Here is a 55,754-nt window from a genome sequence, read left to right on the forward strand (position 1 = left end):
GTTGCTGGCGATCTTCTGCAGGCCCAAGCCGAGGCCGACACCGAGCGCGCCGCCGAACACCGACAACACGGTCAGGTCGATGCCCACCAGCGACAAGCTCATCAGCACTGCCACCAGGATCAGCACCGCGCGCGCCGTGCGCGACACCACCACCCGCAGGTTGGTGTGCATACCCTGCACCTTCATCAGCCATTCTTCCAGCGCGGCGCCGGCCCACAGCGCCAGCATCAGCAGCACAATCACCGAGGCGGTGGCCTGCAAGATGTCGGCTATGGTGACCTTGTATTTCCCGATCGGCAGCACCGTGCCGTCCATGAACAGGAACACGTCGTTCCACAGGCCCGTGATGTACAGCACGAAGGCCAGCCACACCAGCAGCTGGAACACCTTCTCAAAGGCCAGCATGGTGGCGCTGATGGTGCGGCCGTTGCGCGCAAACACGCGGCGCAGCAGGTAGAAGGTGAAGCGGATCACCGCCAGCGAACCGAAGATCGGCATCGCCACCTTGATCCAGTTGACGTGGGTGTAGTGGAACTTGGCCAGGATCACGCGCGATATGGCCAGCAGGCCGATCACGGCCAGCGGCGCCATCACCCGCCCGAAACTTTCAACGCCAAAGCCCAGCACGCCGGTGTGCGTATCCTGGCGGCCAAAACGTTTCTTCAGCAGCCGCGCCAGCCCGAAACCTATCACCACCGAAACGGCGATGGCGGCCAGCTGCCACAGCAGGCTGGGATCGTGCAAGTCGCCGGTAAGGTCTTCGATCAGGTTGAGCAGGGGCTGTTGTTGCGGCATTGTGGTCTTGGTCAAGTTGCTGAGATGCGTAGCTTAACGTAAAACAGGCCGGGATCACCGGCCTGTTGAATTACTCTTCGTCTGCTGCGTCTACTTCCTTGGCCTTCTTCGGCATTTGCTTGCGCTCGAACACGGCGGCAAAGAAACCGTCGGTCTGGTGCTTGTGCGGCAGCAGCTTCAGGTAGTCGCCCATTTCGAGGTCGATCTTTTGCTCGGCCAGCGCCTTGCTCATCGGCACCAGTTCGAAGTCCGGGTGGGTGTCGAGGAATTGCTTGGCGATGAAGTCGTTCTCGTCGTCCAGTACCGAGCAAGTGGCGTAGACCAGGCGGCCGCCGCCCTTGACCAGGCGCGCCGCGCCGTCGAGGATGGCGGCTTGCTTGACTTGCAGTTCGGCGATGGCGTCGGCCTTCTGGCGCCATTTCACGTCCGGGTTGCGGCGCAGGGTGCCGAGGCCCGAGCACGGCGCATCGACCAGCACGCGGTCGATCTTGCCGGCCAGGCGCTTGATCTTGGCGTCGCGCTCGTGCGCGATCACCACCGGGTGCACGTTCGACAAACCGCTGCGCGCCAGGCGCGGCTTCAGCTTGGTCAGACGCTTTTCCGACACGTCAAACGCATACAGGCGGCCGGTGTTGCGCATGGTCGCGCCCAGCGACAGCGTCTTGCCGCCGGCGCCGGCGCAGAAGTCCACCACCATCTCGCCGCGCTTGGCCGCCACCAGTGCCGACAGGATCTGGCTGCCCTCGTCCTGCACTTCGATGTGGCCGTCTTTGAACAGCGGCAGGTTTTGCAGCTGCGGCTTGGTCAGGATGCGCAGGCCCAGCGGCGCGAACGGGGTCGGCTCGGCCTTGATCGGCGCTTCGGCCAGCTTGGCGATCACTTCTTCGCGGTTGGCTTTCAGCGTGTTGACGCGCAGATCCAGCGGCGCCGGACGGTTCATGCCGTCGGCCAGCGCCAGCGTTTCTTCCTCGCCCATTTGCTCGACCAGCTTGTCGAACAGCCACTTCGGCATATTCGAGCGGCTGGACTTGTGCATCAGCTTGCGGTCGATTTCCATGATGCGGGTAACCCATGCCGCTTCATCTTCCGACACGCCGCCCAGCGACTCCAGGCCCACGGCATCGGCCATGCCCAGCAAGGTCAAACGGCGCATGGTGGCGCCGCCGCCCTGCTCCGAGAAATCGGTGTAGAAGTTCTTATTGCGCAGCACGTTGTACACGGACTCGGCAATGGCGCCGCGCTCGCGGCCGCCCAGACGCGGGTGATCTTTGAAATAGCGCGACAGGGTGGTGTCGGCTGGCGCGGCAAAGCGCAAAATCTCGCGCAACACTTCTTCGGCGTTGGCGAGTATCGCTGGAGGCAATCTCATGGAATTCCTTGGTTAGTTTTTACTTACTGTGGTCCACGTGGACCGCGCCCTGCGCTAGTGTCAACCTGTCTTCTACAAACCAGCGCACCGCGCGCGGGTAAATGACGTGTTCCTGTTCCAGCACGCGGGCTGACAGGGTTTCGACCGTATCATCCGGCAGCACAGGCACCGAGGCCTGCAGCACCATCGGCCCGTGATCGAGTTCGGCCGTTACGAAATGCACCGTGGCGCCATGTTCCTGAACGCCGGCGGCAAGCGCCTGCGCGTGCGTCGCCAGGCCCGGGAACAGCGGCAGCAGCGACGGGTGAATATTGAGCATGCGGCCCGCGTAGTGCGCGACGAACGGCTCGGTCAGGATGCGCATGAAACCGGCCAGCACCACCACGTCGGGCTGGTAGCCATCGATCACGGTTTGCAGGGCGGCGTCGAACTCGGCGCGGCTGGCGTAATCCTTATTGGCGACCACCGCGGTGGCGATCCCGTGCTCGGCGGCAAATGCCAGACCGGGCGCGTCCGCGCGGTTGCTGACCACGGCAGCGATGCGTGCCGGCCAACGCTCCGATTGCAGCGTGCGCACGATGGCTTCCATGTTGCTGCCGCGACCGGAAATAAGGATGACGATGTTTTTCATAACCCGGCATTGTACCTTGTCCACAGGCACAGGGCTATATCAAAGGCAAGAATTGCTGCAATGCAGCAGGCATTGAGCAGCCTGCTCCGCCGCGCCAGCGCGTGGTCGTGGGCTTACTCGAACGAGTAAAACACCCGGAACGGCACTTTTTTGTCGGCCCAATAATCGGCAGCGTCGCGGAAGACGTCCAGCAGGGTTTCCCTTGCTTCCTTGTCAAATTTTTGGGTGTTGGGCAGTTGTTCCAGCACGATCAGAAAACCGGTTTGCTCGCCAGCCTTGGACATGGTGTCCGTCAGCGTCTCGCGCAGACCGTCGAAATTCTTGCCTACCCCCTTGGGAAACTGGAACGATTCCGAAATGAGGCCCAGCACCTGCTGTTTGGTTGCCCCGGTAATCGGGTGCGCATACAGGAAGTGGTGGCCCAGGCGGGCGGCTTCCTCTTGCAGCTCGGCCACGCGGAAGGCGCGGATCGATTGCACGAGGTTGTGCGGCACGCTCATCAGCAAGCTCATGTTCCCCTCAATTTGACCTGGTATGTACGGAGTGTCCACTTTACTGTCGGGAGTGCCTAACTTGTGTATTAAAGAGTAAATAATTTGAGCACCTGTCCACTAAACATGGCCAGCAGGTCGGCGCCAGCCATCAATCCCATACGCGTATTAGGGTAACGTGTTGTTCCTTCCAGATCAACACGTATGTGATGTCTAACGCAATATTTGTTAAAAACAGAAGTTTTTTGCCGGTTTTAGCGGTGAATTCGGCACAATTCGCCTCTGGCTCCCGGTTACAATTTGTTGCCAGAGATACTTGGCAACCACTAGCCGGGGTTGCGCCACAGGATTACCATACGGATCATGTAATATCAGAATCCCCCCTGATAGACACCCTGAACGAAAACGAGGTATCACATGAACTTGCAAGCCAAACTGATCGCATCGGCCCTGTGCCTGAGCGCCTTGCCTTTTGCACAAGCAGCCGATTTTGAAGATTTCGGCCGCGTGGTGCGCGTCACCCCGCAAGTGGAACAAATCAACCGCCCGCGCCAGGAATGCCGTACCGAATACGTGCAGGTGCAGCAGCCGGCGCCGGAACGCGGCGTAGGCGGCGCGATTCTGGGCGGTATCGTCGGCGGCCTGGCCGGTAACCAAGTCGGCGGCGGCTCCGGCCGTTCGGTAGCGACCGCAGCTGGCGCCATCGCCGGCGCGCTGGTGGGCGACCGCGTCGACAACGCCAACACCCCGAACCAGGGCGGCGTGCAGGAACAGGCCGTGAAACAGTGCCGCACCGTCGACCACTGGGAATCGCGTAACACCGGCTACGAAGTGACGTACGACTACCGCGGCCGCAACTACACCAGCATCATGTCCTACGACCCAGGCGAACGCGTGCGCCTGCGCGTGGTGGTGGAACCGATGCAGCGTTGATCTTTCGCAGCTTCCTGACAATGCCGGCCTTGCGCCGGCATTGTTGTTTTCAGATAATGCCGGTTCACCCCTAGCCCTCCCTCCCAATGTTAATCAAACGCAAATCCATCGAAAAAGTAGAATCCTCGCGCCCGGCCTCCTCGGCGCCGGCGCCGGCCAAGGTGCGCAAGCCGAAGTACGCGCCGGTGACCTTGTCGGAACTCGATGGCGTGCGCTACCTGCATTTTGGGACGGAGTGGGTGCAGGGCGCGATGCGCATCCGCAAGCCGAACTGGCCCGAGCTCGAATACGCGCAGCAGATGATGGCGTGGATGCTGTGGCTGCAACAGCCGCAGCGCATCGCCCAGCTGGGCCTCGGCACCGCCACCCTGACCAAGTTCTGCTACACCACCTTCCCGCAGGCCCAGGTCACGGCGGTGGAGCTGAATCCGTCGGTGATCGCCATCTGCGAATCGATGTTCAAGCTGCCGCCCAACGACGAGCGCCTGCACGTGCTGGAGCAAGACGCACTGGACTTTGTCAACGACAAAGCCAACGTCAACACGCTGGACGTGCTGCAAGTCGACCTGTACGACTCCACCGCGCGCGGCCCGGTGCTCGATACGCCGGAGTTCTACACCTCCTGCAACGCCTGCCTGACTGACGACGGCGTGATGACCGTCAACCTGTTCGGCGATCACCCCAGCTACGCGCGCAACATCAAGGCGCTCAAGTTCGCCTTTGCGCAGGTGATTTGCCTGCCGCAGGTACATGATGGTAACGTGGTGGCGATCGCCTTCAAGCGCCAGCGCGAAATCGATCTGCCGGCACTGGCGGCGCGGGCGGCGGAGATCGTCGCCGCCACCAAGCTGCCGGCCAAGAGCTGGGTCAAGGGCATCAAGTAATCCTTCCAGAAAGGCGGCCGCATCGATGAGTTCAGTACCAACGACGACGAGCAAAGCGGCCCCGCTCGATCTCCAGCAAATCTACACCTGGCTGCTGGCCGACGGCATGATCCGCAAGGCCGAGGTCAAGGAGCTGTACGCGCAAAGCCAGGGCATCCTCAAGAACACCAGCGGCTACATGCATCCCTTGTGCGCGGTGGCGCATGCCAAGCTGCTGTCGGCACAGCCGCCGCACAAGCTGCTGACGCTGGATGCCTTGTGCGAATGGCTGGCGCACCGCGCCAACCTGCCCTTCATCCGCATCGATCCGCTGAAGATTGATTTCACCAAAGTGGCCGACGTGATGTCGGCCAGCTACGCGGCGCGCTTCAACATCTTGCCGGTCGAACTGACCGCCGACACGCTGGTGGTGGCCACCGCCGATCCGTTCGCGCAGGAATGGGAAGCCGAGATCGCCAAGATATCGCGCCGCGCCGTGCGCTGCGTGATCGCCAATCCGCTCGACATCGCGCAGTACATCACGCAATTCTTCAGCCTGGCCAAGTCGATCAAGAAGGCCAACAAGTCCAACAGCAACGACCTCACGCTGCGCAACAACTTCGAGCAGCTGGTGGAGCTGGGCAAGACCAACAAGCAGGTCGACGCCAATGACCAGCACGTCATCAACATCGTCGATTGGCTGTGGCAGTACGCGTTTGAACAGCGCGCCTCCGACATCCACCTCGAACCCAAGCGCGACATGGCGGCGATCCGCTTCCGCATCGACGGCGTGCTGCACCAGGTCTACCAGGTGCCGGCGGTGGTGATGATCGCCATGACCGCGCGCATCAAGCTGCTCGGCCGCATGGACGTGATTGAAAAACGCCGCCCGCAAGACGGCCGCATCAAGACGCGCACGGCCGGCGGGCAGGAAGTTGAACTGCGCCTGTCCACCCTGCCGACCGCGTTTGGCGAAAAGCTGGTGATGCGGATTTTCGATCCCGACGTGGTGGTCAAGACCTTGCCGGAACTGGGCTTCCCGCTGGAAGACGCGCAGCGCTGGGATGCCCTGACCCAGCGCCCGCACGGCATCATCCTGGTGACCGGGCCGACCGGCTCGGGCAAGACCACCACCCTGTACACCACCTTGAAAGCGCTGGCCACCTCCGAGGTCAACGTCTGCACCGTGGAAGATCCGATCGAGATGGTGGAGCCGGCCTTCAACCAGATGCAAGTCCAGCCCGGCATCGACCTGTCGTTTGCCGACGGCGTGCGCGCGCTGATGCGGCAAGACCCGGACATCATCATGGTCGGCGAAATCCGCGACCTTGCCACCGCCGAGATGGCGATCCAGGCGGCGCTGACCGGCCACCTGGTGCTGTCCACGCTGCACACCAACGACGCGCCGTCGGCCGTGATGCGCCTGCTGGAACTGGGCGTGCCCTACTATCTGCTGGAGGCGACGCTGATCGGCATCATGGCGCAGCGCCTGGTGCGCACGCTGTGCGTGGACTGCAAGGCCGAAGGCGGCGAACTGAGCGACGAAATCTGGCACAGCCTTGCCGGTGAATGGCAGTTACCGAAACCAGCGACAATCTACAAGCCAGTCGGCTGTCCCGAGTGCCGCCAGACCGGCTATCGCGGCCGCACCGGCCTGTACGAATTGCTGACCGTCACCGAATCCTTCAGCGAACTGGTGCGCGAAGAAACCGACATCCAGGCGCTGCGCCGCCAAAGCATGGCCGACGGCATGAAGCCGCTGCGCGTGGCCGGCGCGTTCAAGATCGCGGAGGGTGTCACCACCGCCGACGAAGTGCTGAAAGTGACGGCCGCCCTCGGTATCAAATAAAAAGCCCTTTGCAATTGGCGCGGAGCTGTATATAATACGGCCTCTTTCGGGGGTCGTTAGCTCAGCTGGTAGAGCAGCGGACTTTTAATCCGTTGGTCGCAGGTTCGAATCCCGCACGGCCTACCACCGAATTCCTAAAAAAGCTTCCACACGGAAGCTTTTTTTTCGCCCTTTGCTGGCACTGGTGTAAGCTAGGAGGCAAAGAGCGCGAGGCGCCGGATTTTTGGGGATGCTATGTCAGGTTGGTACAGCGGATGGAAATGGCTGCTCGCGGCGGCCGGCTGGATTCCTTTGCTGGCCGCCGCCCAGGCGCAAACGCCCATATTGCTGCGCACCGCCGCCCAGGAAGGCACCGAACCCAAATTCATCCACGAAGGCAAGGATCGCGTCGGCGGCCTGTGTATCGATATCATGCGCGCCGTCGAGCAGCTTGATCCCGGCTTGCGCTTCGTCGGCGACCAGCGCTGGAAACCGCTGATCCGCGCCTACTCCGAGGTCGAGGCCGGTATCGAAGACGTCCAGTGCGCAGTCCAGCGCACCGCCGACCGCGAGAAGCGCTTCAATTTCTTCGGCCCGGCGCTGTACACCATCGAGTACCACTTCCTCGTGCGCAGCAACGACAACATCACTATCCACAACTGGGACGACGTGCGCAAGCTCGGCCCCAATGCCACCGTGCTGGTCAACCGCGGCTTCGCCGCCGGCGATATCTTGATCGCCATGGGCGGCATCGAAGTCGACGCCAGCTCCACCAGCCAGGAACTCAACCTGCAAAAACTGGTCGCCGGCCGCGGCCGCCTCTACTTCCACCGCGGCCCCGGCCTGCAAAAGCTGCTGGTTCGCACCGGCAACGTCGACAAAGTCAAAATCCTGCCGCAAGTGATGTACAGCGCCAAGCTGTACTTCGCCGCCAGCAAGCAACTCGACAGCAAGACCGTCGAGCGCGTCTCCAGCGCCCTGTTCACACTAGAGAAAAAGGGCGAGCTCGACCGTTTGATGAAAAAGTGGGACTAAGAATCCCGCACCGCCGCCCCGCCCTGCTCTATACTTCCTTTTTTTTACGCGAGTACGGGAGAGGCAATGTTGTCGAAGGGATTGCGCTGCGGGCTGACGCTGTTGTGTGCGTTGCTGGGCACGCCCGTCCTGGCCGCGCCCACCGTGCTGAAAGTCGTCGCGCAAGAAGGCACCGAGCCCAAGTACATCCCGGCCGGCATCGGCCGCGTGGTCGGGCTGTGCGTCGACCTGTACCGCGCCATCGAGCGCATCGAACCGAACGTGGTGTTTTCCGGCGACCAGCAATGGACGCCGGCCCTGCAAGCCCTATCGCAACTGGCCAGCCACGAACACGACGCCCTGTGCGCCGTGCAGCGCACCGAGGAACGCACGCGCCAGTACGTGTTCCTTGAACCGGCCCTGTTCCAGATGCGCTACCAGCTGATCGCGCGTGCCGGCGACCCGGTCACCGTCAACAACTGGGACGACGTGCGCAACCTCGGCCCCAAGGGCATCATCCTGGCGAATCGCGGCTACACCGCGCCGGGCATGCTGGAACGCATCGGCGGCTTGCAAGTGGACGCCAGCGCCAGCACGCCCGCCGCCAACCTGCAAAAACTGATCGCCGGCCGCGGCCGCTTCTTCCTGCACCGCGCGCCCGGCATGCAAGGCTTCATCGACCGCGCCGGCGCCACCACCCGGGTGCGCATCCTGCCAACCGTAATGGCCACCACCGACGTCTACATGGCGCTGGGCACCCACGTTGACCCGGCGGTGCGCCAGCGCGTGCAGCGCGCGCTCGAACAGCTGGACAAGAACGGCGAACTGGCGCGCCTGCTGAGGAAGTGGGAGTAACTACTCCCCGATCATGCGGGCCTTGCCCGAGACCCGGATCGAACTCCCCGGCTCCTTCGGAATCTGCACTTGCAGATGGCAGGGCGCGCCCATGTCCTCGCCCTGGATGATGTCGATGGCGCCGCCATGCGGCCAATCCAAATCGCGCAGGTAGCCAGCCAAGGCAGCCGCCGCCGCGCCGGTGGCCGGATCTTCATACACGCCGCTGGAGGCGAACGGATTGCGCGCATGGAAGCGCTGCGGCGTTTCCGCGTGCACCAGCGAGATCGTGGTCAGGCCGTAGCGCTGCATCAGGCTGCGGCCGGCGCCCAGCTCGTAGCGCATGGCGCGCAGCTTGTCGCGGCTGCGCAGCGCCAGCACCAGATGCTGCACGCCGCCGCTGGCAATCGCCGGCGGAATGCGGTCATCGAGATCCGACAGCGCATAGCCAAACAGCTTGAGCGCCTCCTGCACCAGCGCCGGCGACGCAGGGGAACTGGAGGTGGCCGGCGATTGCAGCGCAGCGAACGCGCCGTTGGCGTGGGCCTTGCCCTCCACCGTCACTTGCGCGTGATTGGTGGTCAGCGGGAAAATGCCGTCGCCGTTCTGCTGCGCCAGCACCGCGCCCAGCGCGATGGTGGCATGACCGCAAAACGCCACCTCGCCGTCCGGCGAAAAATAGCGCACGCGCCAACCATCCCCCTGCGGCGCGGCAAACACGGTTTCCGAGTAACCCATTTCTGCGGCGATGCGCTGCATGGCAGGCTCCTCCGGCAGCGAGGCGCGGATCATCACGCCGGCCGGATTGCCGCCCTCCTCGCCCGAGGTAAAGGCTGCCACTTTGTGAACTTTGGTAATGGTCTGCATGTTGTCTCCGAGATCGGTAAGGATGGAAAACTTGATTGACAGCAATGACGGTTATGGCCACTATCTTTGTTTCACTGACTTTTAAGCAAACTCGCCATGACTATACCGCGACTTTCTCTTCTTGCCTTCATCATTTCGGCCCAATTGACGAGCATGGCGTATGCTGCCGATGCCGCCCCGGCCAAGCACGCCATCACCCACGAAGATGTCTGGCTGATGAAGCGCGTCGGCGCACCGCAGCCCAGCCCGGACGGCGAGTGGGCCGTGTTCTCAGTTACCGATCCCGCCTACGACAGCAAGGAGCAATGGTCGGACTTGTGGATCAAGTCGCTGACCGACGATGCGCCTGCGCGCCGCCTCACCTTCAGCAAGGGCGGCGAAGGTTCGGTCAATTGGTCGCCGGACGGCAAGCAGCTGCTGTTTGTCGCCAAGCGCGATGGCGATGACGCCGGCCAGATCTACCGCATCGACGTAGCCGGCGGCGGCGAGGCCCAGCGCCTGACCACGCTGACCTTGGGCGCGCGCCAGCCGAAGTTCAGCCCGGACGGCAAACAGATCCTGTTCGTCAGCGACATCTTCCCCGGCAACGCCAACGAAGAGGACGTCAAGAAAACCGCCAAGGAACGCAAGGACCGCAAGTACACGGCGCGCGCGTACGAAAGCTTCCCGCCGCGCTTCTTCGACAAGTGGCTGGACGATAAAAAAGTACGCCTGTTCGTGATGGATGCCGAAATCGGCGCCAAGCCGCGCGACCTGCTGAGCAACACCCAGCTGGCGGCGCTGCCGGGCTTCGGCGGCGGCCAAGGCGACGAAGGCCAATCGCTGGACGCGATCTGGGCGCCGGACGGCAGGGCCGTAGTGTTCTCCGCCTCGATCAACCGCGACGAGCTGGCACGCGCCTCGGGCTACACGCAAATCTTCAGCCTGCCGGTGAGCGGCGGCGAAGCGACCCGCCTGACCGCTGACAAGCACAGCTACAACAACCTGAAATTCAGCGCCGACGGCAAGACCCTGTTCACGCTAACCGAGGCGGAAGAAGAAGGCAAAGTCTACGACGTCAGCCGCATCGCCAGCTTTGCATGGCCGCTGACCAATGCCACGCCGAAGATCCTGACCGCGTCGCTGGATCGTTCGATCTCGCGCTACGCGCTGCCGGCCGGCAGCAACCGCGTGGTGTTCAGCTTCGAGCACGCGGGCCTGGAGCAACTGCACTCGATCAACTACGCGGGCGGCGACCTGCGCGACGAGCCATCGCTGCCGACCGGCAGCATCAACTCGCTGAACGCGGGCGGCAAGGCGCTGGTGGGCGTGTGGGAATCCTCGATCAATCCGCCGGAGGTGTATGCGTTTGGCCAGGGCGCGCCAAAGCGCCTGACCTCGTTCAACACCGAACGCGCTGCGAACATCGACTGGCAAGCGCCGGAGCACTTCTGGTTCAAAGCCAGCGACGGCCGCATGATCCACAACATGATCGTCAAGCCAGCCAATTTCGATCCGAGCAAAAAGTACCCGCTGTTCGCGGTCATCCACGGCGGCGCGGCGAATATGTGGCGCGACCAGTTCGTCATCCGCTGGAACTACCACCTGCTGGCGCAGCCCGGCTATGTGGTGCTGCTGACCGATTACAAAGGCTCGACCGGCTACGGCGAAGAATTCGCCCGCGCCATCCAGGGCGATCCACTGAAAGGCCCGGCCGACGAAGTCAACGAAGCGGTCGATGAAGCCGTCAAGAAATACAGCTACATCGACGGCAGCAAGCTGGCCGCAGGCGGCGCCAGCTACGGCGGCCACTTGGCCAACTGGCTGCAAGCGACCACCACGCGCTACAAGGCCATCGTCTCGCACGCGGGCGAGATGGATCTCATCATGCAGTGGGGCACCAGCGACAGCGTCTGGGGCCGCGAGGTCAACAGCGGCGGCCCGGTGTGGGGCGACAAAGCGGTGTGGCGCGAGCAAAGCCCGGTACTCCAGGGAGGCAACCACGCCAAAGGCACCGGCTTCACCACGCCGATCCTGATCTCAGTGGGCGAGCTGGACTACCGCGTCCCCGCCAACAACGCGCTGATGAACTTCGCCACGCAGCAGCGCCTGAACGTGCCGAGCAAGCTGCTGGTGTTCCCGGACGAAAATCACTGGATCCTCAAAGGCGAAAACAGCCGCTACTTCTACAGCGAAGTACACGGCTGGTTGGCCAAGTACCTGAAGTGATGTGAAAAGGGCCGCGAACTTCGCGGCCCTTTTTCTTAGTTGAAGCTCAGTCCGCTATTACTGACGTTGTTCAACTTTTGCGCTTTCAAGTCGATGGTGAAGTGGTCGCTCGGCTTGCCCGAACCCAGTCCCTTCAAAATCGCAAACACCTGCTTGAACTGCGACTGGAACGCCACGTTCACCGGGTTCTGGTCGGACAGTTGATCGCCCACTTTCAGGATCGCCGCAGGCGATGCCGGGAACGCCCCCATCAGCACCTTGTACTGCGCCACGCGCTCCGCACCCATATCACGCAAGGCCAACTCGCCTGCGTACACGGTGCGGTGGAAGTCGCCGTAGAACTCGTACGCGCTGATCTTGGCGAAGTCCGCCAGTTTCAGATTGGCGGCAGCAGCAATCTGCTCGGCCTTGGCAGTGGCAGTAGCCCAGTCCGCCGTCAGCTGGCTGGCAGCGACCCCGCCATCGGCAACCGTGCCCTTGGCAGCGCAGGTCGCGGTCAGCGGCAGCACCGACGGGTTGTCTTTCAACTGCGCCAGCGTGACCTTGGTTTGCAGCTGCGACAGGATCAGCATCTGGCGCGCATCGAGCGACATCGCCGCTTCTTTCATTTCGCACGGCCAGTAATCGCTCATGAAGCGCAGGCGCGACAGCTCGCCGAAGTAGGTGCGGGTAAACTCGCCATACGATTTGCTATCGAGGATGCCGCGGTTCCAGCGCTTGGCGATATCGCTGCTTGCGCTGCTGCCTTGCAGGTAGTCGTACTCGACCTGGTACAGCGGGAACAGCTCGTTGTGGCGCGCCACGTTGTTCAGGCCCACGGTCTGCACGTCGATCAAGTCTTTCGACTGGTAGCTGACGATCTTGTACGCCGCGCCAAACACCGCCAGCGATGGCGACTGCACGTTGACCAGGTAGTTGCCAGCGCTATCCTTGAAATCATTGGTGCCGTTGAAGTGCATGTGGCCGGCAACGTGCAGCGGCAGGCCGGTAGCAGCCAGCGCCGCCGTCGTCGCAGCGGCAGGCATGCGCGATACCTGGAACGCGCCCGACTTGAACACGGCCTTCATCGCATCGGTCTGGTTAGCGTAGAAGTCCATGGTCGGATAGTGCGAGAACGACATCAGCTGCTTGCCCTGCGCCTTGGCGCGCGCCGCTACCGATTTGATCCATTCGATCTGGTGGATCTTGTGGGTCAGCATTTTGTTCCAGCCCGCATCGCCGGCGTTGTCGTAACCCTTGAAGTACTTCGGATTGGCCGGGTCGAAGTTGGCATTCGGCGCATGCACATTGCCGTCCAGCGCCAGCAACCAGATGCCTTTCACCGGCTCCACCAGATAGCTGGCGTCGATCATGTTCACGCAGCGGCTGTAGGTCTTGCCCGCCACCTTGTACTTGCCGCCCTCGCCCTCGGTGCAGATTTCGAACTGGCGTTTGCTCAGATCGGCAGCGGCCGTGGCGGCCTCATAGCTGTACTTGCCGTCGGCGTAGCTGCTGAACGGCGTTTCCCAGTAGACGTCGTTCTTGTTTGGCGCGTAGCCGAATTCGCCCAGCTTGGTCATCAGTTTTTCGTAGCCCTGCTCCATCAGCTGGTTGGTGCAGGCCACGCTTGGATCCTTGGCTTTGCACGCGGCGTTGTTGACGGCGTAGATTTTCTGTTCCTTGCCATCCTTGGTCAGGAAGTCATTCTTGCCGGCCTCGTCATCGTCGTACGGCTCGTTAGGATCGTGGTTGCCCGGCGCGATGAAGAAGCGCATGCCCTTGGCCTGGTATTCATGCAGGATGTCGGCCAGGCCGTCGATGTTGATCGGCTGTGCATCGTCCGAGATATCGCCCGGCAGCGCCACCAGGCGCAGCCCCTTGCTGTAAGCGTCGTCGAGCGCGGCGCGGAAGGCGAAGTAGTTTTCGTTGAACAGGCGCGTCGAAGTCAGCTGCGCGTACATGGTGCGGATGGTGGCGTTCTTGCCGTCCTTGGTCGGAATGCCGGAGAACTGGCTGCTCTTCAAATCACCGTAGATGTTTTCAAAGTGCACGTCGCTCATGAAGGCGACGGCGGTGGAATTGAAGCCGTCGCCCGGATTGGTCTCGGTGACCGGCAGGCCGTCACTGCCGCAGGCCACCAGCAAGGCGGCAGCGGCGGCCAGGACGGCCGCCGCAGGTAGGGTGTAGCGCATACAAAACTCCATCAGGCGGTTAAAAGTCGGCGCATTGTTGCACCGGCAAATGACCGCCTGATTACATTTTGGAAGCGCTCCCAGATTTTTTACGCGGCCTTGGCTTGCGGCGGCGCCGCCACCGCCACCGCCGGTTTGCGGATCAGCAGGATGATGGCGGCAGCCACAACGCACGCCGCGCCGGCAGCGAACAAGGCAGGATCGTAGGTCAGCAACAAGGTGCGCACGCGGCCCGCGCCGTACGCCGCCACCGCCGCGCCCAGCTGGTGCGCCGCGAAGATCCAGCCGAACACCATGCCGGCTTTTTCCTTGCCGAAGGTGGCGCCAGCCAAACGCACGGTCGGCGGCACGGTGGCAATCCAGTCGAGGCCGTAGAACATGGCAAACAGCGACAAGCCATACAGCGTGAATTCCGAGTACGGCAGCCACAGCAGCGACAAGCCGCGCAAGCCGTAGTACACGAACAGCAGCTTGCGATTGTCATAGCGGTCCGACAGCCAGCCCGACGCAATCGTGCCGACCAGGTCAAACGCGCCCATCATCGCCAGCACCGAGGCCGCCGGCACCGGGCCGAGACCGGCATCGCCGCACAGCGAAATGAAGTGGGTTTGAATCAGGCCATTGGTGCTCAGGCCGCAGATGAAAAAGGTGCCGGCCAAAATCCAGAACACGCTGCTGCGCGACGCTTCCGCCAGGATCTTGAACGGCGTGGCAAAGGTGATGCGCATGGCCGGCGCAGCAGCCGCCACCGGTGTACCGGCAGCCGCGCCATATGGCGCAAGGCCGACATCGCTCGGACGATTACGCATAAACAGGTAGACCGCCACCGCCATCACAGCGCAGGCAACCATGACCGGCAGCACGGCCAAGCGCCAGCCGAAGCGTTCAATCATCCACGCTGCTATCGGCAGAAAGATGAGTTGGCCAGTGGCCGAGCTGGCCGTCAAAATGCCGACCACCAAACCGCGATGGCTATCAAACCAGCGGTTGGACACCACCGCGCTCAGCACCAGCGCCGTCATGCCGGAACCAACGCCCAGCATGATCCCCCAGAACAGTACCAGGTGCCAGAACTGCGTCATCTGCGTGGCCAGCGCCATGCCGGCCGCCACCAGGGTCAGCGCAGTGACCACCACGTTACGCAGGCCAAAACGCTCCATCAAGATGGCAGCAAACGGCCCCATCAGACCGAACAGCGCGAACCGCAGCGCCAGCGCCGACGAGATTTGCTCCACGTCCCAGCCAAATTCTTTCGACAGCGGCTGCAGCAAGGCGCCCGGCAGGCCCAGCGCGGCGGACGAACTGAGCGCGGTCAGGAAAGTCAGGGCAACCATCACCCAGGAGAAATGCAGGCCGCGCCGCTGCAGCCAGTTCGATAAAGGTTGTGCAAACATGATGTTCCTCACAATAGCAATGCGTGCCGGAAGGCACGCTTGTCGCCATTTTAAATTACGATCATCATGAATACAAGCAAAAAGGTGGCGCCCGGTCGCGTCAGGGGAACGCGGCCGGGCGCCGTGGCTGGCGGGGTCAGGGGGAGTTCGCCCGCGTTAGCCGTTACTTGATGCGCAGGGAACTTTGCACTTTATTCACGCCTTTGACGTTGCGCGCCACGTCCACTGCCTTATCCACTTCCGCTTGCGATGGCACGAAGCCGCTCAGCATCACGGTGCCGTTGGTGGTTTCCACGTGCACGTCCAGCGATTTCAGTGCAGGCTCAGCCAGCAGTTCGGTTTTCACCTTGGTGGTGATGGCGGTGTCGGCCAGCGTGTCTTTCGCCAGTTCGGTTTTCGAACGCGCTTCGCACGATGCTTTGTCGGTGCCGGTCATGGCGCTGCAATCGATACCGGTCTGTGCGGTGTCGGCAGCTTTCTTGCCGGCCTTGGCGTCCTGCACCCAGGCGGTGTGCTGGGCCTTGGCGCCGCTCAGGCAGCTGTCTTTGTCGGCGCCGGATTTAGGTGCGCACTGGGCCTTGGCAAGATCGTAGTTGGCGTCAGCCACATTGATCTGGGCTTTTTCCACCGACTTTTTATCGTTCTTGTACTGCAAGGCGGCAGTCGACTCGGCATTGGCGCGGTTGACCTTGGCCTGCTCCTGGCAAACGTCCTTGGCATTGCCCGATTGCGCGTCGCAAGCGGCCTTGGCAACTTTGTAATCGGCGTCCGACTTGTTGATCGCGGCTTTGTAGGCCACGGTGTCGTTGTTAGGCGTAGCAGCAAAGGTTGCGCTAGCGGCGGTGGCCAGCACGAAGCAGAGTAATTTATTCATGATGTGTGTCCCTCTTGTGGTGGTTGATGGACACATTAAACGCCCGCAGCCGGATGTGCTCCGTGCGGAAACGTACACAGATGAGAATTTACTGATCCTGCGACAAGCCTTGCTGCCACAGGCGATCTGCTTGTTCAAACAGCGGTAGCCCGGCAGCGAAGGAATCGCCGGTCGGCGCCAGTTGCAGCCAGTTCAGGGTACTGTGCGAGCCGCTGGACGGCGCCGGCTGGCGCACTTGCCGCATCCAGGCAGCAACGGTGGCATAGCTTTCAGGATGGCGCTGCTGCATCCACGCCAGTGCGACGAGGTCGGCATAGCCTTCTTCGCGGCGGGTGTCGCGCAGCTCTTCGGCGGCGCTGGTTTGCTTTCGCTCCTCAAAGCCGGACGGCACCGCATGCCAGCGGCCTTGCGCGTAGCGCCAGCAATGGCCGATCTCATGCGCCACCATGGCCTCGATCATCAGCGGGCGTTGCGCGGCAGGAACGGTATTGAGGATATCTTCGGCATTCGGATTGCCGCGCATGGACAGCACCAGCTTGCAGCGGCCGTTGTCATAGCCCAACGCCAGCGGCACGTCGTTGGCGCGCGCCTGCGGCTGCACGGTGATGTCGAGTGGCAGCTTGAGTTCTTGCTTGGCATAGGCCAGCACGGCTGAGCCAGCTTTCAGCCAGCGGACTTCCACCTCGGTCAGCTCGGCAGCGGAGGCGAGACCGGAACTCAACAGCAGCAGGGGGAGGAAGGCGCGCTTGATCATGGTGATCAAACTGTAGCATGTGCCGGGCAGAAATTATTGCCCGGCAGCAGGTAAATTACTACGTAGAAAAACTGGAATGCTTACTTGCTCAACAAGGTCTTGGCGGTTTTGAATTCCGGGCGGATGTCATTCGGCACAGATTTCATTTTATCCAAGGCTTTCTGCACGTCCGGGCGGATCACCACGTACTTGGTCATCATGTCCTTGGCGCGCGCATAGTCACCGGTAGCTTCAATGGTCAGGAACTCGCGATCCAGATCAATCACCGCTTGCTTGATCTTGCCGAAGTCCACCGAGAAGGTACCGTCGCCGTGCGACACGAAGCCGCCCTTGTCCAGCAGGTAGTTCACCTGAATCGCCATGCCGCGCGCGTGCGAATCGGTCAGGCCGAAATGCAGCGTGCGGAAAGCCGACGCCAGGAAGGTGATATACAGCTTGCGCTCAGCGGCCGCGCCCTGCCCCAGCGTGCCTTGCAGCTGGCCCTTGTCCATCATGTACGCCAGCGCGTACAAGCCGGTGATATCGGCCTTGGCTTCTTCGATGGTCGAATAGGCTTCCTTCAAGTCCTGGCGCGGCGTCGATTCCTGGCCGTTGTTCCTGGTGATGTGCGGGCCGAGACCGTGGGTGATTTCATGCGCCAGGATGTGCGTGAAGAAGGAGTCGAAGTCTACGTCCTTCTGGTCGGCAGGACGCAGCACCAGCTTGGCGATCGGCGTCAGCGTCGATTTGAATTTCGCTTGCTGCACGTTCTTCAGCATCACGCGCTTGGAGCCGCGCTGGCTGATGATGCGCTCATCGTTCGGCAGGTTGTAGGCGGCGGTCTGCACACCCATATTGCCGTCGCCAGCGCCGTAAACTTGGTTCACGACGACCATCGGCGCCAGCGCGCCAACCTTAGGATTGCGGTACTGCGCATCCAGCGGCAGATTGTCTTCCAGCTCCTGCATATGCTTGGCGAAGAAGTCCAGCTTTTGCGTTTCCTTCTGGTCGCGGATATTCACGTAGGCTTCAAACGCAGCCTTGTAGCCAAAAAGCTCGTCGTTATAGGTCTCGTATGGGCCGATGGTGATATCGACCGGCGAATCCAGATCCATCCACGCGAAATCGGAGGCCAGATAATCGTTGCTGAGGAAAGCATCGGCGCGCAGGTCGAGGAATTTTTTCAGCGAGGCGTTATCGGTATCGGCAGCGGCTTGCTTGAGCAGCGCTGCGGCTATTTCCAGATCGGCCTTGTACTCTTCCGAATACTTCACGGTGGTGAACTGGCCGTCCTTGTTTTTACGGATGGTGGTGAAGAACCACTGCGCTTGTTCCTTGTCGATGGCCGGCAAGGCGTTGATCCAGGTTTCCAGTTCGGCCTTGCTCGCGCCTTCCGGGTAGAAGTTGCCGCCTTCCGGCTTCTTGTTCGGCACCTTCACGCCGCCCACTTCGGCCGGCAGGAAGGATTGATGGTCATCCAGGATCGACCATGGGCCTTTATTGAGCCAGAAGTAGTTCAGGCGCGCCTTGCCCAGCGGCGTGGTGTCCTTTTGCAGCGCGGCCCACAAGGCCTCGTTGCCCGACCAGCGCTGGCGCAATTGCAGCACGTCGATGATCTTGGCCGCTTCAATCAGCTTGGCGATGGCTTTCTTGTCGCCGGCCGAGAGCTGGCTGGTGTCGGCGGTCAGCGCGACCGGCGCGTAACGCTTGCTCATCTTGTTGAGTTGATTGACGTCGGCCGGTGCAGCGTAGGCGGTGGCGCACGCAATTGCGAGCGCCAACGGGAGCAGGATTTTTTTCATGTGGTCCTCTTGTGGAGTGAGGGCCACATTGTAAATCACCTTACCACGCCTTATACACCTTGCCGGTCTGCGCGCCATCGACGCTGCGCGCATACGACAGTGCGGCACGCGCTGCGGCCACTGGCTCAAAGCCGACGAAGAACGGGCCGTAGCTGCCCATCGACTCCTGCAACACCGTCGGGCTAACCACATTGATGCGCAAGCCGCGCGGCAGTTCAATCGCCGCGCCGCGCACAAAGCCCTCGATGGCCGAATTGACCATGCTGGCGCTGGCGCCGTTGCGAATCGGCTCTTCCGCCACAATGCCACTAGTGAGCGTGATCGAGCCGCCGTCGTTCAGGTATTCCTGTGCGACGAGGGCCACGTTCACCTGCCCCATCAACTTGCTGTTCAAGCCGACGTGGAACTGCTCCGGCGTAAAGCTGGCCAGCGGCGCGAAATGCAGCTTGCCGGCAGTGACCACCACCGCATCCACCTTGCCGACCTTGGCGAACAAGTCGCGTACCTGCGCGATGTCGGCAAAGTCCACCTGGTACTCGCCGCCGCGCGCGCCCACCGACACCACCTCGTGGCGCTGGCCCAATTCTTCAACAACTGCTTTGCCTACTGCGCCAGTGGCGCCGATTACGATCACTTTCATGCTGCCCTCCGTTAGAAAGCATCAGTATGTTCTCCTTCATCAAAGGAATAAATGAGCTAACATGAACAATATTCCAAACTTACAGTTAGCAATCCATGGACAAGCTACGCAGCATGGAAATCTTCGTCGCCGTGGTCGATGCCGGTAACTTCACCGCCGCCGCCGCGCGCTTCAACATCTCGCCCGTGATGGTCGGTAAGCACATCGCCCAGCTGGAAGCCACGCTCGGCGCGCGCCTGCTAACGCGCACCACGCGCCGCCAAAGCCTGACCGAAATCGGCAGCCAGTACGCCGACCAGTGCCGCGCCATACTCGCGCACATCGCTGAAGCCGAACGCGGCGCGGAAGCCATGCGCGCCGTGCCGCGTGGCCGCTTGCGCATCACCGCCTCCACTTCCTTCGGCACCGAGTGGCTGGCGCCCGCCATCACCGACTACCTGCGCCAGCATCCCGAGGTGAGCGTGGATCTGAACCTGAACGACCGCATGGTGGACTTGGTGGAGGAAGGCTACGACGCCGCCATCCGCATCGGCGCGCCGGAAGACTCCAGCATGATCGCGCGTCCGCTGCGGCCTTACGCCATGGCGATCTGCGCCTCGCCCGGTTATTTGAAAAAGCATGGCACGCCGCAAACGCCGGAGGACCTGGCGCAGCACGAGTGCCTGGACTTCGTGGTCGGCGACGTGGGCGTGCGCTGGCGATTGCAATCGGTACACGGCAAGCGCCCGCTGCAAACGAGCCGCTTCCGCGCCAACAACGGCCAAGCCTTGCGCATGGCCGCACTCAATGATTTTGGGATCGTGATGCAGGCAGAAGTCCTGCTGGCGCAAGACATTGCAGCCGGGCGGCTGCTGCCGATATTGAGCGAGCACCTGCCGGTGCCGCGCCCGATGAACTTGGTCTATCCGCGCGACCGTCGCGCCACGCCCAAGCTCACCACCTTCATCGACTTCATGGTGGAACGCTTTGGACCAGCGGCACATCTGCCGCTGGCCTCTACCGCGTAAAGGTTACTGCGCCTTGATGGCGCCGTTCTGCGCAACTTGCGACAGCTGCGCCGAAGGCTGCCAGCCGGCGCCCAAGGCACGCGCCACCGACACCGCTGCCAACAGGCGCTGCGTGTTGATCTGCACCGCTGCACGATCCGCCGCCAGCGCGCTACGCTGCGCATCGGTCACGTCGAGGTAAGTCGACACGCCGCGCTCATAGCGTGCACGCGCTACCAGATAGCCGCGCGCCGCCGCCACTTGCGAAGCTTTCTGCGCATCGCCCTGCATCTGGCGCTGCTGCACGTCCGACAGCGCGTCTTCCACTTCGCGCAGTGCGGTCAGCAGCTTGGTTTGGTGATTCGCCACTGCTTCTTCGTAACGCGCCTTGGCGATAGCAAGATTGGCCTTGTTGCGGCCACCGTCAAAGATCGGCAGCGACAGAGCCAGCGGACCAACGCTAAACTGGCGCGCATCGCCCTTGGCCAGATTGCTCAGGCTCTCGGATGCAAAACCAAAATTACCGGTCAGCGAGAACGAAGGATAGAACGCACCTTCCGCCACGCCGATCTGCGCATTGTTAGCGCGCAGGGTCGCTACGCTGCCTGCCAAGTCTGGGCGCTGCGCCAGCAAGCTCGCTGGCAGGCCGACCGGAATTGCCGGTGGCTGCGGCAGCGAGGCTGCATCGGCATTCGCCGCGGTCAGCATAGCCGACGGCGAAGCGCCAACCAAAGTTGCCAAGCTGTGTTCCAGCAGATTGCGCTGACGCTGCACTTCATGCAGATCCGCTTGCGCGTTAGCGCGCTCGATGCGCGCGCGCGACACGTCCAGCTCATTCGACAGGCCGGCGTCAAAGCGCGCGGTCACCAGTTCTTCGGATTCGCGGCGGGTATCCAGCGCGCCTTTCAGGATGGCGATTTCGGCGTCGAGGCCGCGCAACTGCCAGTAGGTGGTCGCCAGTTGCGACGACAACACCAGCAGTACGCCGTCGCGATCCGCTTCCGCCACCAGCGCTTGCGCGTCCGATGCTTCCACCAGTCGGCGCACGCGGCCCAGCAGATCTACTTCATAAGAGAAGCTGGAACCGACCGCGTAGTTATTCCCCTTGATCGAACGATGGCCCAGCGCCAGACCTTGCGAGGTCTCGGCCGAAGTGCGCGAGTTCGAAATGCCGGCATTCACGCTCAACTGCGGCTGCTCGTTGGCACGCGCCACGCCGGCTTGTTCCAGCGCCTGCACAAGGCGCTGGGCAGCGGCTTTCACGCTTGGGTTATCGCGCAGCGCCGTCTCTTCCAGACGGTTCAAGGTCGCGTCGTTAAACACGGTCCACCATTGCGCAGGCAGGTGTGCCTCGCTGGCGCCGGCTTGCGGCAAGTGGCGGAACGATGCATCGGCCACATTGGCCGGCGCTTTAAAATCCGTGCCGACAGTGGCGCAGCCGGTGACGGCCAGCGTTACGGAAACAGCGAGCGTCAGGCGCTTCAAAGCTGAATTCAACATGATTACCTCTTAATTTTTTGTGTTAGTGAGCACCGCCGCCACCGCCACCCGAAGGGGCTTTGACTTTGTCCGAGAACCACAGCACGCCGATACATGCAAACAGCACCATCGCCACGAGGAAGAAGCCGTCGTTGTAGGCCATCACAAACGCTTCGCGGCGCACGATGCCATCGACTGCTTTCAACGCCATATCCGAAGCGGTGGCGCTATCGAAACCCTTGGCGATGAACGACGAGGTCAGTGCGCTCAAGCGCTCCTGCGTCGCCAGCGCAAAGCCGGTCACCGATTCGCCGATGCGTACCGAGTGGAAGTGCTCGCGGTTGGTCAGCGAGGTGGCCAGCAGCGCGATACCGATCGAACCGCCCAGGTTACGGGTCATGTTGATCAGGCTCGAAGCCGATGGCATATCTTTAGGCTGAATGCCGTTCATCGCAAAGTTCGACAACGTCAGCATCACGAACGGCTGGCCCAGTGCCCGCACGATTTGCGACAGCAGCAGCTGGTCGTAGCCGGTGGTGGCATCCATGTAGGCATTCATCAGGCACGAACCGCCGAACAGCAGCAAGCCGAAACTGCACAGGATACGGTTATCGATCTTGGACGACAGCTTGGCCACGAACGGCATGATGAACAGCTGCGGCAAACCGGCCCACATAATCACTTCACCAATTTGCATCGGCGAGTAGCCCGGAATCTGCGCCAGGAACAGCGGCAGGATAAACGCCGAACCGTACAAGCCCATACCCATCGCCATCGACAGCGCGGTAGCGGCGGCAAAGTTACGCTGGCCGTACAAGCCCAGATTCACGAACGGCTGCTTGCGCACCGCGCCAGTCACCGCCCAGCCCAGTAAGCCCACAATCGCCAGCGCTGCAAAGGTGTTGATGAAGGCGGAGTCGAACCAGTCCTTGGTGTTGCCTTCTTCAAGGAAGATGGTCAGGCTGCCAAGGCCAATCGCCATGAACGCGATGCCCAGCCAGTCAGCATTGAACAGCGCCGGCAAATTCGACTTCTCTTTATCGAGGCCGACCGCAATGCCGCCAATCAGCAGCAGGCCCGGAACCCAGTTGATGTAGAAGATCGACGGCCAGCCATACAGCTCGCTCAAGTAGCCGCCCAGCGTTGGGCCCATCGAAGGCGCCAGCGTTGCGGTCAGGCCGAAGATGGCCATGCCGGTAGCACGCTTGGACGGCGGCAGCTTGGCCATCACCAGCGTCATCGCCATTGGAATCAGCGCGCCGCCGGTAAAGCCTTGCAGCATGCGGAAGGCGATCATGCTAGGCAGGTTCCAGGCGAAGCCGCACAGCGTGGAGAACACCAGGAACAGCGACGTCGTGCCCATCATGTAGGCGCGCATGCCGAACACGCGCACGAACAAGCCGGTCATCGGAATCACGATGATCTCTGCCACCAGGTAGGCGGTGGCGATCCACGAGCCCTCTTCCTGCGTGGCCGACAGCGTGCCGAGAATATCTTTCAGCGACGAGTTGGTGATCTGAATATCCAACACCGCCATGAAGGCGCCGAGCATACCGGCGGCAACTGCCAGCCACGTGCGGCCGGACACCTTCTCGCTCGGCATCGGCGGGACGAACACCTGCCCGCCGCCAGGCGTATCGATAGTGGTACTAGCCATGAGAGGCTCCTTGGATTAGTGAGCTTCTTTCTGGTTGATCGCTACTTCAGCGATCGCCGACATGCCCGGCACCAGACGGCCACTGAGAGCCTTCACATCTTCCGGCTTGAAGGTCACCTTGACCGGCACGCGCTGTACGATCTTGGTGAAGTTACCGGTGGCGTTATCGGCCGGCAGCAGCGCGAATTGCGCGCCCGATGCTGGCGAGAAGCTGTCCACTTTGCCGATCAGTTCTTTGCCTGGAATCGCGTCGATGGTCACTTTCACTTCCTGGCCAACCTTCATGTCCGCCAATTGGGTCTCTTTGAAGTTAGCAGTCAGCCACACGTTTTCTTGCACGATGGCGGTCAGCTGCTGGCCCGGCTGCACGCGCTGGCCCACTTCAATGGTGCGCTTGCCGATACGGCCCGACACTGGCGCCAGAATCTTGTTGTAAGCCAGTTGCTGCTTGGCGTCCTTCAGTTGCACTTGCAGTACCGAGATCTGCGCATTCAGCACATCGCGCGCCGACTTGGCCGAAGCGATTTGCGCCTTGGCGGCGGCAGCGCTGTCCTTGCGGGCCGCGACATCGGCGGTGGCGCTGGCGCGGGTGGCGACGGCAGCATCGAGTTCCGCTTTCGACACGGCTTTCATCTGGCTGTTATACAGCTGGCCGAAACGCTCGGCGTCCTGCTTGGCGCGCACCAGTTGCGCTTCCGACTGCGCTACCTGGGCGGTGGCGGCGCTGGCTTGTGCCTGCACTTGCGCGATTTGCGCGTCGGCCTGCGATACCTGCTGCTGGGCCGAGGCGATCTGCGCTTGAATCTGCTCTACTTTCACGCCTTGATCAAAAGGATCCAGCTCGGCGATCACATCGCCTTCTTTTACCAGCTGGTTATCGTCGATCAGCACCTTGGTCACCACGCCGGCGATGCGGGTCGACACCGGGTGTACGTGACCGGCCACGTAGGCATTCTCGGTCTCAACGTAGAAATGGCTGCGATACCACATGCGGCCGCCAGCGGCCAAGGCGGCCAACGCGATAACAGCAGCCACCACCAGAACACGGCGGTTCGGCGGCTGAGCTGGAGCCGCTGGAGCGGCGACTGGGGCAGGAGGCACGGCGCTGAGTTTTTGTTCTTGCGTGGACATGAATAGCTCCAGAGAAATGAAATGAGATAGGAGCATTATCGCCAGTTTCATGCCAAAGTCAAGAAATGAAACGATTGCATTTCATTTTTTTTTGGACTAGCATACCGGCATTCGTTATCATTCACCCCAAATGAATACCTCCGACCTAACCGAAGCCACTGCATTGGATGAGCAAGATTGCGCAGATGGCAACTACTCTCCCGATTCGCCGTGCTTTGGTGGCAAGGCCGCCGGCCGCCCGCGCGCTGCCGACAAGGAAGCCCGCCGCGAGGCCCTGCTCCACACGGCAGGCCGCCTATTCCTGGAAAAAGGCTATAGCAAGGTCAGTCTTGAAATGATCGCGCGCGAAGCCCACGTGGCGGTGCGCACCATCTACGTGAAATTCGGCGGCAAGGCCGGCCTGTTGAACGCCGTGATTGCGGATGGCCGCGCGCGCTTCTTCGGCAGCATGGAGAGCATGGAAACCGATACGCGTCCGATGGAAGTGATCCTCGGCGACTTCTCGCTGCGCTTCCTCGAACTGGTGTCGATGCCGACCTTCTGCAATCTGCACCGCATGGTGGCGGCAGAAGCGCGCACCACGCCGGAACTGGCCGAGACCTTTTACCAAGCAGGCCCGCAGCGCACCCGCGATGAATTGAGCCGCTTCTTTGCCCGCCCGGACATCAAAGCCCAATTGCGCAGCGAAGTCCGGCCGGAAGTGCTGCCGGTGTTCCTCCTCAACTGCATCATGGGCGACCACATGGCGCGCCTGCTGTTCCCGCGCGACGAAGCGCCACCACTGGACGAACTGCGCGCCCGCGCCGCAGAAGGTCTGGATCTATTCCTGCGCGGAGTGAAACGCTAAACACCATGAGCAAAATGCGCTGGTTCCTGCTTGCCCTCGTCCTCGCCATAGCCGGCTTCACCGGCTACTACCACGATCGCAATCCAGAACGGCGCGCGCTCACCACCGAAGTGCGCGAGCATGACGGCTCACCGGGCGCCTACGCCACGCTAAGCGACGGCGTTACCTACTACGAAGCGGCCGGCCCGGCCGACGGCCGCGTAGCAGTGCTGGTGCACGGCTTCTCGGTGCCCTCCTACATTTGGGATCCCACCTTTGCCGCCTTGCGCGACGCCGGCTACCGCGTGATCCGCTACGACTTGTTCGGACGCGGCATGTCCGACCGGCCCGACGCCGCTTACGACGGCGCATTCTACGACCGCCAGCTCGATGATTTGCTCAAGGCGCTCAAAGTCGAAGGCAAGATTGATTTATTCGGGCTGTCGTTCGGCGGCTACGTCAGCGCGCACTACGCGTCCACGCATCCGCAGCGCGTGCGCACCTTGAGCCTGGTCGATCCATCCAATAGCGCGCCGACGGTGACGTGGCAGTTCGCCACGCCATGGCTCGGCCCCTACCTGTTCCAGACACAGGCCGTGCCGACCATGGCCGACAACCAGGCCAGCGACTTCCTGCATCCCGAACAATTCCCCGGCTGGGCCGAGCGCTATCGTCCGCAGATGCAGTTCTACGGTTTTGGCCGGGCACTGTATCGCTCGCGTTTAAGCCTGTCGCGTGAAAACTTCGACGCCATCTACGCCAGCATTGCGAAAGCCGGCACACCGGTGCATCTGATTTGGGGCAAGCAGGATCCGGTGATCCCGGTGGCGCAAGCAGCGCACATCCGCAAGGCCATTCCGTCAACCACCTACACCGAGATCGACCAATCCGGCCACCTGCCGCAGATGGAGCAAACCGCCCTATTCAACCAGCATATGCTGGCCTACCTGGCGGCCCATCCATGAACATCCGCACGCTGCAAGCAGACGACGTAGAACGCCTGCTGGCGTTTGAACTAGCCAACCGCGCATGGTTCGAGCAGCATGTGGAAGCGCGCGATCCGGCCTTCTACTCGGAAGCCGGTGTGGCGGCGCATATCGCGGATTATCTGGATAGCTACGCCGCCGGTATTCTGCATCCCTGCGTGCTGACCAACGATGATGGCACGCGCATCATCGGCCGCGCCAATCTGCGCCGCATCGACCGCGTGGCCGGCAGCGGCGAAGTCGGTTACCGCATCGCCCATGACGAAGCACGCAAGGGACTGGCCAGCCTCGCGCTGACGCACTTGCAGCAGTTGGCCCGCGCGCAGTACGGCCTGCATTTTCTCAATGCGTGGATTTCGGATCAGAACGCGGGATCAAAACGCGTGATGGATAAATGCGGCTTCACCCGCGACGCGCTGGCGCCGCCGCAGGTGGTACAGGTGCAAGGCGCGGATCACGTCTCACACCTGTTCCAATGCCGCTTGTAGACCTACTTACTTGCCGCGCGCCTGCACGACCAGAGCATCCAGCACCTGCAAGGTAGCAGCGCCCAGTTGCGGACGTGGAATGCCCGGATTGCTGGCGTCCACCATGGTCGGATTGGTCAGGTAGCGGCCACCCACGATCATGGTCGGCGTGCTGTTGACCTCATAGGTGGCGGCTACGCGGCCTGCGCCTTTCAAGCGCGTCATCACGGCGAACGAGTTGTAGGTGGCGGTGAATTTTTCTTTATCGATGCCGGCTTTCACAGCCCAGTCGATATTGTCTGCATCGCTCTTCAAGCGCTTGCGCTCAACGTGCCAGGTGTAGAGCAGCTTGGCGTGCAGCTGCTCTTCCAGCTTCATTGCTTCCAGCGTCAGGAACATATGCGCTTCAGGATCGTTCTCGCCGGTCAGCGGCAAGTGGATGCGGCGGAAGCTGATGTTATCGCCCTGCTTCTTTACCCATTCCAGCATCGCCGGTTCCAGCGCGTAGCACGCCGGGCAGTGATACATGAAGAATTCGATCACTTCCACCTTCTTGCCCTGCGCCTGCACTGGCTGCGGGTTCTTCAGGGTGGTGTATTCAGCGCCGTTGCGCGGCGCGGTAGGCGAGGCAAACGCGGTCGCGGCGCACAGGCCGGCCACCACCAAGGCAATCTTCAACAAACGCATAATCATCCTCACAAGTGCAAAGACAGCAGATTATCACTTCTGCGGCGGGCGCGCCTCTAATCCGGCGATGTCCTGCATCAGCGCGATCAAGTGCTTGGCGCCGAGGCCCAGCGGACGGTCATTCAGCCACACCACGTCCACCCACAACCGCAGCTCATTGCTCATGTGCGCAAAGCCGATGCGCAGCAACTCGCCGCGCTCTAGCAACGGCGCTACTTGGCGCAGCGGCAGATAAGCCCAGCCCACGCCGGCGCGCACCAGGCTTAACGTCGCCAAGTGGCTATCGGTGCGCCACAGCTTGCGCGAGATGAGCACGCGCTGGTCGGCTTCCTCCATGTCGCGGCTGACGATGGCGATCTGGCGCAGGTCGATCAAGTCCTCCAGGCGCACGCCGTCCTTGCGCTCCAGCGCCAGCTTGTGGCGCGGCGAGATCACCGGCACCAGCACCTCGCTGCCCAGTTCCTGGAAACTCTCGCGGTCATCGACGCGGGTGCGCTCGTAAATCAGCGCCAGTTGCGCCGCGCCTTCGTGCAGCATGCGCAGCGCGTCGTCCTGCGGCGCGGACAGCACCTCCACTTCCAGCGATGGGAATTCCTCCGCCAGCCGCGCCAGCGGATCGCTCCACGGCGCCGACAGCAGCTCCGGCGCAATCGCCAGCGTCAGGCGGCGTTCCAGTCCCTGGTGCAGCGATAGTGCGTGCGCCTGCAAGCGGCGCAACTGGCCGGCCATCTGCCGCGCCTCTGCCTCCAGCGCGCGCGCCGATTCGGTCGGCTGTACCTCGCGCGAACTGCGCACGAACAGCGTTAGATCCAGCTCCGCCTCCAATTGGGCAATCGCCATGCTGACCGCCGACGGCACCCGCCCCAGCGCCCGCGCAGCCGCCGAGAAGGAGCCATGATCGAGCACCGCCAGAAAAATCGCAATGTTATCGGATGAGAAAGCCATGTAGACCATGCTATCAGAAAAACTGAAAGCTGCTGACTTTTGCGTTCAGTAAAACTTCCATATCATGCAGTCCGTTGTTAAGAAAGGAAATTCCCATGCAAGGCCTGAAACGCAAAGTCGTCTACGTCACCCTGTTCGAGCTGATTGCGGTCTGCCTGACCAGCGGCATCCTCATTCTCAGCGGCCATGACGCGGGCCATGCCGGCGCGGCGGGCGTGGCCTCGTCGCTGATCGCCATCGTTTGGAACTTCGTCTTCAACTTGCTGTTTGAAGCCTGGGAAGCGCGCCAGGTGACGCGCGGCCGCAACTGGAAACGCCGCGCCGTCCACGCCATCGGCTTTGAAGGCGGCTTGGTGCTGGTGCTGGTGCCGCTGTTCGCATGGTGGCTCAAGATCACGCTGTGGGAAGCACTGGTGCTGGACATCGGCCTGCTGCTGTTCTTCATGGTCTACACCTATTTGTTCAGCCTCGCCTTCGACCACGTGTTCGGCCTGCCCGCATCAGCGCAGGGGTAAGCTACAATCGGCGGCATACCATCCACCGGAGGAATGTCGCATGAAGTTGAAACCGTTCGCGTTTGCAGTGCTGGCCTTGATGTGTAGTGCCGTGCATGCCGAGGGGCTCTCGCCCACCGAGCAGAAAATCGTCGCTGAGGTGAAGGCGCATTCGGCGCAGGGCCTGGAGCTGCTGGAACGCTCGGTCAATATCAACAGCGGCACCATGAATCACGACGGTGTGCGCGCGGTCGGCAAGCTGTTTGGCGAGCAGTTCTCGGCGCTGGGCTTTACGACTCGATGGTCTGAGATGCCGGCCGCCATGCAGCGCGCCGGCCACTTAATCGCTACGCGCGAGGGCAAGCAAGGCAAGCGCCTATTGCTGATCGGCCATCTCGATACGGTGTTTGAAAAAGATAGCGCGGTGCAGCTATGGCAACGCAACGGTGATCGCGTGCGCGGACAAGGCGTCAACGATATGAAGGGCGGCGACGTGATTATCATCGAAGCGCTGCGCGCCTTGCATCGCATCGGTGCGCTCGATAACACCAGCATCACGGTGGTGTTTAGCGGCGATGAAGAAAACGCCGGTGATCCAATTGAAGTCTCGCGCGCCGATATGGTGAACGCCGCCAAGCGCAGCGACATCGCCCTCGCCTTCGAGGCTACGGTGCGCAACAAGGATGGCAAGGACACCGGCACCATCGGCCGCCGCGCTTCGTCGTCGTGGGAGTTGAAGGTGAACGGCAAGCAGGGCCACTCCAGCGGCATTTTCACCGAGAACGCAGGCTACGGTGCAATCTACGAAGCTGCGCGCATTGTGGATGGCTTCCGCCAGCAGGTGATCGAGCCTGATCTGACCTTCAGCCCTGGGCTGATTATCGGCGGCACCGAGGCCACCACCAACGCGCTTGGGACGGTTGGGCAAGTTGCGGGCAAGAGCAATGTGATTTCACGCACCGCGACGGTGGAAGGCGATCTGCGCTACCTGAGCTACGAACAGCGCGACCGCGCGCACGCGAAAATGAAAGCCATCGTTGCGCAGAATCTGCCGGGCACCAGCGCCAGCATCACCTTCCACGACGCGTATCCGCCGATGTCGCCAACGCCCGGCAATCTGGCGGTGCTGAAGGTGTACTCGCAAGCCAGCAAGGACGCAGGCTTGGGCGAAATCCCTGCCCTGCCGCCGGGCCAGCGCGGCGCAGGCGACGTGCAATTCGTCGCGCCGCTGTTGGATAGCCTGGATGGTCTGGGCGCCACCGGCAACGGCGCTCACTCGCCGGATGAGGACTTGGAGATAGCGTCGATCGAACGCGCCACCATCCGCACCGCGATCCTGCTGTATCGCTTGACGCGTTAATCCCTGCGGCGCGACACGGCCAGCATTAGCGCCGCCGACAACGCGAACAGCGCAATCACGAAGTACAGCAGCGCATTGCTCCCAAAGCGCGTCAGCACGCCAGTCAAGGCGGCGCTGACGCCACCGCCCAAAATCCCCACACTGCTAATGATGCCGATGCCCGCCGCCGATTGGTAGCGCGGCAGCGCTTCGGTGGCCGCCGTCATCAGCAGCGGCGTGGTCGAGGCCACACCGACTGTCGCTATGCACATGCCGATCAGCGACAGCGCCAACACGCCATCCGCCGCAATCGTCACCACAATGCCGATCACCGCGATCACGACGCTGGCCGCATAATGCCAGCGACGCTCGCCGTGCTTGTCCGAGTGACGCGCCATCAGCAGCATACCGATAATGCCGACCAAGTTAGGTAAAGCCGCATACAGGCCAATCAGCAGCGGATTCTTCACACCCCACGATTGAATCAACGACGGTACCCAGAACACCAGCGCATAGGTCGCGCCTATCATCAGAAAGTTGACCATGGCGTAGCCACACACCGCCCGCGAACGCAGCATCCCCCACAGACGGACCTTGGCCGGGGCTACATCCGGCGACGAGCGCGCCATATCCGCTTGCAGTAACTCGCGTTCGTCGTCGCTAAGCCAGCGCGCCTGCTCCGGCTTGTCGTCCAAGTGAAAAAATAACACCACGCCTAGCACCAGCGCCGGCATGCCCTGCAACAGGAACATCCACTGCCATCCCGCCAGTCCACGCCAGCCGTCCAGATAATGCAGAATCGCGCCGCACAGTGGGCCGGCAATCAAACTCGCCGCAACGGTAGAAGTCATGAACAGCGCCAGCACCTTGCCACGCCGCTCGGCCGGGAACCAGTAAGTCAGGTACAGCACCACGCCGGGAAAGAAGCCCGCCTCGAATACGCCGAGCAAAAAGCGCATGATGTAGAACTGCGTCGGCGTCTGCACCAGCATCATGCCCGCCGCCACCGCGCCCCACAGCACCAAGATGCGCAACATGGTCTTGCGCGCGCCGATCTTCTCCAACAGCAGATTACTCGGCACCTCGCACAGAAAGTAGCCGACAAAGAAAATGCCCGCGCCCAGTCCATACACAGCATCGCTGAACTGCAAGGCCGACAGCATCTGCAGCTTGGCGTAGCCGATGTTGACGCGATCCAGATACGCAACCAAATAGGCCAGCATCAGCAAAGGCAGCAGCCGCCAGCTGATTTTTCGATAAAGCTTAGTCACACTCTCATTCATGGGCCGCAATGATACCGAAAGACGCAGGCATCACGAGATTAGATCAAACTCCGCCGCAATAGTGAGTGCTACCATGGTCAAATCTCAAAGGAGGACACCATGGAAGCCTCTACCACAGTCAACAGCGACGGCAGCGTCACCATCCCCGCAGACATCCGCGAACTCTACGGCATCCTCGAAGGCGCCGAAATCCATTGCGTGATGAACGGCTACCAATTAGAAATGCGCATCATCGGCACCAAGCTGCCTAAACCTAAAACCAAGCCACTCAGTGGTTTCGGCATGATCAAAAGCAATCTGCCACCGGTACCAGCTGACTTCGATGTTGCCGAGCTATTCAAGCGATGACAGGACTGGATACTAACGTCCTCGCTCGCTACTACATTTATGACGGCAATGATGCTGAAGCAAAACGTCAACGTCTTGTAGCACAGCGCCTGATCGACTCTGACCAACCGCTCACCATCTGCAAAACGGTGATCATTGAATTAGAGTGGGTGATGCGCGGACGCTACAACATGAAACGCATAGAGATTATCTCTATCTTTCAGCATATGCTCAGCTTAGCGCATGGAGTCGTGAATTCAATTCAAAAATCATGTTCCTCTGCTCCCGCTTATCAGCTGCATCGTTAGGGAATATCTTGCTCACATTGGCTTATGCCTGAACGTTTTTAGAAACCTAACGAGGAAACATCATGGAATTGAATTTGAACGGTAAGACCGCCTTGGTCAGCGCATCGACTTCGGGAATCGGCTACGCCATCGCGGCCCAGCTATTGGAAGATGGCGCGCGCGTGATCATCAATGGCCGCAGCGAGGCAACGGTCATGCAAGCGGTTGCGGCACTGAACGAACGCTTTGGCGCCGGCCGTGCGCTGCCACTCGTCGCGGATCTCAGCATTGCCGGTGGCGAGGCGGCGGCGGCCGCCCAATACCCGCAGATCGACATCCTGATCAACAACATGGGCACCTACGCACTGAGCGACTTCTTCAACACCAGCGATGCAGACTGGGAGCGTATGTTCAACACCAACGTTTGGAGCGGCGTGCGACTGGCGCGTACGTACATGAAGTCCATGCTGGCACGTGGGCATGGTCGCGTGATTTTCATTTCCAGCGAAGTTGCATTGACGCCGATGGCGTCGATGGCGCACTACAGCGCCAGCAAGGCCACCCAATTGTCGATCTCCCGTAGCTTGGCCGAGCTGACCAAGGGCACAGCAGTCACCGTCAACTCGGTACTGCCCGGCCCTACCGAAACGGAAAGCCTAAAAGGCTTCATCACCTCAGTCAATCCAGACCTGGCGTACGCTGACGCGGAGCGAAAGTTCATGAGCGAGAACCGTCCATCATCGCTGATCTATCGCCTGGCTAAGCCGTCGGAAGTCGCCAACGTGGTCGCCTTCCTTGCCAGCGAGCGTGCCGCTGTCATCAACGGCGCAGCCATTCGCGCCGAGGGCGGCACCGTGCCGACCATCGCCTAATCGCTACGCCGATGGATTGGGATACATTATCGGATATCTCTTACTGAGGATTTTCCATGGATAGCCGTAGCGGCGAAATGCTCGTGTTTGTGAAGGTGGTCGAAACCGGGAGCTTTTCCGCTGCTGCCCAGTTGCTCAACCTGTCGCCGTCTGCAATCAGCAAAGTGGTGACGCGGATGGAGGAACGACTGGGCGTGCTACTGTTCCAACGCTCGACCCGCCAAATGTCGCTGACCGCCGAAGGCCGGGAATTCCACGACAGCTGCGTGCGGATTCTCGATGATATCGACGAAGCGGAACAAGGCGTTTCGCAGCGCTCCGCGTCAATACGCGGACTACTACGGGTCAATGTATCGCTGCCTTTCGGTACACATTACGTAGTGCCGCTACTACCGGAGTTTGCCCAGCGCTATCCAGAGATCGCGGTGGATATCTCCTTAAGCGATACCCGCATCGATCTTCAGCGCGAAAGCGTCGACGTTGCGATACGAATGGGGCCACTGAACGATGGAAGCTTTCGCGCACGTAGCCTTGGACGCAGCCGGCGGGTGGTGGTCGCCGCACCATCCTATCTGCAGCGCCATGGAACGCCGGTTGTCCCAGACGATCTGGTCCGGCATCACTGCCTGAACTTCAACTTCCGCCGCTCGCTCGATGAGTGGCCGTTTATCATCAACGGGCACACGACGCAGCTGACAGTAAGCGGCGGCATCATGACCAATAACGGCGAGACCATGCGCCAGTTAACACTGGATGGTCTGGGCGTCAGCCGCCTTGGCATGTTCCACGTCTATGAAGACATCAAAGCGGGACGATTGGTAGAACTGCTGGCCAACTACAACGCTGGCGACGTCGAAGACATCAACATCATTTTCAGCAGCCAGCGCCACCTCCCCTTGCGCGTCCGCGCCTTTATTGATTTCATGGTGGAGAAACTCAGGATAGAGTTTGCCTAAAAGACATTTCAACTATCAAAATGCAATCTATACTGATCGGTGACCGGTGCGCGCGCCGGCGTTAAGAACAACAATACAGCCACAGGGGATACTCCATGAAATCGATGAAAACGCTGCCAGCAGCGCTGGCGCTAGCTTTGTTCGCCCTCAATCCGGCGGCACATGCTGACACGCTTGTCCTGACCGGCCCCGAGCTAGTCAATGAGAACATCGGTTGGCCTGATACGGGCTTGCAAATTACCGCGATTCAGAGCGTCGTCCTGCAAAGCTTCAGCTTCGCCAACATCGGTGGGGCCGATGTGATCTCGCTGACCGACAGCAGCAACAACGTGCTGCATACAATGAACTTCAGCGCAGGCAATGCAGGCGTGGTGACCATTAACGCCGACTGGGCGCTGACCGCTGGACAGACCTACCACCTGATCTCCGAGCAGCCCAGCAACAGTTGGTGGAACTATGCGAACTTCCCGATGGCGAATGCACATATCTCAGTCGACTCAGGCTACGGCTTCGAAAGCCAGCAACCTCTCTACTGGTTCCGCTTTAACGATCTGACCACCGTCAGCGCTGTCCCCGAACCAGCCACCTACGCCATGTTCCTGGCTGGCCTAACCGCCGCCGTCCTCGCCCGCCGCCGGCGCACGTTATGAAGCGGCCGCCTCGATAGCGAGGCGTGACCATGACAGCAATTGTTCGGGATCGTCGAGCAGGAACTCCGGCGCGGTATAGAATTTTCGGACGGTGATTTCGCCCTTCTTGGTGGTGTAAGTGAAAGGGTGCGAACCTGCGGCCTCAAACTGCGGGCGGCTGCTGTCGTTGACGCGCAGGTAGAGGGTACTGCCAATCACCCACGCGAATTGCTGTCCATGATAGCTGATCGCGTGGCCGCCAAAGAATCGCCCGGAACTCAGGAAGCCAAGCGGCGCAAGCTGTTCTTTGATGTAGCTGACAAATTCCGCATTCGCGGCCATGCACGTCTCCCAAATGAAAAAAGCCGGGAACAAGTCCCGGCTTTCAATGATACTGCTTTCCTAGCGCTTGCGCGGTGGCGGCAGGTCGGTGCAGACGCCTTCGTACACTTCAGCGGCCATACCGATCGACTCGCCCAGCGTTGGGTGCGGGTGGATGGTTTTGCCGATGTCAGTGCCGTCAGCGCCCATTTCGATTGCCAACGCGATTTCGCCGATCATGTCGCCAGCGTGCGTGCCGACCATGGTGCCGCCGATGATGCGGTGGGTTTCAGCGTCGAACAGCAGCTTGGTGAAGCCTTCGGCGCGGCCATTGGCCACAGCGCGGCCACTGGCGGCCCAAGGGAAGTGACCCTTCTCGATCTTGATGCCCTTGGCTTTCGCTTCGTCTTCGGTAATGCCGACCCACGCCACTTCCGGATCGGTGTAAGCGACCGATGGAATCACCTTCACATCGAAGTGCGACTTCTGGCCCGCTGCCGCTTCCGCAGCTACGTGGCCTTCGTGCACCGCCTTGTGTGCCAGCATAGGCTGGCCCACCAGGTCGCCGATGGCGAAGATGTTCGGCACGTTGGTGCGCATCTGGCTATCGACCGGGATGAAGCCGCGATCAGTCACCACTACACCTGCCTTGTCAGCAGCGATCTTCTTGCCGTTCGGGCTACGGCCCACGGCCACCAGCACCATGTCGTAGACTTGCGGCGCAGGCGCGGTTGCTCCGGCTTCCGCAGCTTCGAAGGTGACCTTGATACCTTCCGGCAGCGCTTCAACGGCCACCGTCTTGGTCTTGGTCATGATGTTGTCGAAGCGCGCTTCGTTGTACTTCTGCCAGACTTTGACTGCATCGCGGTCAGCGCCCTGCATCAAGCCGTCCATCATTTCGACCACGTCGATGCGCGCACCCAAGGTCGAGTACACGGTCGCCATTTCCAGGCCGATGATGCCGCCGCCGATGACCAGCATGCGTTTTGGGATCTGGCGCAGTTCCAGCGCGCCGGTCGAATCGACGATGCGTGGATCTTCCGGCACGAACGGCAGCTTCACCACCGACGAACCGGCAGCGATGATCGCTTGCTTGAACTGCACCACTTTCTTGGTGCCGTCGTTCGCGGTGACTTCGATGTGGTTAGCGCTCAGGAACTGGCCGACGCCGGTGACAACTTGCGTCTTGCGGGCCTTGGCCATGCCGGTCAGGCCGTTGGTCATGTTCTTGATGACGCCTTCCTTGTGCTTGCGCAACTGGTCGATGTCGACGGTCGGCTTGGCGAAGGTCACGCCAGTCTTGGCCATGTGCGAGGTTTCGTCGATCAAGGCTGCCACGTGCAGCAGCGCTTTCGATGGGATGCAACCCACGTTCAGGCACACGCCGCCCAGCACGTCGTAGCGCTCGACCAGCACGGTGTTCAGGCCCAGATCCGACGAACGGAACGCAGCCGAGTAGCCGCCAGGGCCTGAGCCCAGCACCATCATGTCGCAGTCGATGTCGACTTGACCGGTGTAGCTGCTACCGGCTGGTGCGGTGATTGGTGCGGCAGGAGCTGCTGCCGGTGCTGGAGCCGCAACGGCAGCAGCCGGTGCAGGAGCCGGCGCTGCGGCAGGAGCAGGAGCTTCGGCACCAGCCGAAGCTTCCACCACCAGCATGACCGAACCTTCTTTAACCTTGTCGCCCACTTTCACGCGCAGTTCTTTCACCACGCCTGCGTGCGACGAAGGCACTTCCATGCTGGCCTTGTCCGATTCAACGGTAATCAGCGACTGATCCACCTTAACGGCGTCGCCAACTTTCACCATCACCTCGATGATTTCTACCTCTGCGAAGTCGCCGATATTCGGCACTTTTACTTCTGTGCTCATGGTGGCTCCTTACAGCAGAATTTTACGCATGTCGCCGAGCACTTCGCTCAGATACACGGAGAAGCGCGCGCCCATCGCGCCATCGACCACGCGGTGGTCGTAGGACAGCGAGGTGCCCATCATCAGGCGTGGCTGGAATGCCTTGCCATCCCACACCGGCTTGATCGACGCCTTGGACAGACCAAGAATCGCCACTTCCGGCGCATTCACGATCGGCGTGAAGTGCGTGCCGCCGATACCGCCCAGCGACGAGATGGTGAAGGTCGCGCCTTGCATGTCGGTCGGTTTCAGCTTGCCTTCGCGCGCTTGGGCCGACAGTTCGGTCATCTCTTTGGCGATCTGCGTGACCGATTTCTGGTCGGCGTTTTTGATCACTGGGACGACCAGGCCGTTAGGCGTATCGGCAGCGAAGCCGATGTTGTAGTACTTCTTCAGAATCAGGTTCTCGCCTTTTTCGTCCAGCGACGAATTGAAGGTCGGGAATTTCTTCAGCGCGGCGACCGATGCCTTGATCACGAATGCCAGCATGGTGAGCTTGGTGGCGTCCTTGTTCTTGGCATTGGCGTTGTTCGACTCAACGCGGAAGGCTTCCAGGTCGGTGATGTCGGCGTCGTCGAACTGCGTGACGTGCGGGATCTGTACCCAGTTGCGGTGCAGGTTAGGGCCGGAGATCTTCTTGATGCGCGACAGCGGCAGCAGTTCGGTTTCGCCGAATTTGCTGAAGTCCAGCGACGGCCATGGCAGCACGCTGAAGTTACCACCGCCACCAACCGAACCACCAGCAGCGCCCGACGGTGCAGCCACGGTGCCGGCGATCACGCCTTTAACGTAGTTCTGGATGTCGATCTGGGTGATGCGGCCTTTAGGGCCGGAGCCTGGCACTTTGATCAGATCCACGCCCAGTTCGCGAGCGAACTTGCGGATCGATGGCGATGCGTGGGCCAGTTTGCCGGTTTGGACCGAGCCTTGGGAGGCTGGTGCTGCGGCGGCTGGCGCGGCGGCTGGTGCAGGTGCTGGCGCGGCAGCCGGGGCAGCAGCGGCAGGCGCCGGAGCGGCTGCAGCAGGTGCTGGTGCGGCGGCTGGGCCACCAACTGCGTCTACAACGAACACGATCGAGCCCATGGCAACTTTGTCGCCAACTTTGACTTTCACTTCCTTGACCACGCCGGCGTGCGACGATGGGATTTCCATCGAAGCTTTGTCCGATTCAACGGTCAGCAGCGATTGATCGACCTTGATGGTGTCGCCAACTTTGACCATCACTTCGATGACTTCAACTTCTTTGAAGTCGCCGATGTCCGGTACTTTGACGTCGACCGGGCCGGCGGCAGCGGCCGGCGCTGCAACAGGAGCCGGCGCAGGTGCAGCAGCGGCAGCCGGAGCTGGCGCGGCGGCAGCAGGTGCGGCTGCAGGAGCTGGGGCGGCAGCTGCGGCGTCACCTTCCAGCAGCAGCACCAGCGAGCCCATAGCGACCTTCTCGCCGACCTTCACTTTGATTTCTTTCACCACACCGGCAGCCGACGATGGAATCTCCATCGAGGCCTTGTCCGATTCAACGGTAATCAGCGACTGGTCTACTTTGATGGTGTCGCCGACTTTAATCATCACTTCGATGATCTCAACTTCCTTGAAATCACCGATATCCGGGACTTTAACTTCCACAATGCTCATAGCGTTTGCTCCGTTTCTTTTTCTCAGCGGATTATTGGGTCACCGGATTTGGCTTGTTCGGATCGAGGTTGTACTTGGCAATCGCTTGCTCAACCACTTTCACGTCGATCTTGCCTTCTTCAGCCAGCGATTTCAGCGCAGCGACCACGATGTAGTAGCGGTTCACTTCGAAGAATTCACGCAGCTTGGCGCGGCTGTCGGAACGGCCGAAACCATCGGTGCCCAGAACGCGGTAGGTACGATCCTTCGGAATGAAGGCGCGGATCTGCTCAGCGAACGCGCGCATGTAGTCGGTGGTTGCAACGATAGGGCCGGAAGTGTCCTTCAGCAGTTGCGTCACGTATGGCACGCGCTGCTCTTTGCTTGGGTTGACCAGGTTCCAGCGCTCGGCGTCTTGACCGTCACGGGCCACCAGCGTCAGCGAAGGAGCAGACCACACGTCAGCGGCGATGTTCCAGTCGTCTTTCAGCAGTTCAGCCGCGAAGATCGACTCACGCAGAATGGTGCCCGAACCGATCAGCTGCACGCGCTGCTTGGCTTTCTTATCGCCTTCCTGCAGCAGGTACATACCTTTCAGGATGCCCTCTTCCTGGCCTGGCTTGATGCCTGGGTGAGCGTAGTTCTCGTTCATGATGGTGATGTAGTAGAAGACGTCTTCCTGGTCTTCCACCATGCGGCGCATACCGTCCTGAATAATCACTGCCAGCTCGTGACCGAAGGTCGGGTCATACGGCATGCAGTTCGGTACAGCCGCTGCGAACAGATGGCTATGACCATCTTCGTGCTGCAGGCCTTCGCCGTTCAGCGTGGTACGGCCGGCGGTGCCGCCCATCAGGAAGCCGCGAGCGCGCATGTCGGCAGCAGCCCACACCAGGTCGCCGATACGCTGCATACCAAACATCGAGTAGTAGGTATAGAACGGGATCATCACGCGGTTGTTGGTCGAGTACGAAGTCGCCGCAGCGATCCACGAGCTCATACCACCGGCTTCATTGATACCCTCTTGCAGGATCTGGCCGGCCTTGTCTTCGCGGTAGTACATCACCTGGTCTTTGTCGACTGGCTCGTACAACTGGCCTTGCTGGTTGAAGATACCAACCTGGCGGAACAAGCCTTCCATACCGAAGGTACGCGATTCATCGACCAGCACCGGCACGATACGCGGGCCAACGCTCTGGTCTTTCAGCAGCGTGGTCAGGATACGCACGTAAGCCTGGGTCGACGACACTTCACGGCCTTCAGCGGTGGCGTCCAGCACGTTCTGGAATGCGCTCAGCGGCGGTACGGTCAGTTTTTCGTCAGCTTGCTGGCGGCGCTGCGGCAGGTAGCCGCCCAGCGCGGCGCGGCGCTCGTGCAGGTACTTGATTTCTGGCGCGTCATCGGCTGGCTTGTAGAACGGGATATCGGCCAGTTGATCGTCCGGGATAGGGATCGAGTAGCGGTCGCGCATTTCGCGCACGGCTTCGTCGGTCAGCTTCTTGGTGTTGTGCGCGGTGTTGCGTGCTTCACCGTGCTTGCCCATGCCGAAGCCCTTGATGGTTTTCACCAGCAGAACGGTCGGTTGGCCTTTGTGTTCTTGCGCGACCTTGAACGCAGCGTAGATCTTGTGCGGATCGTGGCCGCCGCGGGTCAGGCGCCAGATATCGTCGTCGGTCATGTTGGCAACCATCTCCAGCAGCTTAGGATGCTTGCCGAAGAAGTGCTTGCGCACGTAGGCGCCGTCTTTCGCTTTGTAGTTCTGGTATTCGCCGTCGACGGTTTCCATCATCACTTTGCGCAGGATGCCTTCTTTATCCTTTTGCAGCAGGGCGTCCCAGCCTGGGCCCCAGATGACTTTTACCACGTTCCAGCCGGCGCCACGGAACTCGCCTTCCAGTTCTTGAATGATCTTGCCGTTGCCGCGCACAGGGCCGTCCAGGCGCTGCAGGTTGCAGTTGACCACGATGACCAGGTTGTCCAGCTTTTCGCGCGCGGCCATGCCGATGGCGCCCAGCGATTCTGGTTCGTCCATCTCGCCGTCGCCGCAGAATGCCCAGACTTTACGGTCGGTGGTGTCGGCGATCGAGCGTGCGTGCAGGTACTTCAGGAAGCGCGCTTGATAGATCGCCATCAGCGGGCCCAGGCCCATCGACACGGTTGGGAACTGCCAGAAGTTTGGCATCAATTTCGGGTGCGGGTACGACGACAGGCCTTTGCCATCCACTTCGCGGCGGAAGTGCAGCAGTTGGTCTTCGGTCAGGCGGCCTTCCAGGAACGCGCGGGCGTACACGCCAGGCGACGAGTGGCCCTGGATGTACAGCAGGTCGCCGCCGTGGTTTTCGCTTGGGGCTTTCCAGAAGTGGTTAAAGCCGATGCCCAGCATGTTTGCCAGCGAGGCGAACGAGGACAGGTGGCCACCGAGGTCGCCGTCGAAGCGGTTGGCCTTGACCACCATTGCCATGGCGTTCCAGCGCATCCACGAGCGCAGCTTCTCTTCGTACTCCAGGTTACCTGGGCAGTGTTGTTCCTGCTCGACAGGAATGGTGTTGACGTAAGCGGTGTTAGCGGAGAATGGGATGTCGGAACCGCTCTGGCGAGCCAGGTCAATCAGGCGCTCCATCAGGTAGTGAGCACGTTCAGGGCCCTCTTGTTCCAGCACTGCAGCCAGTGCGTCCAACCATTCTTTGGTTTCTTGCGAATCAGGGTCGGTGTAGGCCGTTACCTGGTCAAGTTGAGCTGACATTTATTAAGTCTCCTGAGTTGAGAGTTCGCTGATTATTTACTAATACTTCGATGACGTGTGGGGATTCTAACAGTGTATTTTGGCTTTTTCAAATTGCGATAAGACATTTTATATTGTGAAATTTCCCTATGAAAACCTTGTGCAGTGCAGCATGCAACTGACGCCGAAAACAAGGCGGGATGCGCCTTGCGGCCTTATAATCCTGCTTTCCCTCTACCACCTTGTGTAAATCATGCCTGCTCAACTGATCGACGGAGTCGCCCTCTCTAAAAAACTGCGTGCTGAAATTGCTGCACGTGCTGCCGCCCTGACCGCCAAGGGCAAACAACCCGGCCTGGCCGTGATTATTGTTGGCGACGACCCGGCCAGCCACGTGTACGTGCGCAACAAGGTCAAGGCTTGCGAAGACGCCGGCTTCTACTCGCTCAAGGAAGAATACCCGGCCGACCTGGCGGAAGCCGCGCTGCTGGAGCGCATTGCCGCGCTGAACGCCGATCCGGCCATCCACGGCATCCTGGTGCAAATGCCGCTGCCTAAGCATATTGATGCGCACAAGGTCATCGAGGCAATCTCCGTTAAGAAAGACGTGGACGGCTACGCGGTGCTGAGCGCCGGCGAGCTGATGACTGGTCTGGACGGTTTCCGTCCATGCACCCCGTACGGCTGCATGAAGCTGATCGAGAGCACCGGTGTGGATTTGCGCGGCAAGCATGCGGTAGTGATTGGCCGCTCCAACACGGTCGGCAAGCCGATGGCGCTGCTGCTCTTGCAAGCTAACGCCACCGTCACCATCTGCCATAGCGCGACCCCGGATATTGGCGTGTACACCCGCCAGGCTGATGTGGTCGTGGCTGCAACCGGCCGCCGCAACACCCTGACTGCTGATATGGTGAAACCGGGCGCGATCGTGATCGACGTCGGCATCAACCGTAACGACGAAGGCAAACTGTGCGGCGACGTGGACTTTGACGGCATCAAGGAAGTGGCATCGCACATTACGCCGGTACCAGGCGGCGTGGGCCCGATGACCATCACCATGCTGTTGATGAACACGGTCGAGGCAGCCGAACGCACGGCATAACTAAATAGGAACCAAGATGACTGACAAAAATCCCCTGCTCGACTTCAGCGGCCTGCCGCGTTTTGACGCCATCAAGCCGGAGCACGTAACACCGGCCATCGACGAACTGCTGGCCAAGAGCCGCGCCGTGGTGGAGCAGCTGCAAGCGCCATCCGACACCGTCAGCTGGAACAGCTTCGTCACGCCGCTGGAAAACGCCACCGAGCTGCTGGGCCGTGCATGGGGCATCGTCAGTCATCTGAACAACGTGGTGGACACGCCGGAACTGCGCGCCGTCTACAACGAGAACCAACCGAAAGTGACCGAGTTCTGGACTGAACTGGGCCAGAACGAAGCGCTGTTCGCCAAATATAAAGCACTGCGCGCCTCGGCCGAGTTCGACACCTTGTCGCCGGCCCGCAAGCGCATCATCGAAAACGCCATCCGCGATTTCCGCATGGGCGGCGCCGAACTGCCGGAAGATAAAAAAGCCCGCTTCGCCGCCATCCAGGAAGAACACGCGATGACCTCCACGCGCTTCTCGGAAAACGTGCTGGACGCCACCAACGACTACAAGCTGCTGGTCACCGACGAAGCCGACCTGGCCGGCCTGCCGGAGGACGTCAAAGCCGCCGCCCGCGCCGCAGCGGAAAAAGAAAACAAGCAAGGCTGGGAATTCTCGCTGCACTTCCCGTCCTACTACCCGATCCTGCAATTCGCCGACAAGCGCGAACTGCGCGAAACCATCTACCGCGCCAACGCCACCAAGGCCTCCGAGCAAGGCGACGTGTTCAGCAAAAAGGAAGAGTGGGACAACACCCAAAACATCGTCACCCTGCTGAAGCTGCGCGATGAAGAAGCCAAGCTGCTCGGCTATAACAACTTCGCCGAAGTCTCGCTGGTGCCGAAGATGGCCAAGTCGCCTGACGAAGTGATCGCCTTCCTCGAAGACCTCGCCAAGCGCGCGCGTCCGTTCGCGGAAAAAGATCTGGCCGAGCTGCGCACGTTCGCCAAGGAAGAACTCGGCATCGACGACCTGAAGGCATGGGACATCCCTTACGCTTCCGAGAAGCTGCAAGAACGCCGCTACGCCTTCTCGGCGCAGGAAGTGAAGCAGTACTTCCCTGAACACAAAGTGGTCGATGGCCTGTTCCGCCTGATCCAGAACCTGTTCAACGTCGAAATCAAAACCGACCAAGCACCCGTATGGCACAAGGACGTGCGCTTCTTCCGCATCGAGCGCAACGGCAAGCTGATCGGCCAGTTCTACCTCGACCTGTACGCCCGCGCCGGCAAGAGCGGCGGCGCATGGATGGACGACGCACGCGGCCGCCGCGCCGACGCAGCCAACGTCCAAACGCCAGTCGCTTACCTGACCTGCAACTTCACCGAGCCGGCAGTAGTGGATGGCGTGGCCAAGCCATCGCTGTTCACCCACGATGAAGTGACCACGCTGTTCCACGAATTCGGCCACGGCCTGCACCACATGCTGACGCAGGTGGATGAGCTGGGCGTGTCCGGCATCTCCGGCGTGGAATGGGATGCGGTGGAACTGCCGTCGCAGTTCATGGAAAACTTCTGCTGGGAATGGGAAGTGCTGGAACACATGACCGCGCACGCTGTCACCGGCGAGCCGCTGCCGCGCGCGCTGTACGACAAGATGCTGGCCGCGAAGAACTACCAGTCCGGCCTGCAAACGCTGCGCCAGGTGGAGTTCTCGCTGCTGGACATGCACCTGCACTACGACTACGACGCCAGCACCGGCAAGACCGTGCAGCAGTTGATCGATGAAGTGCGCAGCAAATTCTCGCTGGTGATTCCGCCGTCGTTCAACCGCTTCCAGAATTCCTTCGGCCATATTTTTGCTGGTGGTTACGCGGCAGGCTATTACAGCTACAAGTGGGCAGAAGTTTTGTCGGCCGACGCTTATGCTGCCTTTGAAGAAGCCCAGAAGCTGGGCCCGGCCGCCGTGTCGGAAACCGGCAAGCGCTACCTCGCGGAAATTCTGTCGGTCGGCGGTTCGCGTCCTGCACTGGAATCGTTCACCGCCTTCCGTGGCCGCGAGCCTAGCATCGACGCACTGTTACGCCACAGCGGCATGGCCGCTTAACAATCGCGTAGACCTCTCTCTTTAGTACCTCTCCCGTAAGCCGCTCGGTAGCAACATCGATGCCAGCGGCTTGCGGCGTTTTCGCATACACTGGATTTACCATGACACGCATCGACTTCCACACCAATGTACCGGATAAAGTAGCCTACGCCTGCCGCCTCGTGCGCAAGGCTTGGGCCGCTAACAACCGCGTGGTGCTGATGACGGAAGATAGCGCGCAACTGGCAGAACTTAATGCGGCGATGTGGGATTTTTCTGCGACGGATTACCTGCCGCACGTGCTCGTCTCTGACGAGCTGGCGGCGCAGACGCCGATTCTGTTGACGGACTCGGATGAGGCGGAATTACCACACACGCACAAAGAATTATTGGTCAATTTATCGCGCCGCACGCCGCGCAACATTGCGCACTTTACGCGCATGATAGAAGTAATTTCCTCCGAAGAGGATGATGCGGCTGCCGGCCGCAAGCGTTATGTCGCATACAAGCAGCAAGACTATCCACTTACCCACTTTGTCACAGGAAAATCATGAGCCAAGCATCGTTTGACGCAAGTATCCCTGTACTGACGGAAGTCCTGAAAGCGCAGCCGCTGAGCGATGAGGCGGCCGCGCCGCCGCCACCGGCCTCGGCCGCCGACCAGCTGGAGGCTGCAGCCATCGACGGCTGGACTGACGCGGAATGGGCGGTGATGGAGCACCGTCTGTCGGTACGCATCATGCACCAGCTGCAGTCGCGCGTGGACTTCGTGCTCGAGCAGCGCATCAAGGACAGCATGGCCGAAGTGCTGAGCCATGCCTTGCATGACCTGACCAATGAAATCCGCATCGGCCTGCATGACACCATCGAGAAGATCGTCTCGCGCGCGGTCGCGCAAGAACTCACGCATCTGCAAGCACAGAAAAAGTAACTCCTCCCTTGCGTCCGCGCACCCATCGTGGTGCGCGGGCCGCACCTCTCTGAAGCATGTTTGCATCAAATCAGGGAAACGCTCCAAAAAAGTACAAAACCTCCGGTTTGCCGCTTTGCGCCGCCAAAAATTTGTTGTACCTTGGTGGCCTTGCATACAACTTTGGAGATTGTCACATGCAGTTCAAATTCATTCCTCTCGCCATCGCTCTGGCCTTTGCCGGCAGCGCTGGTGCGCAAGAAGTGATCAAGATCGGTCACGTCGGCCCTGTCTCCGGCCCTTCAGCACACCTTGGCAAAGACAATGAAAACGGCGCCAAAATGGCGGTCGAGGACTTGAATGCCAAAGGCATCAAGATCGACGGCAAGCCGGTGAAATTCGTACTGCAACTGGAAGACGACGGCAGCGATCCCAAGCAAGGCACGGCAGTCGCGCAGAAGCTGGTCGACGCCAAAGTGAACGGCGTGATCGGCCACCTGAACTCCGGCACCTCCATCCCTGCCTCCAAGATTTACCACGACGCCGGCATCCCGCAAATTTCGCCGGCCACCACCCAGACCAAGTACACCCAGCAGGGCTTCAAGTCGGCGTTCCGCGTGGTCGCCAACGACGCCAAACTGGGCGGCTCGCTGGGCAGCTACGCCATCACCAAGCTGGGCGCGAAGAAGATCGCCGTGATCGACGACCGCACCGCTTACGGCCAGGGCGTGGCCGATGAATTCGTCAAGGCCGCCAAGAAGGCAGCGCCGGGCGCCGAGTTCACCAAGGAATTCACCAACGACAAGGCCACCGACTTCAACGCCATCCTGACCAAGATTAAAGCCAAGAACCCTGACCTGGTATTCTTCGGCGGCATGGACTCGGTAGGCGGCCCGCTGCTGCGCCAAATGAAGGCGCTGGGCATCAACGCCAAGTACATGGGTGGCGACGGCATCTGCACCGAATCGCTGCCTAAGCTGGCCGGCACTGCGGCTGCCAACGGCGTGGTCACTTGCGCGGAAGCTGGCGGCGTCACTGCCGAACAGCAGAAGGGTATGGATGATTTCGTGGCGCGCTACAAGAAGAAGTACAACGCCGACGTGCAGATCTACTCGCCGTATGTGTACGACGCTGTGATGGCCATGGCGACCGCCATGCAGGAAGCCAAGTCCTCGCAGCCGGCCAAGTACCTGCCGTTCCTGCAGAAGATCAAGTACCAGGGCGTGACCGGCCTGATCGCCTTTGACGACAAGGGCGACATCAAGGACGGCGCGCTGACCTTGTTCACTTACACCGACGGTAAGAAGACCAAGATCGAGGTAATTCACTAAGAAAAAAGCGCCCTAGGGCGCTTTTTTTTAGGTCATTTCTGAGCCAGAACCCATTTCACGAGGGTCTTGGCTTCGGCCTCGTTCACTTGTGGATTGGCTGGCATAGGGATGGCACCCCACACGCCCGTACCGCCTTTGATTACCTTGGTAACCAGCTTGGCTTCCGCGTCCTTCTGGCCTGCGTACTTGGCGGCGACGTCTTTGTAAGCAGGACCAACCAGCTTGCTGGCGACGGCGTGGCAAGCCATGCAGTTCTTGGCCTTGGCCAGATCCGCGCCGGCGTCCGCCATGGCGGCCTGCGAAGCGAAGGCCGATGCCAGTACTACCCCAACCATCATCAAATTTCGTTTCATTGTATTCTCCAAGTGAGTGCTACTAAAATTCACTGGCCATTTTACCGCTTTTTTCCGTATTACTTGTAAGATGGAGGCAAAGGAGGAAATCATGCCACTGATCCTATTGATCGTCGCTTTAGTCGCGTTGCGCTACTTTGAAGTGTGGAAGTTTGCCGAATTATCCTGGTGGGCGATCGGCGCCCTGATGGTGCTGGCTTTCCTGTGGTTTGAATTCCTGGAACCGATGCTGGGCTTCGACAAGCGCAAAGCCCATAATGAGGACGAAAAACGCCGCAAGGCCCGCGTCAGTAAAACCTTCGACAAGAAATGATCCGGCCGCCGCCTAACCCGGCAGCGCCATGCACTTGGCCAGCGCGGCGCGCAATTCGCGCAGCTTGGGCGGTTTGCTGAGCACCATGTCGACATGCACCGGTGTCCCGTCGCTATCCGGAATCAGGCGCTGCCCCCAGCCGGTCAGCAACATCACCGGCACCGCCGGCGCCATCCTTTTCACCGTCTCGGCCACTTTGCGGCCATCCACATAAGGCATGCCCAGGTCGGTGATAACCACTGAGAACGGCTGACCGGCTGCCGCCGCCGCGCTGAAGTGGGCAATGCCATCCTCGCCGCCATCGGCCGCGGTGACCGCATGGCCGTCGAGCGTCAGGATTTCGGTCAGCGAGGCCAGCAAGGTCGGGTCGTCATCAACGATCAGTATCCGCAGCGGCGCCAGCGGTAAGGCCGGGGCTGCCGCGGGGGGCGGCGCCGGCGCCGCGTCCGCCACCGGGAAACACAGCGCGACGCAGGTGCCCCCCTGTGGCCGCGAGTCGATCTCGATGCGGCCGCCATGCCGTTCAATCATGCCATAGACGGTGGCCAGTCCCAACCCGGTGCCGCGCTCGCCCTTGGTGGTGAAGAACGGCTCCATGCAGCGGCGCTGGGTTTGCTCATCCATGCCGCAGCCGCTGTCGCGCACTTCAACCCGCACTTCACCGGCGCCTTCACGCGCCTGGTAGCTGGTGCGCAGGATCAGGCTGCCACCGTCCGGCATCGCATCAACGGCGTTGAACACCAGATTGGTGAGGGCCTCGCGAATCTCCCCCTCGACACCCAGAATCGACGGCAACTGCGGGTCGAGCTGCTGCTGCACGGTGATAACGACGCCGCGCTGCTGGGGCATGTCGGACCAGCGCGCCCGGGTCAGATCGACCACCTGCCCCACCATCAGGTTGGCGTTGACTGTGCTGAGCATCAGTTGCGGCTCGCGCTGGCGGTAGAATTCGCGCATCCGCGCTACCGTCGCACCGACATCGTCGATGGCGCGCTCGATGACCTGCAAGCTGGCACGGCCGCGCTCGCTCAAGCCCGGCTCGTTTTCCAGCAAGGCTTCGGCATACAGGCCGATCGGCGCGATGGCGTTATTGATGTCATGGGCGATGCCGCTGGCCATCTGGCCGAGCGCGCGCAGCCGCTCCTGGCGCGTCACCTGGGCCTGGCTGTGGCTGAGTTCGTCATAGGCCTGCTGCAAGGTGCTGTACAAGCGCGCCTGGTTGGCTGCCAGCGCCACATGCTCGCTCAGGTGGCGCAGGAATTCGCAGTCGCTGCTGGAAAAACTGTGCGGCTGGCGGCGCGCCACCACCAGCACCCCGAAGACCGTGCTTTCCGCCAGCAGCGGCGCCAGCACCAGCGCCGCCAGCCCGGCGCCGGCCAGGCGCTGCGGGAACGGAAAATTGATCGGGCCGATGTCCGGCTCATACACCAGTTGCCCGGCCACGCAACGCGACAGGCCATTACGGTCGATCGGGATGCGGGCCGCCTCCCCCATGGCCAGCGCCATCGACAGGTCATAGCTGCGCACGCCGACGCAGCTGACCACCAGCTCGCCGTCGCGATACAGGCAGATGGCGCCGAAATCGACCGGTAGCTGGTCCTCCAGGCTGCGCACCACCACCTGGAAGATACTGCGCAAGTCCTGCCGTTCGCCGATCGAGCGGGTGATCTGGTGCAGCAGCTGCATGCGGCTCAACTGGGCCAGCACATGCGCCTCGGCGGCCTGGCGCTCGGCCACTTCACGCTGCAGCGCCTGGTTGGCCTGCTGCAGCGTGTTGCGCGACACCGTACTCTGACGCAAACGTTCGACCATCAGGTTGAAGGCACGCGCCAGGTGGCCGATTTCATCGTCCGAGCGCAAGTCGACGGCAAAGTCCAGGCTGCCGCTACCGACCACTTCGGTGGCCTGGTGCAGCCGCGCCAGCGGCGCCGTCACGCTGCGGATGGTCAGTCCCATTGCCGCCAGCACCACCGCCAGCGTCAGGCTACCGAGGGCGCCGCCGGCCAGCAGCGTATCCTGCTGGGCCGCCAGGATATTGCCGCGGCTCAGCCGCGCCAACTCATCGGCATCCGACATCATGTCCTGCGAGCGATTGACGATCTGCGCCGTCAGGCGCGCTTCCAGCGCCTGCAGGATGGCGCCGCGCTGCGGCTGGTTCTGCAGCTCATCCGGAAGTCCCTGCAGCTCGGCGAAGAGCTTGCCGATCGACTGGTGGCGCTGGCGCAGTTGGCCCAGCAGCGACTGTTCGTACCGGTCCTCAAACTCGCGCCCGGCAGCCAGCAGCGCGCCCAGCGAGCGATGCTGTTGCAGCCACTGCAAGCGGCTGCGCGCCTGGTGCTGCCAGACATATTCCAGCGTCAGCACGCGCAGCCCGGCGGCCTCCCGCAACACCTCGCCGGTCAGCTCGGACTTACGCATCTCGCTGCGCAGGCGCAGCGCGGTATGGGTGAAGGTGGCCGCCATCACCAGCAGCAGCACGAAGCTGCACCATTGGGCCAGTCGCAAACGGGTCGCGATCTTCACGCCGCCGCCTAATGCAGCACCGACACCGCCGAGGGCCGCACTGCCAGCATGCCGTCGAGGTACAGGTAGTCGAGGAAATTGGGCGGCGCCGCCTCGCTCACCAGCCCGCTTTTGACGGCCCAGCGTGCCTGGTCCTCGAGCGTAAACAGCAAGCTCTGCTCGAGTTCGATCCCGAAGCGGTGCGCCGGCCACTCGGCCAGCATGGCGGCCCGCCGCGACGGCGACAGTCGCGGCAGCAGCGCCAGCACCTGTTCCGGATGCTGCTGGCAATAGCGACCGCCCTGCCACAACGCCTGCAGCAGGCGCTGCACCAGCTGCGGCTGTAGCCCCAGGTCGGCGCGGCGGGCCACCATGTGGTACTGGCTTTCATACACATCCGGGCCGGAAAAGCGCAGCGCCAGCGGGCCCAACTGATCCTCGATCTCGCCCAGGAAAGGATCCCAGCCGCTGACGGCGTCGACCTCGCCTGACTGCAGCGCGGCCAGCAGCGCTTCGGGCGGATAGTTACGCAGTTGCACGTCGTCGCTGTCCAGGCGCTGGCGGTTCAGCAACAGGTCCAGCGCGAAATGGGCCGAGGTGCTGAGGCTGACGCCGATGCGTTTGCCGGCCAGGTCGCTGGCCTGACGAATGCCGCGGTCGCGCCGCGCCACCACACCATGGTCCTGGCCGGTGTGATAGATGGTGCTGAAAATCTGCACCGGCGCCCCGCGCAGGGCGGCAAACATCACCGGAATTTCTGCCACTGTGGCGTAGTCGGCCTGTTGTGCCAGCAGCGCCGCGAGCGCCGCCTTGCCGCTGCTGTAGGGCAGCACCCGCACCTGTAACTGCTGGTTGGTGAAATAGCCCTGGCGCTGTGCCGCCAGCACCGGGCAGCTGCCGAGATAAGCGGTATTGGTGGCAATGGTCAGCGCCGCCGGTGCCAGGCTGACTGCGGCTGGCCGCCGCCATAGCGCCAGCGCCAGCAAGGCCAGCAGCGCCACCAGCACCGTCCCGCCCACCCACCAGCGCCAATGCCTCATGGCCGCCTCCCCTAGCCGCCGGCGAGACTGGCCGCGGGCGGCGGCGCCAGCGCAGCCAGCGGCAGTTCGACACAAAAAGTACTACCTGTGCCCAGCTCGCTTTCGACGGTGATCCGCCCCCGCATCGCCTCCACCAAGCGTTGCGTGATCACCAGCCCGAGGCCGGTGCCCTCGATATCGCTGTGCTCGCGTCCGGCGCGGTCGAACGGCTTGAACAGCGCAGCCTGCTGGTCGGCACTGAGGCCGAGGCCGGTGTCGCTGACGGCAATGCTGGCATAGCCATCGATGGCGCTGCAGCGCATCTGCACCGTGCCACCGGCACGGTTGTACTTGACCGCATTCGACAGCAGGTTGACCAGGATCTGGCGCAAGCGCACCGGGTCGGCGCACAGCGCCGGGATTGTCACCGCCGGCACCGCCAGCGTCACCTTGCGCGCCTGCGCCAGCGGCGCTACCACCTCACAAGCCTGCTGCAACAACGGCGCCAGCTCCACGCGGTCAAGCTGCAGCGCAATCTTGCCGGACTCGATCTTGGCCAGGTCCAGCACCTCGTTGACCAGCGCCAGCAAGTGGCGTCCCGCCTGCACGATGTTGGCGGCGAAGCGCTGGTGATCGTTATCGAACTTGCGGAATTTGCTGCTGGCCAGGATCTGGGCAAAGCCGAGGATGCTGTTCAGCGGGGTGCGCAGCTCGTGGCTCATGCTCGACAAGAACACCGTCTTGGCGTGATTGGCGCGCTCGGCCTCCTGGCGCGCCGCCTCCAGCGACACATTCAGGCTGGCCAGTTGCGCCACACGCTCGCGCAGCGCTGCTTCGAGCGCCTGGTTTTGCTGGCGCAACTGGCGCGCCTCGGCTGCCCGGTGCAAGATGGGCAGCAACGCCGCCGCCTTGAACGGTTTGACAATGTAATCGCTGGCGCCACCCTTCATCGCCCGCACGGCGCTGTCGACCGTACCGGCGCCGGTCATGATGACGCAGGCAATCAGCGGATCGAGCCGGATCGCCGCCTCCAGCAGCGCCAGGCCGTCGATCTGCGGCATCACCAGGTCGGTCAGCAGCACATCGACGCCGCCCTCGCGCAAGTGCGCCAGCGCGGCCTCGCCGGTGGCGCAACCGCTCACCGAGAAGCCGTGCTGGGTCAGCACGTCGCATAGCGCTTGCAGATGCGTAATTTGGTCATCAACCACCAGGACGTGGGAGCAGGTGTGCATAGCGGACGGGCACCCGGCAGCTGGCCGGCGCATTATTGTTGTCCGATGATTATGCCAAATTAAACCAGTATAAAACTCTCCAATCCTAACACCGCCCGGCGCCGCGCCGGGCGATGACTCAGCGTTTCAGTTGAGACAGGTCGCGCACCGCGCCGCGGTCGGCGGAAGTGGTCAGCGCGGCGTAGGCTTGCAGCGCCTGCGAGACGTAGCGCTCGCGGTTGACCGGTTTCCACGCATCGGCGCCCTTGGCTTCCATCGCCACGCGCCGCGCCGCCAGCGTTTCATCGCTGATGCGCAGATTGATGGTGCGGTTCGGGATATCGATATCGATCATATCGCCCTCTTCCACCAGGCCGATCGCGCCGCCTTCCGCCGCTTCCGGCGAAGCGTGGCCGATCACCAGCCCCGACGAACCGCCCGAGAAGCGGCCATCGGTGAACAGCGCGCAGGCCTTGCCCAAGCCCTTGGACTTGATGTACGAAGTCGGATACAGCATCTCCTGCATGCCAGGGCCGCCTTTCGGGCCTTCGTAGCGAATGATGACCACATCGCCTTCATGCACGGTGTCGCCGAGGATGGCTTCCACCGCCGCGTCCTGCGATTCAAACACGCGCGCCTTGCCGCTGAATTTGAGGATGCTCTCATCCACGCCAGCCGTCTTCACGATGCAGCCCTTCTCGGCCAGGTTGCCGTACAAGACCGCCAGGCCGCCATCCTTCGAATACGCGTGCTCCAGGTCGCGAATGCAGCCCGCAGCACGATCCAGATCCAGCGATTCATAACGCTCCGACTGCGAGAACGCCACCTGCGTCGGCACGCCGCCCGGCGCGGCGCGGAACAGCTGGTGCACGGCCGGATCGTCGCTGCGCTTGATATCGTTGCGCTCAATCGCCTCGCCCATGGTCGGCGCGTGAATGGTTGGACGCGAGGTATCCAGCAAACCAGCGCGCGCCAATTCGCCCAGAATCGAAATGATGCCGCCAGCGCGGTGCACGTCTTCGATGTGGAACTTGTCCGTCATCGGCGCCACCTTGCACAGGCATGGCACCTTGCGCGAGATGCGGTCGATGTCGGCCATGGTGAAGTCCACGCCCGCTTCGTGCGCTGCGGCCAGCAAGTGCAGCACGGTGTTGGTCGAACCGCCCATCGATACGTCCAGCGCCATCGCGTTCTCCCAGGTCGCCTTGGTGGCGATGGAGCGCGGCAGGATGGAGTAGTCGTCCTGCTCGTAGTGGCGCTTGGCCAGTTCCACGATCAGGCGGCCGGCGCGCAGGAACAGTTGTTCGCGGTCGGCGTGAGTGGCGACGATGGTGCCGTTACCCGGCAGCGACAGGCCCAGCGCTTCGGTCAGGCAGTTCATCGAGTTGGCGGTGAACATGCCGGAGCAGGAACCGCAGGTCGGGCAGGCCGAGCGCTCGATCTCCGCAACGTCGGCATCGCTGACGGTGGCGTCGCCGGCCTTGATCATCGCATCCACCAGATCCAGCTTGATGACTTTCTGGCCGCCGTTGACGACCTTGACCACTTTGCCCGCTTCCATCGGGCCGCCCGACACGAATACCACCGGGATGTTCAGGCGCATGGCAGCCATCAGCATGCCCGGCGTGATCTTGTCGCAGTTGGAGATGCAGACCATCGCATCGGCGCAGTGCGCATTGACCATGTACTCCACCGAGTCGGCGATCAGGTCGCGCGACGGCAGCGAATACAGCATGCCGCCGTGCCCCATGGCGATACCGTCATCGACGGCGATGGTATTGAATTCTTTCGCCACGCCGCCCGCTTTTTCAATCTCGCGCGCGACCAGCTGGCCCAGATCCTTCAGGTGCACGTGACCCGGCACAAACTGCGTAAAGGAGTTGACCACGGCGACGATCGGTTTATCGAAGTCGCCATCTTTCATGCCGGTGGCGCGCCAGAGAGCGCGGGCGCCGGCCATGTTGCGGCCATGGGTGGTGGTGCGGGAACGGTATTGCGGCATGATGTTTCTCCAATGGTAAGGCTAGCCTAAGAGTGTGCGACTACCCTGCCAGCCTGTCAAATATATGATTTCCGCTGCTGTGAGTCGTATAAAATATCACAGCGATTAAATTACATAGTTAACCATATGGAACTGCGACAGCTCCGCTACTTCGTCACCGTGGCCGAAGAGCTCCACTTCGGCAAGGCCGCGCTGCGCCTGCACATGACGCAGCCGCCGCTGTCGCAGACCATCCAGGCGCTGGAAGGAGAACTCGGCGCTCCCCTGTTCGAACGTAACCGGCGCGGCGTGGCGCTGACGCCCGCTGGCGCCGCCCTGCTGCCCGAAGCGCGCCGCATGCTGGCGCAGGCGCAGGAACTGCCACAGCTGGTTCAGCGCGCCGCTGGCGGCGAGGCAGGCCGCCTGACCCTGGCCTTCGTCTCCTCGGCCGATTACAGCGTGCTGCCGCCCTTCCTGCGCGCCTACCGTGCCGCCTACCCGCAAGTGCAGATCACGCTGCAGGAAGCCACCTCCGACCTGCAACTGGACGACCTGCTGCACAACCGCATCGACGCCGGCCTGCTGATCCCGCCGCTGCCCGACAAGGCGCGGCAGGAACTCGACTACCTGCCGGTGCTGAACGAACCGCTGGTGCTGGCCCTGCCCTCCGGCCTGCCCGCGCTGAAGAAGAAGGGCAAGCTGAAACTGGCCGCGCTGCCGCCGCTCCCACTGATCATCTTCCCGCGCGCGATCTCGCCGGCGCTGCACGACGCCATCCTGTCCGTGTTCCGCGACGCCGGCATCACGCCGCAGATCGGGCAGGAAGCGATCCAGATGCAAACCATCGTGAGCCTGGTCTCGGCCGGCATCGGCATGGCGCTGGTGCCGCAGTCCGTCTCCAACCTGATGCGTACCGGGGTAGAATACCGGGCGCTGGCCGACGCCACGCCCTTGGTCGAAACCGGCCTCGCATGGCGGCGCGATAACGCCTCGCCAGTCTTGCACGGCTTTTTGGAACTACTGAGAAAGAACACCTTATGCTGATACACCCGATGCCCGACCCAATCGCCCTGCAACTGGGGCCAGTCGCCATCCACTGGTATGGCCTGATGTACGTGCTGGCCTTTGCGATGTTCATCGCGCTGGGCCGCGTGCGCATCAAGCAGCCGCACATCGCCGCGCAGCAGTGGAAGAAAGAGGATTTGGACGACATGCTTTTCTACGGCATGATGGGCGTGATCATCGGCGGCCGCCTGGGCGAAGTGCTGTTCTACGAGCCGGTCAAATACTTCTCCGACCCGATTGAAATCTTCAAGGTCTGGCATGGCGGCATGTCCTTCCACGGCGGCTTTATCGGCGTGCTGGTGGCGATGTCGCTGTGGGCGCGCAAAGTGGGCCGCAACATCCTCGACGTGTACGACTTCATCGCGCCGCTGGTGCCGCTCGGTTACGCGGCGGGCCGCCTCGGTAACTTCATCAATGCCGAACTGCCGGGCCGCGTGGTCAGCGATCAATCGCTGCCGTGGGCCATGCTGTGGCCTGACATCCGCTACCCGCTGCATCCAGACCCGGTATTCCTGCAAGGCCTGCGCCATCCATCG

The 55,754-nt window shown here is 61.6% G+C and carries 51 protein-coding genes and 1 tRNA gene (2 of these 52 running past the window's edge); 26 read left to right on the forward strand and 26 right to left on the reverse strand.

What is annotated here, in order from left to right; all coding sequences use genetic code 11:
• The 4 genes from GTP45_RS17440 to GTP45_RS17455 all read right to left on the reverse strand — a co-directional run.
• A protein-coding gene (locus GTP45_RS17440; RefSeq protein ID WP_161015547.1) for a mechanosensitive ion channel family protein crosses the window boundary here: on the reverse strand, positions 1–795 show its 5' portion. The gene continues 549 nt to the left of window position 1, outside the view; the window shows 795 of its 1,344 coding nt (coding positions 1–795); its start codon is at positions 793–795; the stop codon falls past the left edge of the window.
• Positions 796–865: 70 nt separating this feature from the next.
• Positions 866–2,164 carry an RsmB/NOP family class I SAM-dependent RNA methyltransferase gene (locus GTP45_RS17445; RefSeq protein WP_161015152.1) on the reverse strand — a complete coding sequence of 433 codons (1,299 nt, stop codon included), beginning with the start codon at positions 2,162–2,164 and terminating at the stop codon, positions 866–868.
• A 19-nt stretch (positions 2,165–2,183) separates the two neighbouring features.
• Positions 2,184–2,795, reverse strand: coding sequence for a phosphoribosylglycinamide formyltransferase (gene purN, locus GTP45_RS17450; protein WP_161015153.1), 612 nt, complete (start codon positions 2,793–2,795; stop codon positions 2,184–2,186).
• A 113-nt stretch (positions 2,796–2,908) separates the two neighbouring features.
• Positions 2,909–3,307: a barstar family protein gene (locus GTP45_RS17455; protein WP_161015154.1), complete on the reverse strand. Its 399-nt coding sequence runs from the start codon at positions 3,305–3,307 to the stop codon at positions 2,909–2,911.
• A 396-nt stretch (positions 3,308–3,703) separates the two neighbouring features.
• Here GTP45_RS17455 and GTP45_RS17460 point away from each other — a divergent pair, with 396 nt between their 5' ends.
• From GTP45_RS17460 to GTP45_RS17485, 6 genes are all read left to right on the forward strand, one after another.
• Positions 3,704–4,219: a glycine zipper 2TM domain-containing protein gene (locus tag GTP45_RS17460; protein WP_161015155.1), complete on the forward strand. Its 516-nt coding sequence runs from the start codon at positions 3,704–3,706 to the stop codon at positions 4,217–4,219.
• Between the two features lie 86 nt (positions 4,220–4,305).
• Positions 4,306–5,103, forward strand: a complete 798-nt coding sequence (locus GTP45_RS17465) for a spermine/spermidine synthase domain-containing protein (protein ID WP_161015156.1) — start codon at positions 4,306–4,308, stop codon at positions 5,101–5,103.
• Positions 5,104–5,128: 25 nt separating this feature from the next.
• Positions 5,129–6,931 (forward strand): type IV pilus assembly ATPase TfpB, encoded by a 1,803-nt coding sequence (gene tfpB, locus GTP45_RS17470; RefSeq protein ID WP_161015157.1) that lies wholly within the window; start codon positions 5,129–5,131, stop codon positions 6,929–6,931.
• A gap of 50 nt (positions 6,932–6,981) precedes the next feature.
• A tRNA-Lys gene (locus tag GTP45_RS17475) sits at positions 6,982–7,057 on the forward strand.
• Between the two features lie 108 nt (positions 7,058–7,165).
• Positions 7,166–7,945, forward strand: a complete 780-nt coding sequence (locus GTP45_RS17480; protein WP_161015158.1) for a substrate-binding periplasmic protein — start codon at positions 7,166–7,168, stop codon at positions 7,943–7,945.
• Between the two features lie 66 nt (positions 7,946–8,011).
• On the forward strand, positions 8,012–8,779 hold the full coding sequence (locus tag GTP45_RS17485) for a substrate-binding periplasmic protein (RefSeq protein WP_161015159.1): 768 nt from the start codon (positions 8,012–8,014) through the stop codon (positions 8,777–8,779).
• Here GTP45_RS17485 and GTP45_RS17490 read toward each other — a convergent pair whose 3' ends face one another.
• The gene (locus GTP45_RS17490) at positions 8,780–9,625 is read right to left on the reverse strand and encodes a PhzF family phenazine biosynthesis protein (protein ID WP_161015160.1); all 846 of its coding nucleotides are present in this window, start codon (positions 9,623–9,625) and stop codon (positions 8,780–8,782) included.
• Positions 9,626–9,721: 96 nt separating this feature from the next.
• On the opposite strand from GTP45_RS17490, the gene GTP45_RS17495 reads away from it, so the two are divergent.
• On the forward strand, positions 9,722–11,833 hold the full coding sequence (locus GTP45_RS17495) for a dipeptidyl-peptidase 5 (protein ID WP_161015161.1): 2,112 nt from the start codon (positions 9,722–9,724) through the stop codon (positions 11,831–11,833).
• 35 nt (positions 11,834–11,868) lie between these two features.
• Here GTP45_RS17495 and GTP45_RS17500 read toward each other — a convergent pair whose 3' ends face one another.
• The 6 genes from GTP45_RS17500 to GTP45_RS17525 all read right to left on the reverse strand — a co-directional run bounded on the left by GTP45_RS17500 (position 11,869) and on the right by GTP45_RS17525 (position 19,447).
• Complete coding sequence (locus tag GTP45_RS17500; RefSeq protein ID WP_217363369.1) at positions 11,869–14,004, reverse strand: metallophosphoesterase family protein; 2,136 nt, start codon at positions 14,002–14,004, stop codon at positions 11,869–11,871.
• Between the two features lie 89 nt (positions 14,005–14,093).
• Entirely contained in the window at positions 14,094–15,398 is a 1,305-nt protein-coding gene (locus GTP45_RS17505; protein ID WP_161015162.1) for an MFS transporter, read from the reverse strand.
• A 163-nt stretch (positions 15,399–15,561) separates the two neighbouring features.
• Positions 15,562–16,272 carry a BON domain-containing protein gene (locus GTP45_RS17510; RefSeq protein WP_161015163.1) on the reverse strand — a complete coding sequence of 237 codons (711 nt, stop codon included), beginning with the start codon at positions 16,270–16,272 and terminating at the stop codon, positions 15,562–15,564.
• A gap of 88 nt (positions 16,273–16,360) precedes the next feature.
• Positions 16,361–17,026, reverse strand: a complete 666-nt coding sequence (locus tag GTP45_RS17515) for a hypothetical protein (protein ID WP_161015164.1) — start codon at positions 17,024–17,026, stop codon at positions 16,361–16,363.
• Positions 17,027–17,106: 80 nt separating this feature from the next.
• Positions 17,107–18,807: a DUF8614 domain-containing protein gene (locus GTP45_RS17520; protein ID WP_161015165.1), complete on the reverse strand. Its 1,701-nt coding sequence runs from the start codon at positions 18,805–18,807 to the stop codon at positions 17,107–17,109.
• A 40-nt stretch (positions 18,808–18,847) separates the two neighbouring features.
• Positions 18,848–19,447: a short chain dehydrogenase gene (locus GTP45_RS17525; protein ID WP_161015166.1), complete on the reverse strand. Its 600-nt coding sequence runs from the start codon at positions 19,445–19,447 to the stop codon at positions 18,848–18,850.
• Between the two features lie 95 nt (positions 19,448–19,542).
• Here GTP45_RS17525 and GTP45_RS17530 point away from each other — a divergent pair, with 95 nt between their 5' ends.
• On the forward strand, positions 19,543–20,454 hold the full coding sequence (locus tag GTP45_RS17530) for a LysR family transcriptional regulator (RefSeq protein WP_161015167.1): 912 nt from the start codon (positions 19,543–19,545) through the stop codon (positions 20,452–20,454).
• 3 nt (positions 20,455–20,457) lie between these two features.
• Here GTP45_RS17530 and GTP45_RS17535 read toward each other — a convergent pair whose 3' ends face one another.
• From GTP45_RS17535 to GTP45_RS17545, 3 genes are read right to left on the reverse strand one after another with little or no spacing between them, the layout of a single operon-like run.
• Positions 20,458–21,933, reverse strand: a complete 1,476-nt coding sequence (locus GTP45_RS17535) for an efflux transporter outer membrane subunit (protein ID WP_161015168.1) — start codon at positions 21,931–21,933, stop codon at positions 20,458–20,460.
• Positions 21,934–21,955: 22 nt separating this feature from the next.
• The gene (locus tag GTP45_RS17540) at positions 21,956–23,569 is read right to left on the reverse strand and encodes a DHA2 family efflux MFS transporter permease subunit (protein ID WP_161015169.1); all 1,614 of its coding nucleotides are present in this window, start codon (positions 23,567–23,569) and stop codon (positions 21,956–21,958) included.
• Between the two features lie 15 nt (positions 23,570–23,584).
• Positions 23,585–24,700 carry an HlyD family secretion protein gene (locus GTP45_RS17545; protein WP_161015170.1) on the reverse strand — a complete coding sequence of 372 codons (1,116 nt, stop codon included), beginning with the start codon at positions 24,698–24,700 and terminating at the stop codon, positions 23,585–23,587.
• A 130-nt stretch (positions 24,701–24,830) separates the two neighbouring features.
• Between GTP45_RS17545 and GTP45_RS17550 the strand changes: the two genes are divergently transcribed.
• Genes GTP45_RS17550 through GTP45_RS17560 form a run of 3 tightly spaced genes read left to right on the forward strand, consistent with a single transcriptional unit; the run spans position 24,831 to position 27,000 of the window.
• Complete coding sequence (locus GTP45_RS17550; RefSeq protein ID WP_161015171.1) at positions 24,831–25,547, forward strand: TetR/AcrR family transcriptional regulator; 717 nt, start codon at positions 24,831–24,833, stop codon at positions 25,545–25,547.
• A gap of 5 nt (positions 25,548–25,552) precedes the next feature.
• Positions 25,553–26,491, forward strand: a complete 939-nt coding sequence (locus tag GTP45_RS17555) for an alpha/beta fold hydrolase (RefSeq protein WP_161015172.1) — start codon at positions 25,553–25,555, stop codon at positions 26,489–26,491.
• On the forward strand, positions 26,488–27,000 hold the full coding sequence (locus GTP45_RS17560) for a GNAT family N-acetyltransferase (RefSeq protein ID WP_161015173.1): 513 nt from the start codon (positions 26,488–26,490) through the stop codon (positions 26,998–27,000). Before GTP45_RS17555 ends, GTP45_RS17560 begins: the two co-directional genes overlap by 4 nt.
• Before the next feature lie 6 nt (positions 27,001–27,006).
• Here GTP45_RS17560 and GTP45_RS17565 read toward each other — a convergent pair whose 3' ends face one another.
• Both GTP45_RS17565 and GTP45_RS17570 read right to left on the reverse strand, forming a co-directional pair.
• Complete coding sequence (locus tag GTP45_RS17565; protein WP_161015174.1) at positions 27,007–27,666, reverse strand: thiol:disulfide interchange protein DsbA/DsbL; 660 nt, start codon at positions 27,664–27,666, stop codon at positions 27,007–27,009.
• A 33-nt stretch (positions 27,667–27,699) separates the two neighbouring features.
• Positions 27,700–28,611 carry a LysR family transcriptional regulator gene (locus tag GTP45_RS17570; RefSeq protein ID WP_161015175.1) on the reverse strand — a complete coding sequence of 304 codons (912 nt, stop codon included), beginning with the start codon at positions 28,609–28,611 and terminating at the stop codon, positions 27,700–27,702.
• A 95-nt stretch (positions 28,612–28,706) separates the two neighbouring features.
• On the opposite strand from GTP45_RS17570, the gene GTP45_RS17575 reads away from it, so the two are divergent.
• Positions 28,707–29,126: a PACE efflux transporter gene (locus GTP45_RS17575; RefSeq protein WP_161015176.1), complete on the forward strand. Its 420-nt coding sequence runs from the start codon at positions 28,707–28,709 to the stop codon at positions 29,124–29,126.
• A gap of 40 nt (positions 29,127–29,166) precedes the next feature.
• Complete coding sequence (locus tag GTP45_RS17580) at positions 29,167–30,465, forward strand: M20/M25/M40 family metallo-hydrolase (protein WP_161015177.1); 1,299 nt, start codon at positions 29,167–29,169, stop codon at positions 30,463–30,465.
• Here the strand turns inward: GTP45_RS17580 and GTP45_RS17585 are convergent.
• Positions 30,462–31,715 carry an MFS transporter gene (locus GTP45_RS17585; protein WP_371874468.1) on the reverse strand — a complete coding sequence of 418 codons (1,254 nt, stop codon included), beginning with the start codon at positions 31,713–31,715 and terminating at the stop codon, positions 30,462–30,464. The genes GTP45_RS17580 and GTP45_RS17585 overlap by 4 nt on opposite strands.
• A 111-nt stretch (positions 31,716–31,826) precedes the next feature.
• Between GTP45_RS17585 and GTP45_RS17590 the strand changes: the two genes are divergently transcribed.
• The 5 genes from GTP45_RS17590 to GTP45_RS17610 all read left to right on the forward strand — a co-directional run bounded on the left by GTP45_RS17590 (position 31,827) and on the right by GTP45_RS17610 (position 34,819).
• Positions 31,827–32,075, forward strand: coding sequence for an AbrB/MazE/SpoVT family DNA-binding domain-containing protein (locus GTP45_RS17590; protein WP_161015179.1), 249 nt, complete (start codon positions 31,827–31,829; stop codon positions 32,073–32,075).
• On the forward strand, positions 32,072–32,362 hold the full coding sequence (locus GTP45_RS17595) for a PIN domain-containing protein (protein WP_161015180.1): 291 nt from the start codon (positions 32,072–32,074) through the stop codon (positions 32,360–32,362). Before GTP45_RS17590 ends, GTP45_RS17595 begins: the two co-directional genes overlap by 4 nt.
• A 62-nt stretch (positions 32,363–32,424) precedes the next feature.
• Entirely contained in the window at positions 32,425–33,213 is a 789-nt protein-coding gene (locus GTP45_RS17600) for an SDR family NAD(P)-dependent oxidoreductase (RefSeq protein ID WP_161015181.1), read from the forward strand.
• Between the two features lie 56 nt (positions 33,214–33,269).
• Positions 33,270–34,169, forward strand: coding sequence for a LysR family transcriptional regulator (locus GTP45_RS17605; RefSeq protein WP_161015182.1), 900 nt, complete (start codon positions 33,270–33,272; stop codon positions 34,167–34,169).
• A 95-nt stretch (positions 34,170–34,264) separates the two neighbouring features.
• Positions 34,265–34,819, forward strand: coding sequence for a PEP-CTERM sorting domain-containing protein (locus tag GTP45_RS17610; protein ID WP_161015183.1), 555 nt, complete (start codon positions 34,265–34,267; stop codon positions 34,817–34,819).
• Here GTP45_RS17610 and GTP45_RS17615 read toward each other — a convergent pair.
• The 4 genes from GTP45_RS17615 to aceE are packed head-to-tail and all read right to left on the reverse strand — an operon-like array spanning position 34,814 to position 41,384.
• Positions 34,814–35,140, reverse strand: coding sequence for a TfoX/Sxy family protein (locus GTP45_RS17615; RefSeq protein ID WP_161015184.1), 327 nt, complete (start codon positions 35,138–35,140; stop codon positions 34,814–34,816). The genes GTP45_RS17610 and GTP45_RS17615 overlap by 6 nt on opposite strands.
• Positions 35,141–35,200: 60 nt before the next feature.
• Positions 35,201–36,991, reverse strand: a complete 1,791-nt coding sequence (gene lpdA, locus GTP45_RS17620) for a dihydrolipoyl dehydrogenase (protein WP_161015185.1) — start codon at positions 36,989–36,991, stop codon at positions 35,201–35,203.
• A 9-nt stretch (positions 36,992–37,000) separates the two neighbouring features.
• Positions 37,001–38,662, reverse strand: coding sequence for a dihydrolipoyllysine-residue acetyltransferase (gene aceF, locus GTP45_RS17625; protein WP_161015186.1), 1,662 nt, complete (start codon positions 38,660–38,662; stop codon positions 37,001–37,003).
• Between the two features lie 31 nt (positions 38,663–38,693).
• Positions 38,694–41,384, reverse strand: coding sequence for a pyruvate dehydrogenase (acetyl-transferring), homodimeric type (aceE, locus tag GTP45_RS17630; RefSeq protein WP_161015187.1), 2,691 nt, complete (start codon positions 41,382–41,384; stop codon positions 38,694–38,696).
• A gap of 232 nt (positions 41,385–41,616) precedes the next feature.
• Here aceE and folD point away from each other — a divergent pair, with 232 nt between their 5' ends.
• The 5 genes from folD (at position 41,617) to GTP45_RS17655 (ending at position 46,774) form a co-directional block, all read left to right on the forward strand.
• The gene (folD, locus tag GTP45_RS17635; RefSeq protein ID WP_161015188.1) at positions 41,617–42,465 is read left to right on the forward strand and encodes a bifunctional methylenetetrahydrofolate dehydrogenase/methenyltetrahydrofolate cyclohydrolase FolD; all 849 of its coding nucleotides are present in this window, start codon (positions 41,617–41,619) and stop codon (positions 42,463–42,465) included.
• Between the two features lie 16 nt (positions 42,466–42,481).
• The gene (locus GTP45_RS17640; RefSeq protein ID WP_161015189.1) at positions 42,482–44,554 is read left to right on the forward strand and encodes a M3 family metallopeptidase; all 2,073 of its coding nucleotides are present in this window, start codon (positions 42,482–42,484) and stop codon (positions 44,552–44,554) included.
• A 101-nt stretch (positions 44,555–44,655) separates the two neighbouring features.
• Positions 44,656–45,087 (forward strand): DNA polymerase III subunit chi, encoded by a 432-nt coding sequence (locus GTP45_RS17645; RefSeq protein WP_161015190.1) that lies wholly within the window; start codon positions 44,656–44,658, stop codon positions 45,085–45,087.
• Entirely contained in the window at positions 45,084–45,464 is a 381-nt protein-coding gene (locus tag GTP45_RS17650; RefSeq protein WP_161015191.1) for a DUF2486 family protein, read from the forward strand. Before GTP45_RS17645 ends, GTP45_RS17650 begins: the two co-directional genes overlap by 4 nt.
• Before the next feature lie 176 nt (positions 45,465–45,640).
• The gene (locus GTP45_RS17655) at positions 45,641–46,774 is read left to right on the forward strand and encodes a branched-chain amino acid ABC transporter substrate-binding protein (protein WP_161015192.1); all 1,134 of its coding nucleotides are present in this window, start codon (positions 45,641–45,643) and stop codon (positions 46,772–46,774) included.
• Between the two features lie 32 nt (positions 46,775–46,806).
• On the opposite strand, the gene GTP45_RS17660 is transcribed toward GTP45_RS17655, so the two are convergent.
• The gene (locus GTP45_RS17660; RefSeq protein WP_161015193.1) at positions 46,807–47,127 is read right to left on the reverse strand and encodes a c-type cytochrome; all 321 of its coding nucleotides are present in this window, start codon (positions 47,125–47,127) and stop codon (positions 46,807–46,809) included.
• Between the two features lie 91 nt (positions 47,128–47,218).
• Between GTP45_RS17660 and GTP45_RS17665 the strand changes: the two genes are divergently transcribed.
• Entirely contained in the window at positions 47,219–47,440 is a 222-nt protein-coding gene (locus GTP45_RS17665) for a TIGR04438 family Trp-rich protein (RefSeq protein WP_161015194.1), read from the forward strand.
• A 12-nt stretch (positions 47,441–47,452) separates the two neighbouring features.
• On the opposite strand, the gene GTP45_RS17670 is transcribed toward GTP45_RS17665, so the two are convergent.
• From GTP45_RS17670 to ilvD, 4 genes are all read right to left on the reverse strand, one after another.
• Complete coding sequence (locus GTP45_RS17670; RefSeq protein ID WP_161015195.1) at positions 47,453–49,963, reverse strand: ATP-binding protein; 2,511 nt, start codon at positions 49,961–49,963, stop codon at positions 47,453–47,455.
• Positions 49,964–49,971: 8 nt separating this feature from the next.
• Positions 49,972–50,982, reverse strand: coding sequence for an ABC transporter substrate-binding protein (locus GTP45_RS17675; RefSeq protein ID WP_161015196.1), 1,011 nt, complete (start codon positions 50,980–50,982; stop codon positions 49,972–49,974).
• Positions 50,983–50,993: 11 nt separating this feature from the next.
• The gene (locus GTP45_RS17680; RefSeq protein WP_161015197.1) at positions 50,994–52,193 is read right to left on the reverse strand and encodes a hybrid sensor histidine kinase/response regulator; all 1,200 of its coding nucleotides are present in this window, start codon (positions 52,191–52,193) and stop codon (positions 50,994–50,996) included.
• A gap of 118 nt (positions 52,194–52,311) precedes the next feature.
• Positions 52,312–54,174, reverse strand: a complete 1,863-nt coding sequence (gene ilvD / locus GTP45_RS17685) for a dihydroxy-acid dehydratase (RefSeq protein ID WP_161015198.1) — start codon at positions 54,172–54,174, stop codon at positions 52,312–52,314.
• A gap of 126 nt (positions 54,175–54,300) precedes the next feature.
• Here ilvD and GTP45_RS17690 point away from each other — a divergent pair, with 126 nt between their 5' ends.
• Both GTP45_RS17690 and lgt read left to right on the forward strand, forming a co-directional pair.
• A complete protein-coding gene (locus tag GTP45_RS17690; protein WP_161015199.1) occupies positions 54,301–55,197 on the forward strand; it encodes a LysR substrate-binding domain-containing protein in 897 nt (298 codons plus the stop codon).
• Positions 55,191–55,754 carry the 5' portion of a prolipoprotein diacylglyceryl transferase gene (gene lgt / locus GTP45_RS17695; RefSeq protein WP_161015200.1) on the forward strand. It continues 288 nt past the right edge of the window, so the window shows 564 of its 852 coding nt (coding positions 1–564); the start codon lies at positions 55,191–55,193; its stop codon lies beyond the right edge, outside the window. The genes GTP45_RS17690 and lgt overlap by 7 nt, the downstream gene beginning before the upstream one ends.

This window comes from Duganella rivi (assembly GCF_009857435.1).
GTDB classification, from domain to species: Bacteria; Pseudomonadota; Gammaproteobacteria; order Burkholderiales; family Burkholderiaceae_D; genus Rugamonas; species Rugamonas rivi.

What these genes read in the sequence shown, in the direction of transcription:
- GTP45_RS17610 (WP_161015183.1), top strand. Translation starts at nt 34,265, where the DNA reads ATGAAATCGATGAAAACGCTGCCAGCAGCGCTGGCGCTAGCTTTGTTC.
- GTP45_RS17650 (WP_161015191.1), top strand. Translation starts at nt 45,084, where the DNA reads ATGAGCCAAGCATCGTTTGACGCAAGTATCCCTGTACTGACGGAAGTC.
- GTP45_RS17555 (WP_161015172.1), top strand. Translation starts at nt 25,553, where the DNA reads ATGAGCAAAATGCGCTGGTTCCTGCTTGCCCTCGTCCTCGCCATAGCC.
- GTP45_RS17495 (WP_161015161.1), top strand. Translation starts at nt 9,722, where the DNA reads ATGACTATACCGCGACTTTCTCTTCTTGCCTTCATCATTTCGGCCCAA.
- GTP45_RS17580 (WP_161015177.1), top strand. Translation starts at nt 29,167, where the DNA reads ATGAAGTTGAAACCGTTCGCGTTTGCAGTGCTGGCCTTGATGTGTAGT.
- purN (WP_161015153.1), bottom strand. Translation starts at nt 2,795, where the DNA reads ATGAAAAACATCGTCATCCTTATTTCCGGTCGCGGCAGCAACATGGAA.
- ilvD (WP_161015198.1), bottom strand. Translation starts at nt 54,174, where the DNA reads ATGCCGCAATACCGTTCCCGCACCACCACCCATGGCCGCAACATGGCC.
- GTP45_RS17680 (WP_161015197.1), bottom strand. Translation starts at nt 52,193, where the DNA reads ATGCACACCTGCTCCCACGTCCTGGTGGTTGATGACCAAATTACGCAT.
- GTP45_RS17550 (WP_161015171.1), top strand. Translation starts at nt 24,831, where the DNA reads ATGAATACCTCCGACCTAACCGAAGCCACTGCATTGGATGAGCAAGAT.
- GTP45_RS17455 (WP_161015154.1), bottom strand. Translation starts at nt 3,307, where the DNA reads ATGAGCTTGCTGATGAGCGTGCCGCACAACCTCGTGCAATCGATCCGC.
- GTP45_RS17590 (WP_161015179.1), top strand. Translation starts at nt 31,827, where the DNA reads ATGGAAGCCTCTACCACAGTCAACAGCGACGGCAGCGTCACCATCCCC.
- GTP45_RS17655 (WP_161015192.1), top strand. Translation starts at nt 45,641, where the DNA reads ATGCAGTTCAAATTCATTCCTCTCGCCATCGCTCTGGCCTTTGCCGGC.
- GTP45_RS17460 (WP_161015155.1), top strand. Translation starts at nt 3,704, where the DNA reads ATGAACTTGCAAGCCAAACTGATCGCATCGGCCCTGTGCCTGAGCGCC.
- GTP45_RS17510 (WP_161015163.1), bottom strand. Translation starts at nt 16,272, where the DNA reads ATGAATAAATTACTCTGCTTCGTGCTGGCCACCGCCGCTAGCGCAACC.
- GTP45_RS17465 (WP_161015156.1), top strand. Translation starts at nt 4,306, where the DNA reads ATGTTAATCAAACGCAAATCCATCGAAAAAGTAGAATCCTCGCGCCCG.
- GTP45_RS17560 (WP_161015173.1), top strand. Translation starts at nt 26,488, where the DNA reads ATGAACATCCGCACGCTGCAAGCAGACGACGTAGAACGCCTGCTGGCG.
- GTP45_RS17530 (WP_161015167.1), top strand. Translation starts at nt 19,543, where the DNA reads ATGGACAAGCTACGCAGCATGGAAATCTTCGTCGCCGTGGTCGATGCC.
- GTP45_RS17500 (WP_217363369.1), bottom strand. Translation starts at nt 14,004, where the DNA reads ATGCGCTACACCCTACCTGCGGCGGCCGTCCTGGCCGCCGCTGCCGCC.
- GTP45_RS17525 (WP_161015166.1), bottom strand. Translation starts at nt 19,447, where the DNA reads ATGAAAGTGATCGTAATCGGCGCCACTGGCGCAGTAGGCAAAGCAGTT.
- GTP45_RS17595 (WP_161015180.1), top strand. Translation starts at nt 32,072, where the DNA reads ATGACAGGACTGGATACTAACGTCCTCGCTCGCTACTACATTTATGAC.
- aceE (WP_161015187.1), bottom strand. Translation starts at nt 41,384, where the DNA reads ATGTCAGCTCAACTTGACCAGGTAACGGCCTACACCGACCCTGATTCG.
- aceF (WP_161015186.1), bottom strand. Translation starts at nt 38,662, where the DNA reads ATGAGCATTGTGGAAGTTAAAGTCCCGGATATCGGTGATTTCAAGGAA.
- GTP45_RS17605 (WP_161015182.1), top strand. Translation starts at nt 33,270, where the DNA reads ATGGATAGCCGTAGCGGCGAAATGCTCGTGTTTGTGAAGGTGGTCGAA.
- GTP45_RS17600 (WP_161015181.1), top strand. Translation starts at nt 32,425, where the DNA reads ATGGAATTGAATTTGAACGGTAAGACCGCCTTGGTCAGCGCATCGACT.
- GTP45_RS17485 (WP_161015159.1), top strand. Translation starts at nt 8,012, where the DNA reads ATGTTGTCGAAGGGATTGCGCTGCGGGCTGACGCTGTTGTGTGCGTTG.
- GTP45_RS17690 (WP_161015199.1), top strand. Translation starts at nt 54,301, where the DNA reads ATGGAACTGCGACAGCTCCGCTACTTCGTCACCGTGGCCGAAGAGCTC.
- GTP45_RS17665 (WP_161015194.1), top strand. Translation starts at nt 47,219, where the DNA reads ATGCCACTGATCCTATTGATCGTCGCTTTAGTCGCGTTGCGCTACTTT.
- tfpB (WP_161015157.1), top strand. Translation starts at nt 5,129, where the DNA reads ATGAGTTCAGTACCAACGACGACGAGCAAAGCGGCCCCGCTCGATCTC.
- GTP45_RS17540 (WP_161015169.1), bottom strand. Translation starts at nt 23,569, where the DNA reads ATGGCTAGTACCACTATCGATACGCCTGGCGGCGGGCAGGTGTTCGTC.
- GTP45_RS17640 (WP_161015189.1), top strand. Translation starts at nt 42,482, where the DNA reads ATGACTGACAAAAATCCCCTGCTCGACTTCAGCGGCCTGCCGCGTTTT.
- GTP45_RS17535 (WP_161015168.1), bottom strand. Translation starts at nt 21,933, where the DNA reads ATGTTGAATTCAGCTTTGAAGCGCCTGACGCTCGCTGTTTCCGTAACG.
- GTP45_RS17505 (WP_161015162.1), bottom strand. Translation starts at nt 15,398, where the DNA reads ATGTTTGCACAACCTTTATCGAACTGGCTGCAGCGGCGCGGCCTGCAT.
- GTP45_RS17520 (WP_161015165.1), bottom strand. Translation starts at nt 18,807, where the DNA reads ATGAAAAAAATCCTGCTCCCGTTGGCGCTCGCAATTGCGTGCGCCACC.
- GTP45_RS17480 (WP_161015158.1), top strand. Translation starts at nt 7,166, where the DNA reads ATGTCAGGTTGGTACAGCGGATGGAAATGGCTGCTCGCGGCGGCCGGC.
- GTP45_RS17615 (WP_161015184.1), bottom strand. Translation starts at nt 35,140, where the DNA reads ATGGCCGCGAATGCGGAATTTGTCAGCTACATCAAAGAACAGCTTGCG.
- GTP45_RS17545 (WP_161015170.1), bottom strand. Translation starts at nt 24,700, where the DNA reads ATGTCCACGCAAGAACAAAAACTCAGCGCCGTGCCTCCTGCCCCAGTC.
- GTP45_RS17445 (WP_161015152.1), bottom strand. Translation starts at nt 2,164, where the DNA reads ATGAGATTGCCTCCAGCGATACTCGCCAACGCCGAAGAAGTGTTGCGC.
- GTP45_RS17490 (WP_161015160.1), bottom strand. Translation starts at nt 9,625, where the DNA reads ATGCAGACCATTACCAAAGTTCACAAAGTGGCAGCCTTTACCTCGGGC.
- GTP45_RS17570 (WP_161015175.1), bottom strand. Translation starts at nt 28,611, where the DNA reads ATGGCTTTCTCATCCGATAACATTGCGATTTTTCTGGCGGTGCTCGAT.
- GTP45_RS17660 (WP_161015193.1), bottom strand. Translation starts at nt 47,127, where the DNA reads ATGAAACGAAATTTGATGATGGTTGGGGTAGTACTGGCATCGGCCTTC.
- GTP45_RS17515 (WP_161015164.1), bottom strand. Translation starts at nt 17,026, where the DNA reads ATGATCAAGCGCGCCTTCCTCCCCCTGCTGCTGTTGAGTTCCGGTCTC.
- GTP45_RS17575 (WP_161015176.1), top strand. Translation starts at nt 28,707, where the DNA reads ATGCAAGGCCTGAAACGCAAAGTCGTCTACGTCACCCTGTTCGAGCTG.
- folD (WP_161015188.1), top strand. Translation starts at nt 41,617, where the DNA reads ATGCCTGCTCAACTGATCGACGGAGTCGCCCTCTCTAAAAAACTGCGT.
- GTP45_RS17645 (WP_161015190.1), top strand. Translation starts at nt 44,656, where the DNA reads ATGACACGCATCGACTTCCACACCAATGTACCGGATAAAGTAGCCTAC.
- GTP45_RS17565 (WP_161015174.1), bottom strand. Translation starts at nt 27,666, where the DNA reads ATGCGTTTGTTGAAGATTGCCTTGGTGGTGGCCGGCCTGTGCGCCGCG.
- GTP45_RS17675 (WP_161015196.1), bottom strand. Translation starts at nt 50,982, where the DNA reads ATGAGGCATTGGCGCTGGTGGGTGGGCGGGACGGTGCTGGTGGCGCTG.
- lpdA (WP_161015185.1), bottom strand. Translation starts at nt 36,991, where the DNA reads ATGAGCACAGAAGTAAAAGTGCCGAATATCGGCGACTTCGCAGAGGTA.